Origin of the sequence: Pseudomonas sp. ef1 (assembly GCF_007293365.2) — a bacterium.
Classification (GTDB): domain Bacteria; phylum Pseudomonadota; class Gammaproteobacteria; order Pseudomonadales; family Pseudomonadaceae; genus Aquipseudomonas; species Aquipseudomonas siliginis.
Map to the genome: position 1 here is coordinate 4,124,772 of NZ_CM129815.1, position 57,671 is coordinate 4,182,442.

39 protein-coding genes, 1 tRNA gene and 1 pseudogene (2 of these 41 cut by a window edge) are annotated in these 57,671 nt (G+C 61.1%); 19 read left to right on the plus strand and 22 right to left on the minus strand.

What is annotated here, in order from left to right; all coding sequences use genetic code 11:
- Nucleotides 1-485, plus strand: partial view of an alkene reductase gene (locus tag FEE99_RS18795; RefSeq protein ID WP_041480311.1) — the final stretch only. 628 nt of this gene lie to the left of the window's left edge; the window shows 485 of its 1,113 coding nt (coding positions 629-1,113); its start codon lies beyond the left edge, outside the window; the stop codon is at nt 483-485.
- Nucleotides 486-586: 101 nt separating this feature from the next.
- Here FEE99_RS18795 and FEE99_RS18800 read toward each other — a convergent pair whose 3' ends face one another.
- Nucleotides 587-1,180 carry a TetR/AcrR family transcriptional regulator gene (locus tag FEE99_RS18800; protein ID WP_041480310.1) on the minus strand — a complete coding sequence of 198 codons (594 nt, stop codon included), beginning with the start codon at nt 1,178-1,180 and terminating at the stop codon, nt 587-589.
- A 138-nt stretch (nt 1,181-1,318) separates the two neighbouring features.
- Between FEE99_RS18800 and FEE99_RS18805 the strand changes: the two genes are divergently transcribed.
- From FEE99_RS18805 to FEE99_RS18860, 12 genes and pseudogenes are all read left to right on the plus strand, one after another.
- Entirely contained in the window at nt 1,319-2,107 is a 789-nt protein-coding gene (locus tag FEE99_RS18805; protein WP_041480309.1) for an SDR family NAD(P)-dependent oxidoreductase, read from the plus strand.
- Between the two features lie 55 nt (nt 2,108-2,162).
- Nucleotides 2,163-3,179 (plus strand): NADP-dependent oxidoreductase, encoded by a 1,017-nt coding sequence (locus tag FEE99_RS18810; protein WP_041480308.1) that lies wholly within the window; start codon nt 2,163-2,165, stop codon nt 3,177-3,179.
- A gap of 350 nt (nt 3,180-3,529) precedes the next feature.
- A complete protein-coding gene (locus FEE99_RS18815) occupies nt 3,530-5,935 on the plus strand; it encodes a glucose/quinate/shikimate family membrane-bound PQQ-dependent dehydrogenase (protein WP_041480307.1) in 2,406 nt (801 codons plus the stop codon).
- 97 nt (nt 5,936-6,032) lie between these two features.
- Nucleotides 6,033-7,331, plus strand: coding sequence for a carbohydrate porin (locus FEE99_RS18820; protein WP_041480306.1), 1,299 nt, complete (start codon nt 6,033-6,035; stop codon nt 7,329-7,331).
- A gap of 300 nt (nt 7,332-7,631) precedes the next feature.
- Nucleotides 7,632-9,137, plus strand: coding sequence for a glycine betaine/L-proline transporter ProP (proP, locus tag FEE99_RS18825; RefSeq protein ID WP_041480305.1), 1,506 nt, complete (start codon nt 7,632-7,634; stop codon nt 9,135-9,137).
- A 165-nt stretch (nt 9,138-9,302) separates the two neighbouring features.
- Nucleotides 9,303-11,006: an amidase gene (locus tag FEE99_RS18830; protein ID WP_041480304.1), complete on the plus strand. Its 1,704-nt coding sequence runs from the start codon at nt 9,303-9,305 to the stop codon at nt 11,004-11,006.
- A 200-nt stretch (nt 11,007-11,206) separates the two neighbouring features.
- Nucleotides 11,207-12,502 (plus strand): OprD family porin, encoded by a 1,296-nt coding sequence (locus FEE99_RS18835; RefSeq protein WP_041480303.1) that lies wholly within the window; start codon nt 11,207-11,209, stop codon nt 12,500-12,502.
- Between the two features lie 268 nt (nt 12,503-12,770).
- Complete coding sequence (locus FEE99_RS18840) at nt 12,771-13,217, plus strand: DUF6124 family protein (protein WP_237143774.1); 447 nt, start codon at nt 12,771-12,773, stop codon at nt 13,215-13,217.
- Between the two features lie 341 nt (nt 13,218-13,558).
- Nucleotides 13,559-13,804 carry a type II toxin-antitoxin system ParD family antitoxin gene (locus tag FEE99_RS18845; protein ID WP_016770738.1) on the plus strand — a complete coding sequence of 82 codons (246 nt, stop codon included), beginning with the start codon at nt 13,559-13,561 and terminating at the stop codon, nt 13,802-13,804.
- The gene (locus FEE99_RS18850; protein ID WP_041480302.1) at nt 13,797-14,087 is read left to right on the plus strand and encodes a type II toxin-antitoxin system RelE/ParE family toxin; all 291 of its coding nucleotides are present in this window, start codon (nt 13,797-13,799) and stop codon (nt 14,085-14,087) included. The genes FEE99_RS18845 and FEE99_RS18850 overlap by 8 nt, the downstream gene beginning before the upstream one ends.
- 345 nt (nt 14,088-14,432) lie before the next feature.
- On the plus strand, nt 14,433-16,727 hold the full coding sequence (locus FEE99_RS18855; protein WP_052392206.1) for a hypothetical protein: 2,295 nt from the start codon (nt 14,433-14,435) through the stop codon (nt 16,725-16,727).
- A gap of 171 nt (nt 16,728-16,898) precedes the next feature.
- Nucleotides 16,899-17,225, plus strand: a pseudogene (locus FEE99_RS18860) (DUF6124 family protein); the annotation flags it as partial.
- 335 nt (nt 17,226-17,560) lie between these two features.
- Here FEE99_RS18860 and FEE99_RS18865 read toward each other — a convergent pair.
- The 7 genes from FEE99_RS18865 to fdnG all read right to left on the minus strand — a co-directional run bounded on the left by FEE99_RS18865 (nt 17,561) and on the right by fdnG (nt 27,559).
- Nucleotides 17,561-17,656: transfer RNA gene (locus tag FEE99_RS18865), tRNA-Sec, on the minus strand.
- A gap of 5 nt (nt 17,657-17,661) precedes the next feature.
- Entirely contained in the window at nt 17,662-19,578 is a 1,917-nt protein-coding gene (gene selB, locus FEE99_RS18870; RefSeq protein ID WP_041480420.1) for a selenocysteine-specific translation elongation factor, read from the minus strand.
- The gene (selA, locus tag FEE99_RS18875) at nt 19,575-20,987 is read right to left on the minus strand and encodes an L-seryl-tRNA(Sec) selenium transferase (protein WP_041480301.1); all 1,413 of its coding nucleotides are present in this window, start codon (nt 20,985-20,987) and stop codon (nt 19,575-19,577) included. The genes selB and selA overlap by 4 nt, the downstream gene beginning before the upstream one ends.
- 978 nt (nt 20,988-21,965) lie before the next feature.
- Nucleotides 21,966-22,892 carry a formate dehydrogenase accessory protein FdhE gene (fdhE, locus tag FEE99_RS18880; protein WP_041480300.1) on the minus strand — a complete coding sequence of 309 codons (927 nt, stop codon included), beginning with the start codon at nt 22,890-22,892 and terminating at the stop codon, nt 21,966-21,968.
- A gap of 3 nt (nt 22,893-22,895) precedes the next feature.
- Entirely contained in the window at nt 22,896-23,561 is a 666-nt protein-coding gene (locus FEE99_RS18885; protein ID WP_041480299.1) for a formate dehydrogenase subunit gamma, read from the minus strand.
- Nucleotides 23,558-24,493 (minus strand): formate dehydrogenase subunit beta, encoded by a 936-nt coding sequence (gene fdxH / locus FEE99_RS18890; RefSeq protein WP_041480298.1) that lies wholly within the window; start codon nt 24,491-24,493, stop codon nt 23,558-23,560. The genes FEE99_RS18885 and fdxH overlap by 4 nt, the downstream gene beginning before the upstream one ends.
- The gene (fdnG, locus tag FEE99_RS18895; RefSeq protein WP_143978915.1) at nt 24,494-27,559 is read right to left on the minus strand and encodes a formate dehydrogenase-N subunit alpha; all 3,066 of its coding nucleotides are present in this window, start codon (nt 27,557-27,559) and stop codon (nt 24,494-24,496) included. It abuts the gene before it with no gap.
- A gap of 351 nt (nt 27,560-27,910) precedes the next feature.
- Between fdnG and FEE99_RS18900 the strand changes: the two genes are divergently transcribed.
- The 5 genes from FEE99_RS18900 to FEE99_RS18920 all read left to right on the plus strand — a co-directional run bounded on the left by FEE99_RS18900 (nt 27,911) and on the right by FEE99_RS18920 (nt 32,716).
- Nucleotides 27,911-29,065: a MalY/PatB family protein gene (locus FEE99_RS18900; RefSeq protein WP_041480296.1), complete on the plus strand. Its 1,155-nt coding sequence runs from the start codon at nt 27,911-27,913 to the stop codon at nt 29,063-29,065.
- A 230-nt stretch (nt 29,066-29,295) separates the two neighbouring features.
- Nucleotides 29,296-30,153, plus strand: coding sequence for a glucose 1-dehydrogenase (locus FEE99_RS18905; RefSeq protein ID WP_016774822.1), 858 nt, complete (start codon nt 29,296-29,298; stop codon nt 30,151-30,153).
- A gap of 87 nt (nt 30,154-30,240) precedes the next feature.
- Nucleotides 30,241-30,852: a Yip1 family protein gene (locus FEE99_RS18910; protein WP_041480295.1), complete on the plus strand. Its 612-nt coding sequence runs from the start codon at nt 30,241-30,243 to the stop codon at nt 30,850-30,852.
- 42 nt (nt 30,853-30,894) lie between these two features.
- Nucleotides 30,895-32,238 carry a cation:proton antiporter gene (locus tag FEE99_RS18915; RefSeq protein ID WP_041480294.1) on the plus strand — a complete coding sequence of 448 codons (1,344 nt, stop codon included), beginning with the start codon at nt 30,895-30,897 and terminating at the stop codon, nt 32,236-32,238.
- Between the two features lie 184 nt (nt 32,239-32,422).
- Nucleotides 32,423-32,716, plus strand: a complete 294-nt coding sequence (locus FEE99_RS18920) for a hypothetical protein (protein WP_041480293.1) — start codon at nt 32,423-32,425, stop codon at nt 32,714-32,716.
- Between the two features lie 84 nt (nt 32,717-32,800).
- On the opposite strand, the gene FEE99_RS18925 is transcribed toward FEE99_RS18920, so the two are convergent.
- The 4 genes from FEE99_RS18925 to FEE99_RS18940 all read right to left on the minus strand — a co-directional run bounded on the left by FEE99_RS18925 (nt 32,801) and on the right by FEE99_RS18940 (nt 39,304).
- Nucleotides 32,801-33,334, minus strand: coding sequence for a hypothetical protein (locus tag FEE99_RS18925; protein WP_016774826.1), 534 nt, complete (start codon nt 33,332-33,334; stop codon nt 32,801-32,803).
- 78 nt (nt 33,335-33,412) lie between these two features.
- A complete protein-coding gene (locus tag FEE99_RS18930) occupies nt 33,413-35,332 on the minus strand; it encodes a hybrid sensor histidine kinase/response regulator (RefSeq protein ID WP_041480292.1) in 1,920 nt (639 codons plus the stop codon).
- Complete coding sequence (locus FEE99_RS18935; protein ID WP_041480291.1) at nt 35,325-37,655, minus strand: ATP-dependent DNA helicase; 2,331 nt, start codon at nt 37,653-37,655, stop codon at nt 35,325-35,327. Before FEE99_RS18935 ends, FEE99_RS18930 begins: the two co-directional genes overlap by 8 nt.
- On the minus strand, nt 37,652-39,304 hold the full coding sequence (locus FEE99_RS18940) for a VRR-NUC domain-containing protein (protein ID WP_041480290.1): 1,653 nt from the start codon (nt 39,302-39,304) through the stop codon (nt 37,652-37,654). The genes FEE99_RS18935 and FEE99_RS18940 overlap by 4 nt, the downstream gene beginning before the upstream one ends.
- 195 nt (nt 39,305-39,499) lie before the next feature.
- Between FEE99_RS18940 and FEE99_RS18945 the strand changes: the two genes are divergently transcribed.
- Nucleotides 39,500-39,724, plus strand: a complete 225-nt coding sequence (locus tag FEE99_RS18945; RefSeq protein ID WP_041480289.1) for a YgdI/YgdR family lipoprotein — start codon at nt 39,500-39,502, stop codon at nt 39,722-39,724.
- A gap of 207 nt (nt 39,725-39,931) precedes the next feature.
- On the opposite strand, the gene FEE99_RS18950 is transcribed toward FEE99_RS18945, so the two are convergent.
- The 10 genes from FEE99_RS18950 to FEE99_RS18995 all read right to left on the minus strand — a co-directional run.
- Nucleotides 39,932-41,785: a polyurethane esterase gene (locus tag FEE99_RS18950; RefSeq protein WP_041480419.1), complete on the minus strand. Its 1,854-nt coding sequence runs from the start codon at nt 41,783-41,785 to the stop codon at nt 39,932-39,934.
- A 303-nt stretch (nt 41,786-42,088) separates the two neighbouring features.
- On the minus strand, nt 42,089-43,777 hold the full coding sequence (locus FEE99_RS18955; protein ID WP_143978916.1) for a polyurethane esterase: 1,689 nt from the start codon (nt 43,775-43,777) through the stop codon (nt 42,089-42,091).
- A 57-nt stretch (nt 43,778-43,834) separates the two neighbouring features.
- Nucleotides 43,835-46,912, minus strand: a complete 3,078-nt coding sequence (locus FEE99_RS18960) for an autotransporter serine protease (RefSeq protein WP_041480287.1) — start codon at nt 46,910-46,912, stop codon at nt 43,835-43,837.
- Nucleotides 46,913-47,109: 197 nt separating this feature from the next.
- Nucleotides 47,110-50,055 carry an autotransporter serine peptidase EprS gene (gene eprS / locus FEE99_RS18965; protein ID WP_041480418.1) on the minus strand — a complete coding sequence of 982 codons (2,946 nt, stop codon included), beginning with the start codon at nt 50,053-50,055 and terminating at the stop codon, nt 47,110-47,112.
- Nucleotides 50,056-50,134: 79 nt separating this feature from the next.
- The gene (locus FEE99_RS18970; RefSeq protein ID WP_041480286.1) at nt 50,135-51,505 is read right to left on the minus strand and encodes a TolC family outer membrane protein; all 1,371 of its coding nucleotides are present in this window, start codon (nt 51,503-51,505) and stop codon (nt 50,135-50,137) included.
- 2 nt (nt 51,506-51,507) lie between these two features.
- Nucleotides 51,508-52,857, minus strand: coding sequence for an HlyD family type I secretion periplasmic adaptor subunit (locus FEE99_RS18975; RefSeq protein WP_041480285.1), 1,350 nt, complete (start codon nt 52,855-52,857; stop codon nt 51,508-51,510).
- On the minus strand, nt 52,854-54,626 hold the full coding sequence (locus FEE99_RS18980) for a type I secretion system permease/ATPase (RefSeq protein ID WP_041480284.1): 1,773 nt from the start codon (nt 54,624-54,626) through the stop codon (nt 52,854-52,856). Before FEE99_RS18980 ends, FEE99_RS18975 begins: the two co-directional genes overlap by 4 nt.
- Before the next feature lie 179 nt (nt 54,627-54,805).
- Nucleotides 54,806-55,228, minus strand: coding sequence for an AprI/Inh family metalloprotease inhibitor (locus tag FEE99_RS18985; protein WP_156115297.1), 423 nt, complete (start codon nt 55,226-55,228; stop codon nt 54,806-54,808).
- 91 nt (nt 55,229-55,319) lie between these two features.
- Complete coding sequence (locus tag FEE99_RS18990) at nt 55,320-56,765, minus strand: serralysin family metalloprotease (protein WP_041480283.1); 1,446 nt, start codon at nt 56,763-56,765, stop codon at nt 55,320-55,322.
- Nucleotides 56,766-57,221: 456 nt separating this feature from the next.
- Nucleotides 57,222-57,671, minus strand: partial view of a polyamine ABC transporter substrate-binding protein gene (locus FEE99_RS18995; protein ID WP_041480282.1) — the 3' end only. 636 nt of this gene lie beyond the right edge of the window; 450 of the gene's 1,086 nt are visible here — the last part of the coding sequence; the start codon falls outside the window, past its right edge; its stop codon occupies nt 57,222-57,224.

The window sequence follows — 57,671 nt, forward strand, 5'->3', positions numbered from 1 at the left end:
GTGCGCGGTTTTTGCTCGAAGTGGTCGCCGCCGTGGCTGATGAAGTCGGCGCCGAGCGCGTCGGCGTGCGTCTGACGCCAATGGGCCGCTTCATGGGCATGGGCGATGACACGCCTGAAGCGACCTTCGGTTATCTGGTCGAGGCGCTCAACCAGTGGAATCTGGCCTACCTGCACCTGGTCGAGCCGGCCATGGTCGGCACGGTCAAGGACGAAAACTTTGATCCGCGCTGGGACGCGATCATCGCCCAGTTGCGCCAGACCTGGAACGGCGTGCTGATCCTCGCTGGCGGTTACGACGCCGAGTCCGCTGAACAGGCGCTGAACGCCGATCGCGCCGACATCATTGCCTTTGGCCGGCCATTTTTGGCCAACCCGGACCTGCCGCGTCGGCTGCACGATGGGCTTGAGCTGAACACACCGGATCCGAGCAGTTTCTTCGGCGGCGATCAGCGTGGTTACGTCGATTATCCGTTTCATGCTTGAGCGTCTTGGGTAAAGCGCTGGCGCAGGGCTTTGGATCTGCTCTGAATTCACCCCTCATCCCAGACCTCTCTCCAGGGTGAGGGGCTTTTGGTTCAGCGGTGCTACAGGTTTTCTTCGGGCGCCTCGATGACTGGCAACGATGCCGTCATCGAAGCGTGACACACCGCCAGAATCTCATCGGCCAGCGCCGAGTCATCCGGACATGCCCGCGAAAGCATGATCGCGCCAACCGCGCGGGCCAGCAGGTCGATCATCCGGGTTCGGCCCTCACCTTGCGGTGCATCCGCTGCCGTCGGGTATTTCTCGCCGAGCGTCTGCAACGTGCGCTCGATGCCTTCAGCGAACGCCGCTTTGACATCCCCGGACTGCCGCGCCGCATCGCCGCACAACGCCGCCATGGTGCAACCGGTGGAACGGCCGTCGCGATGGTCGCGCGACACGTACACGTCGATGAAATCCTGCACGCTCATGCTTTCGGCGGCGGCCGTGGAATGCGCCAGGCTATTGGCCGACGCTTCGGCCATCAGGTCGGCCTTGGAGCCGAAGTGTTTGTAGAAACCGCCGTGAGTAAAACCAGCGGCCGCCATCAGGTCAGCCACGCCGACCCCGTCATAACCGCGTTCGCGGAACATCACTGATGCCGTTTCGACAATGTGCTCGCGATTGGCCTGAGCCTGAGCTTTGGATACGCGCATGTTGAATCCTCCAGCGCTGAAAAATCATGGCTCGATGATACATAGATGTTAGCCACAATCAAAACCGTTGACAGTTTAGATTTGGATCATCATCCTAAAGGCCCGCAATCAGTCTTCACCTGAAAAAGAGCCAATACCATGACTACTCGCCCTGCTGTTCTGATCACTGGCGCCTCCACCGGCATCGGCGCGGTCTACGCCGCACGTTTCGCCCAACGCGGGCACGATCTGCTGCTGGTCGCCCGTGACCAGTCTCGTCTGGACACCCTTGCTGCCGGTTTGCGCGCAGAGCACAACGTCAATGTCGAAGTGCTGCAAGCCGACCTGACGCAACTGAGCGACCTGCAAACCGTCGAGGCGCGTCTGCGTGACGACGCGCGCATCGGTATCCTCGTCAACAATGCCGGCGCGGCGCAGTCCGGTACCTTCATCGAGCAGAGCACCGACAGCGTGGCGCAACTGGTCGCGCTCAACACCACCGCGCTGGTGCGGCTGGCCAGCGCGATTGCCCCGCGCCTGGCCAAGGCTGGCGACGGCGCGATCATCAACATCGGTTCGGTGGTGGGCCTGGCGCCGGAATTCGGCATGTCGGTGTATGGCGCGACCAAGGCGTTCGTGCTGTTTCTCTCCCAGGGCCTGAGCCTGGAACTGTCGCCACAAGGCGTGTATGTGCAAGCGGTGCTGCCCGCCGCCACCCGCACGGAAATCTGGGACCGCGCCGGTATCGACATCAACACCCTCACCGACATCATGGAAGTCGGCGACATGGTCGATGCAGCGCTGGTCGGCTTCGACCGTCGCGAAGTCGTGACCATCCCGCCGCTGCACGAGGGCGAGCGCTGGGATGCCCTGCAAACCGCGCGGCAGGGCCTGTTGGGGCAGATCCGCCAGTCGGCTGTTGCGCAACGTTATCTGACTCAGGCCTGACCTCATTCAAACCCGCCGCTATGCCGGCGGGTTTCTACCGACAAGAGCATCCGCAATGAAGGCATTTTTCATCGAGCGCTACGGCAAGCAGAACGGCCGGATTGGCGACCTGCCCGAACCGCTGGTTGGCGCTCACGACGTATTGATCAAGGTCCACGCCAGCAGCGTCAACCCGCTGGATCTGAAGATTCGCAGCGGCGAATTCAAGATGATCCTGCCCTATCAAATGCCTTTGATATTGGGCAACGATGTCGCCGGTGTGGTGCTCAGCACCGGTGCGGCGGTCAAGCGTTTCATGCCGGGCGATGAGGTTTATGCGCGTGCGCCTGATAACAGGATTGGCACGTTTGCCGAACGCATCGCTGTCGACGAACAAGCGGTCGCGTTGAAACCCGCCAATCTCGCTATGACCGAGGCGGCTTGCATGCCGCTGGTGGCGTTGACGGCGTGGCAGGCCCTGGTCGAAGTCGCCAACGTGCAAAAAGGCCAGAAGGTACTGATTCACGCCGGCTCCGGTGGCGTTGGCACGGTCGCCATTCAACTGGCCAAACACCTCGGCGCTTTCGTTGCGACTACGACCAGCACGGCGAATGTCGCGTGGGTCAAAGCGCTGGGCGCCGATGTGGTGATTGATTACAAACAGCAGGATTTCGCCATTGAGCTGCGCGACTACGACGTGGTGCTCAACAGCCTCGGCGGCGATGTGCTGGAAAAATCGTTGAGGGTGTTGAAACCGGGCGGGCAACTGATTTCCCTGTCAGGGCCGCCGACTGCGCAGTTCGCTCAGGAGCAGGGTTTGTCGTGGCTGCTCGGGGTGGTGATGCGCCTGCTCAGCAGTGGTATTCGCCGTAAAGCACGCAAACACGGGGTGGGTTATTCGTTTCTGTTCATGCGTGCCGACGGCATCCAGTTGCAGAAAATCACTGCGTTGATTGAGGCCGGGGTGATCAAACCGGTGATCGATCGCACTTTTCCGTTCGATCAGATAGCTGACGCCTTGCACTACGTAGAAAAAGGCCGGGCCAAGGGCAAGGTTGCCATCGCGGCCAACCTCAAAAGCCCCTCACCCTAGCCCTCTCCCAGAGGGAGAGGGAACTGACCGAGCTGAATGCGCGAGTAACGCCGACCTGAGATACCGAGGCGAACACAGTTCTCAAAAAGCCCACAAATCAGCTCCCTCTCCTCGGGGAGAGGGCTGGGGTGAGGGGTGAATCCAGCGCGGTGTCCAAGCATGTGCATTGCAATACCACGCTCAATCCGCCCTTCCTGCTGAAACCTCGAGAAACCCCTCTCAACTTGCGTTTTGCTAATCCTGCACCACGCTTGATTCACAGAAGTGCACGTTTTCATGGCAAAACTGCGGTTAACTGAATGGTTAGTTACCGCTATAATCCCGCGCTTCATTCAAACGGGACTTTCAATGTGAACCACAGTCAACGCGTCTCAGGCGTTTCAACGTTCATCCTGGTCGGCCTTGGCGTGATCATCGCCCTGCTCGGTCTGGCGCTCGCGGCCGGCGGTGTAAAGCTGGTCAGCCTGGGCGGTTCCTGGTACTTCCTGGTCGGCGGTCTGGCGATGACCGTTTCCGGGGTGCTGATCGCACTGAAGAAAACTGCGGGCGCCTGGTTGTTCGCCGCGTTTCTCGTGGCCACCGCGATCTGGGCCGTGGCTGACGCCGGGCTGGTGTTCTGGCCGGTGTTCTCGCGGCTGTTCATGTTCAGCGCCATCGGTATGGTCGTCGCTCTGGTCTACCCGCTGCTGGCGCGCGCCAATGGCCGGGCTGCCGGTCGTGGTGCGTATGCCGTGGCCGCTGTGCTGGCGGTCGGTGTGGCCGTTGCGGCGGGCAACATGTTTGTCGCTCACCCGACGGTTGCCGCCACTGGCACTGGCCCGGGCCTGACTCCGGTCGAGCCGGCCAAGGCGCAGAAAGACTGGGCGCACTACGGCAACACCGAAGGTGGCAGCCGCTTCGCCGCGCTCGACCAGATCAACCGCAACAACGTCGACAAATTGAAAGTCGCGTGGACCTACCACACCGGTGACGTCGCCGAGAGCGATGGCAACGGCGCCGAAGACCAGCTCACCCCGCTGCAGGTCGGCAACAAAGTATTCATCTGCACCCCGCACAACAACCTGATCGCCCTCGATGCCGACACCGGTAAAGAGCTGTGGAAGAACGCGATCAACGCGCAATCGAAAGTCTGGCAGCGCTGCCGTGGCATGGCCTATTTCGACGCCACCGCGACCATCGCTCAGCCGAGCAACTCTTCGATCATCGAAGCCAAACCGGCGCCGGCTGCCAACTGCCAGCGTCGTCTGCTGACCAATACCATCGATGCTCGCCTGATCGCGGTCGACGCTGACACTGGCGAGTTCTGCCAGGGTTTCGGCAACAACGGCCAGGTCGATCTGAAGGCCGGTCTGGGTGATGTTCCGGACAGCTACTATCAGTTGTCGTCCGCACCATTGATGGCTGGCACCACCGTAGTGGTTGGCGGTCGTGTTGCCGACAACGTGCAGAGCGACATGCCGGGCGGTGTGATTCGTGGTTTTGACGTGATCACCGGCGCCATGCGCTGGGCGTTCGACCCGGGCAACCCGCAGGACCGCAACGCACCGGCCGACGGCAAAACCTACGTGCGCAGCACACCGAACAGCTGGGCACCGATGTCCTACGACGCGGCGACCAACACGGTGTTCCTGCCGATGGGCAGCTCGTCCACCGACATCTATGGTGTCGAGCGCAGCGAACTGGACCACAAGTACGGCGCCTCGATCCTCGCGCTGGACGCCAGCACCGGTGAAGAACGCTGGGTGTTCCAGACCGTGCACAACGATCTGTGGGACTTCGACCTGCCGATGCAGCCGAGCCTGATCGACTTCGACAAGGACGGCCAAAGCGTTCCGGCGCTGGTCATCGGCACCAAGGCCGGGCAGATCTATGTCCTCGACCGCGCCACTGGCAAGCCGCTGACCGAGGTCAAGGAAGTACCGGTGAAAGCCGCGAACATCCCTAACGAGCCGTACTCGCCGACCCAGCCGAAATCCGTGGGCATGCCGCAGATCGGCGCGCAGCACCTGACCGAATCGGACATGTGGGGCGCCACGCCGTACGACCAGTTGCTCTGCCGCATCGACTTCAAGAGCATGCGCTACGACGGCCTGTACACAGCGCCGGGTACCGACAAATCGCTGAGCTTCCCGGGTTCGCTGGGTGGCATGAACTGGGGCAGCATCTCCACTGACCCGGTGCACGGTTTCATCTTCGTCAACGACATGCGCCTGGGTCTGTGGATCCAGATGATCCCGTCGCAGAACAAAGGCCAGGCCGCTGGCGGTGGTGAAGCGCTGAACACCGGCATGGGCGCTGTTCCGCTCAAAGGCACGCCGTACGCGGTGAACAAGAACCGCTTCCTGTCGGTGGCCGGCATTCCGTGCCAGGCGCCGCCGTTCGGCACCTTGACCGCGATCGACATGAAGACCCAGAAAGTCGCATGGCAGGTTCCGGTCGGCACCGTTGAAGACACTGGCCCTCTGGGCATTCGCATGCACCTGCCGATCAAGATCGGTCTGCCAACCCTCGGCGGCACCCTGTCGACCCAGGGCGGCCTGATCTTCATTGCCGGCACCCAGGACTTCTACCTTCGCGCCTTCAACAGCGGCAACGGCGAAGAAGTCTGGAAAGCCCGTCTGCCAGTCGGCAGCCAGGGCGGCCCGATGACCTACGTTTCGCCGAAGACCGGCAAGCAGTACATCGTCGTCACCGCTGGCGGCGCACGCCAGTCGACCGATCGTGGCGATTACGTGATGGCTTACGCCCTGCCGTAACTCGCTGCCGCACAACCAACCTCCCCCAAGCGCGCGGTGCCCCAAAGCACCGCGTCGCCGTTTTATTGCGTCGAAGATTTCAGCAGGAAGGATTCACATGTCATCGGCTGTTCGCTTTTCTCGTACCAAGCTTTCCACTGGCCTGCTGCTGGGCCTGAGCTGCACCACTGCCCTCCCCGCGCTGGCCGCCAGCGATTCCGGTCTGCTGACCCGCAGCACCTTGACCGGTGACTGGGGCGGCTTGCGTCATCAACTCGATGAAGACGGCGTCAAATTCACTGGCGATTACAGCGGCGAAACCGCCTATAACGCCGACGGCGGCCTGCACCGCTCGGCGCGCTACTCGCAGAACATCAAACTCGGCGTGCAGTTTGATCTGAGCAAACTCTACGGCGTCGACAACGCCGGCAAAGTGCAACTGACCATCAACGACCGGCGCGGCAACAGCGCGTCGGAAGATCTGGTCGGCAACCGGCTGCCGATTCAGGAAAACTACGGCGGCCTGTACACGCGCCTGACTGAACTGAGTTACGAGCGCAGCCTGTTCACCCCGGCGCTGAACGTGAAGCTCGGTTACATGGCCATGGGCAACGACCTCGGCGGTCTGGATAGCGGCATTCTGTGCAACTTCATGAACGCCGGTTTCTGCGGTCACCCGCTGAACATGTCCGGCGGCAGCGGCTGGACCAACTACCCCAACGCGCGTCTGGGCGTGCGGGTCAAATACGACCTGTCGCCGTCCTGGCAGCTGCGTGTGGCAGCGTTCAACGTCGACCCCGAGAGCAACGGCAATTCCAGCCGCGCCTGGCATCTGGGGCCGAAGCACACCACCGGCACCGTCGTGCCGATCGAGCTGGTGTACAAGCACGCCGGAGAGCTGCCGGGTGAGTACAAGCTCGGCTATTACTACGACAGCTCTGACGTCAAACGCATTGGCAGCGACGATGAAGTCTCCGGTCGCGGCGGACATTATTTGTTGATCGATCAGGCCGTATGGCGTTCGCCGACTTCCGAGGGCCGCAGCCTGCATGCGTTCGGTCAATACTCGGCGGCCAGTGAAGCCGCCTCGCCGTTCAGCAAGTGGTACGGCACCGGCGTGGTTTTGTACAAACCGTTCGAAGGCCGCCCGCGAGACACCGTGGCCCTGGGCTATGGCCGCGCCGTGCCGAACCCGCGCAGCCGCGATTTGCAACAGGATGCCGCGTTGGCCGGCGGTGCTGCGTTCCCGAATCTCGATAGCGCCGAACAATTGATCGAGTTGGGCTACGGCTACCAGGCCACCCCGTGGCTGACGCTGCGCCCGAACCTGCAATACATCATCGAACCGGGCGCGTTTTCCGGGCAGGACATCGACAATGCGTTGGTGGTGGGTCTGCAGGTGAAGGCTGCGCTTTAAGCCTTGTAATGGATGTCATGGCGTCATCGCTGGCAAGCCAGCTCCCACAGGGTTTGACGGCGGACACAAAATCCCGGCAACACCCAAAACCCTTGTGGGAGCTGGCTTGCCAGCGATAGCGGTGGGTCAGGCAATACAGCTCCAACAAGGCTCGGAGTTGCACCTCCCCCACCTGTCGAAATTAATTCCAGCCCATCGGTGAATTATTTCGTGTCCGCATGTATCTGAGCCAGAAGAGCCGGCGCCATCATGGAGATGGCATCGCAGCGGTAATCTGGATCAGCGAGCGGGAACAGCGCAATGAAATCACGCAAGAACACCGTCAAACCGATCGGTTTGAAAGACATCACCATTGTCGACGACGCCAAGATGCGCAAGGCGATTACCGCCGCCGCACTGGGCAACGCCATGGAGTGGTTCGACTTTGGCGTCTACGGCTTTGTCGCCTACGTGCTCGGCAAGGTCTTCTTCCCCGGCGCCGATCCCGGCGTGCAAATGATCGCCGCGCTGGCGACCTTCTCCGTGCCCTTCCTCATCCGTCCGCTTGGCGGTTTGTTCTTCGGTGCGCTCGGCGACAAATACGGACGACAGAAAGTCCTCGCCGCGACCATCGTCATCATGTCCCTGAGCACCTTCGCCATCGGCCTGATTCCGTCCTATGCCTCGATCGGCATCTGGGCGCCGATCCTGCTGTTGCTGGCAAAGATGGCGCAGGGTTTCTCGGTCGGTGGTGAATACACCGGCGCCTCGATCTTCGTCGCTGAATACGCGCCGGACCGCAAACGCGGCTTCCTCGGCAGCTGGCTGGATTTCGGCTCGATCGCCGGTTTCGTCTTCGGCGCCGGCGTGGTGGTGCTGATTTCGACCATCCTCGGTGAACAGCGCTTCGAAGAATGGGGCTGGCGGATTCCGTTTTTCCTCGCCCTGCCGCTGGGCATGATCGGCCTGTATCTGCGCCACGCCCTGGAAGAAACCCCGGCGTTCCAGCAACACGTTGAAAAACTCGAACAAGGCGACCGCGAAGGCCTAGCCGGTGGCCCGAAAGTGTCGTTCAAGGAAGTCGCGACCAAGCACTGGCGCAGCCTGATGACCTGCATCGGTGTGGTGGCGGCGACCAACGTCACCTATTACATGCTGCTCACCTACATGCCGAGTTACCTGACGCACAACCTGCACTACAGCGAAAACCACGGTGTACTGATCATCATCGCGATCATGGTCGGCATGCTCTTCGTGCAGCCGCTGATCGGTTTCATCAGCGACAAGATCGGCCGCAAGCCCTTCATTGTCGTCGGCAGCATTGGCCTGTTTATCTTCGCCATTCCGGCGTTCATGCTGATCAACAGCGGCAGCATCGCCCTGATCTTCTCCGGCCTGCTGATCCTCGCGGTGCTGCTCAATTTCTTTATCGGTGTGATGGCCTCGACCCTGCCGGCGATGTTCCCCACCCACATCCGCTACAGCGCGCTGGCCAGTGCCTTCAACGTCTCGGTGCTGATCGCCGGTCTGACCCCGACTGCCGTGGCCTGGCTGGTGGAAAGCACCAATGATCTGTACATGCCTGCGTATTACCTGATGGTCATCGCCGTGGTCGGGCTGGTCACCGGTGTGACCATGAAGGAAACCGCCAACAAACCTCTGCGCGGCGCGGCCCCGGCGGCTTCCGATCTCGAGGAGGCCAAGGAACTGTTGCAGGAACACCACGACAACATCGAGCAGAAAATCGAAGACATCGATGCCGAGATCGCCGAGCTGGAGGCCAAGCGCAAAGTGCTGGTCCAGCAGCATCCGCGCATCAATGAATGATCCGCTGGACGCAGAAAAAATCGGTGGGGGCATCACCCCGCCGATTACTCGAAGCGCGGCTTGGTGTTAAATAGGCGCCAGTCTTGACCTTGTCGCTTAAAGCCGTGCAACGAGAACCGCTATGAATACCCCTGCCCCAAACATCCACGCTCAACAGGTGACCCGATGATCGAAGTCACCGAAGTCTCCATTGCCCAACTGCGCACCGCCCTCGAATCCGGCCAGACCACTGCCGTGGAGCTGGTGCAGGCCTATCTGGCACGGATCGATGCCTACGACGGCGCCGACACCTCGACGGCACTCAACGCCGTCGTCGTGCGCAACCCCGAAGCGCTGAACGAAGCCCGCGCCTCCGACGCCCGCCGCGCCAACGGTGAAACCCTCGGCCCGCTCGATGGCATCCCCTACACCGCCAAAGACAGTTATCTGGTCAAGGGCCTGACCGCCGCTTCCGGCAGTCCGGCATTTGCCGATCTGGTCGCCCACCGCGACGCCTTCACCATCGAACGCCTGCGCGCTGCCGGGGCGATCTGCCTGGGCAAGACCAACATGCCGCCGATGGCCAATGGCGGCATGCAACGCGGCGTCTATGGCCGCGCCGAAAGCCCGTACAACGCCGCTTACCTCACCGCCCCGTTCGCCTCCGGCTCGTCCAACGGTGCCGGCACCGCCACCGCTGCGAGTTTTGCTGCGTTCGGTCTGGCCGAGGAAACGTGGTCGAGCGGACGCGGCCCTGCGTCGAACAACGGCCTGTGCGCCTACACCCCGTCGCGCGGGGTGATTTCGGTGCGCGGCAACTGGCCGTTGACCCCGACCATGGACGTCGTCGTGCCATTCGCGCGGACCATGGCCGACCTGCTCGAAGTGCTCGACGTGGTCGTCGCCGAAGACCCCGATACCCGTGGCGACCTGTGGCGCCTGCAACCGTGGGTGCCGATCCCGCGCGTCAGCGAAGTGCGTCCGGCTACCTACAGTGAACTGGCCGCCGACGCCAAAGCCCTGGCCGGCAAACGCTTCGCCATTCCGCGCATGTACATCAACGCCGACCCCGACGCCGGCACCAGCGAAGCACCCGGCATAGGCGGCCCGACCGGCCAGCGCATCAACACCCGCGCGTCCGTGATTGATTTGTGGAAGCAGGCGCGCCAGGCCCTCGAAGCCGCCGGCGCCGAAGTCGTCGAAACCGACTTCCCGCTGGTCTCCAACTGCGAAGGCGACCGCCCTGGCGCGCCAACCGTGTTCACCCGTGGGCTGGTGTCGAAAGATTTTCTCCATCATGAACTGTGGGATCTGACTGCCTGGGCATTCGACGACTTCCTGCAGGCCAACGGCGACCCGAAGCTTAACCGTCTGGTTGACGTCGACGGGCCGAAGATCTTCCCGCACGACCCCGGCACCCTGCCCAACCGCGAAGGTGATCTGGCCGCCGGCATGGACGAATACGTGCGCATGGCCGAACGCGGCATCACGCCGTGGAATGAAATCCCTACCGTGCCTGATGGCCTGCGCGGTCTGGAGCGAACCCGACGCATCGACCTCGAAGACTGGATGGACAACCTCGGCCTCGACGCCGTGCTGTTCCCGACCGTCGCCGACGTCGGTCCGGCCGATGCGGATGTCAATCCTGCTTCGGCCGACATCGCTTGGAGCAACGGCGTCTGGGTGGCCAACGGCAACCTCGCGATCCGCCACCTCGGCGTTCCGACCGTCACCGTGCCCATGGGCGTGATGGCCGACATCGGCATGCCCGTCGGCCTGACCTTCGCCGGCCGCGCTTATGACGACTCGAACCTGCTGCGCTTCGCCGCCGCTTTCGAATCCACCGGCAGCAAACGCCAGATCCCACCGCGTACACCGCCGCTGGCTTAATGCACTGTGTCAGCTCCCACAAACCCTGTGGGAGCTGGCTTGCCAGCGATGGCGGCCTGACGGCCGCCACAGTTCTAATTGACTACCCCCGACTCCCACAGGTTTTGTGGTGAAAGCTGCCAACTCAGCACATCAACCCAATCCTCTTTGTTCCTAATCTTCGATCATCAGCGCCATTCGAATCACCACCGGCCCTGACCATGATCAACCGCGCGCCCTCCCGCCTCACCCTGCTTGCCATGCTCTGCGGTCTGACCGGCACCGCCCATGCCAGCGGATTTTTCGACGATGCCAAAAGCGATGTCCTGCTGCGCAACTTCTACCTCAGCAACGACTACCGCTCGCCCACGCCCTCCGGAAAAAACTACAAACAGGAATGGGCACAGGGCTTTATCGGCAACTTCTCATCCGGTTTCACCGAGGGCACTGTCGGTTTCGGCATCGACGCCCATGCTTTCGCCGGCCTGAAACTCGACGGCGGCAAGGGCCACTCCGGCACCGGTCTGCTACCGGTCGACAGCGATGGCCGCAGCGAACACGACTATTCCAGCGCTGGCGGTGCGTTCAAGTTCAAGGCCTCGCGCACCACTCTGGCCTTCGGTGAAATGACCGTAGAAACCCCGGTCTTCGACACCTCCGACAAACGCCTGCAACCGGAATACGCCACAGGCTTTTTGCTCAACAGCGCCGAGCTCGACAACGTCAATCTGGTCGCCGGGCATTTCACCGCGTTCAAGAACCAGGACAGCTCTTCCGGCCAAGGCGATTTCTACGGTTACGGCGCCAACACCGAAGCGGGTGGCATCAGCTTCGTCGGTGCCGATCTGTTCAGCTCGAGCCCGGTCGGCGGCGCACTCTACGCCTCAGAATTGAGCGACACCTGGCATCAGTACTACGGCAACCTGCACTTCAAACAGTCCGGCCTATTGCTAGACGCCAACCTCTACCACACCCGCGACACCGGTCGCGCAGTGGCCGGCGAGATCGACAACACCGCCTTCAGCCTCTCCGGCAAATACAGCTTCGGCCCGCACGCGGTGATGCTCGGCTGGCAGCGGATCAATGGCGACACGCCGTTCGATTTCGTCGGCGGCGACTCGATCTACCTGGCCAACTCGATCAAATACGCCGACTTCAACGGCGCCAACGAACGCTCATGGCAAGCCCGCTACGACCTCGACCTCGGCGCTTTCGGCATCCCCGGCCTGAACTTCATGACCCGCTACGTCAGCGGCAGCCACATCGACGGCAGCCATGCGCCCAAGGGCGGCGCCTATAACCCTTTCGACGCCGACAGTGGTGACTATCAACCGCAACAAGGCAATGGTGGTAAACACTGGGAACGCGACATCGACCTGAAATATGTCGTGCAATCCGGCGCCGCGAAGGATCTGTCGGTGCAGCTGTCCCACGTCACCCACCGCGCCAACGAAGCACAGGCGGGGGATGACATTGACCGGATTTACGTGGTCATCCAGTACCCGTTGGGTTTCTGAATAGCCCACTCAGCTCTTGCTGAAAACGGGATTCCAACTGTGGGAGCGAGCCTGCTCGCGAAGAGGCCATCAATGCCGTCGCAATTCTTCGATTTAAACGAAGCTGTTTAAAAGACACCTGCTGACACGGTCTCAAGGCTACAAATCCTTGCGCCATTGCCTACAGCCAAGCCAGAATCCGCCGGCTTGTGCGCCTTGGGGGCGGGTTCTATTGTGGTGCGGTCGCTGCCGATCAGCGATCGGGTTTAGCGACCCGGATCTTGAATAGGTGCATCAGCGTTCCATGCTTTGTCGCGGGTTCATTGTCTGCGACTGCGCCATGGTGGCTGTATGTGGGAGACCTTCGGGTCTGCCGGGTGCCTATAACCGGTTCGCTAACCTGCGTACAGCCGCCACCTCCCCCTACGAATCCCTCGACTCAAAAAAACTCCACCAAGCCGCCGACCGCGCCCTCGACCATTACCTCTGCCCACCCGGCTCGACCCCACCACCCTTCAGCCCCCGCGCGATGTATGCCGTCACCGCCGACACCAAAAACGAAGACTTGCTGGCCAACGCCTGCGAAACCCTCGCCTCGGCCAAAACCATCGCCCAGGAGTTCGCCGGACTGGTGAAACCGTCGCAGCGCCGAACGCTGATGGGGATCGCGCATCTGATCATGCTCGGAGAGTTGGCGGTGAATCGGGTGCTGGATAATCTGGAATTGCCGGGGTAATGCGGGCCGGCTGAGTTATGCGATGCCCGTACCGGCCTCTTCGCGAGCAGGCTCGCTCCCACATTGATCCTGGTCGGACGCAAACTTTGCGACCACTGAAGGAACCTGGGGTAGCGAGCCTGCAAGCGATCACAAAGGGGAAGGATTATTTAACCCGATGGATGTGCTCGGGCAGCAGATTCGGTTGCGGGTCTGAAAATGCAGCCTGCGGCAGTTCGAGTGATATACGCATGAGCTGCCGAAGGCTGTGATTCGTTCTTGTAACGGCTAGGCTCATACTCGTTAGCGCACCATTAGTATGATAATTTGCGCAAAGTTCCCCATCCGCAAAGGGCCCGATCATGGCTACCGTACGCAAAACCATAACCGTGACTGACCAGCAAGACCATTGGATCAAAGCTCAAATAGAAGCGGGACATTACACCAACGACAGCGAATATATCCGCGATTTGATCCGTCGAGAGCAAGAGCGAAACGCTGAACTGGAAACCGTCCGCGCAGCCCTTCGAGAAGGAGAATCCAGTGGTGCCCCCCGGCCTTTCGATGCTGATGCTTTCAAAAAGAGAATGTTGAGGGCGCATGGCTGAATACCGACTTACCCCCGCCGCCGAAGCGGATCTTGAGGCTATCTGGACCTATACAGCTCAACAATGGGGTTTGGATCAGGCCAATCGCTACATCGACATCCTGACTGAGTCCTTCGAGCAGTTGGCTGATCGTCCCAAAACAGCACCCGCATGCGACGCTATCCGCCCCGGTTACCGACGCTGCAGCGTGGAGAGTCACATGATTTATTTTCGAATCACCGCCTATGGGATCGCGATCATCAGAATCTTGCATGACCGGATGGAAGCGCAGCGTAATCTCTGACGTTCTCGTATCACCGAAAAGCAAAAGATCGCAGCCTTCGGCAGCTCCTACAAATCGATGTAAGAGCTGCCGAAGGCTGCGATCTTTTGCTTTGGGGAAACTGGCGGAAGAAAGCCAGAGTCGAACCTGCCCGGGAACGGATGCCGTCCCCAACCGGGTTTGAAGCCCGGCCGCTTCTCTGATTGTGCGTCGGCATCGGCCTGCCCATCTCCGAGCGCAGACCTACCGCCCGTCGCAAACCCACCTTCACCTGTCAGATCTGACAGTAGCCAACTTCCCCCACCCGGTATCTGATATCTCCATCCCGGCCAGCCCTCCCTGGCCGTCTCATCAGGAAGGTGTGCGATGGACAATGCTCAACCCGACAACGACGTCATGACACTGCATCCCGTGAAAATATACCTGGCGATCGAGGGCGTGATCAGCGACCCGCCAGCCATACCCCCCATACACGCGTATGGCTTGCCATTGCGGATATTCAGGGAACTCACACGCGATGGAGTCAATGCCGCTGGTGTGCAGGTGGTGGTTGATCCACCTGTGGACGTTGGTCAATATGTCGACATCCGGCTCTACATCAACGGTGTGCAGAGTGGCATTCCACAGCAAGTCGTCAACGAGAGAATGACCTTCTCCGTGTTCCAGAGGGAGTTTCGCGACGGGGTCATCAACAAAATCCAATACATGCTGAAAAGCATCGCCGGCAATGAAAACAAATCCATCGAAGCGTGGGCGCTCTACAACGACACGTTGCCCGGCGGCAATGATGTGCCTGGCACCGGCGATCATCCGGGGCTGCTGATCAGCCTGCCCGAAGAGCTTGGAAATCCGGCAGTGATTGACAAGGATCAGGCAGAGAAAGGCGTACTCCTGACGTTCGATTACCCTTATTGCCGAGCCTACGATGCGGTGGAATACGAGATCAATCGCCAGCGTTTCACTCACAGGGTGACGCCGGAAGAAGCCGGCAAGCCGTTCTCGGTGCTGATTGATTCCGACAGGCTGAAAGAAATCGGCAGTATCAGCAACTGTCCGTTCTCCTACACCGTGATTGATCAACTGAAAAATCCGACCCACCAAAGCCGCTGGTCGAAGTTCATTTTTGCCAACATTGATCTTGAGCGCACATTTCTGCCCAAGCCACTCTTGCGCGAAATTGCGGACGATGACATGGACGATCCCGCGCTTGTGGACCTCGAAAAACTCGACGGTCGGCCGCTATTGATCGTCATTGCTCCCACTACCTCGCATTTTCAAAAGGGCGACACGGTCAAGGCGTTTTATCGACTGAACGAAGCGGCCGAGAAATCGACTCAACCGGGCGTGATCACCGACAGGTTCGGGGTACTGCAACCCTGCATTCTGGAACTACCCAACGATCAGCTGACTTCCGGAGCACGCTTGCAGGTGCGGTTTGAACTGGAACGGCCGGCGGGCAACGTCATTGGTCATTCCGGAACGGCTGAGGCCGAGATCATTGGCGAAGCGGCGCCTGATCTGCTATCGCCAAAAATCAAACAAGCGCCAGGCAACAGCCTGGATCCGTTTGCGGCGAAAGATGCGCTGACCGCGCTGGTCTTCGATCCTTCCATTCAGCTCAATGATGTACTCGTCGTGCGCTGGACCGCCGCCCCGGGCGTTCCCGCCGATGGCTCCGATACCTCGCCGCCTCACGTGGTCAAAGCGCTGGGGACGCAGGAGATTGCGCTGGACAACAAGGTGCTTGCTTACAGTTTCGGCAGGAACGTCACCGTGGATTACAGCAAGACAACCGGATCTGACACCCGGGATTCCCTGCCACTGACACTGAGCGTGCAGGACATTGCCGACGGCCATCCCGGATTGCCCACTCCGGCGATTGATCGGGTGACGGGAGATGTGCTGGATCCGGCGGATTTGTTGCCGACGGATCATACGCGGACAACGGCTTGGCCATTCATTGCCTTGGGGCAAAGGATTTGGCTGACGTATACCGAAATCAAGAGTGATGGCAGTACGGGGTTTGTTGAAGAGGCTTATAAAGGGAAAGAAGTGACGGCGGATGAGTTGGGTGGGATAAAACATTCCATTCCGCTGGCTGGGCTTAATGGGATGAAAGATGGATCAAAACTAATTATTACAGCAGCCGTTAACTTTTACGGAAGTATCGATAGCACCAAGAAAGTTCTTTTCCCCCCACTAACCCTACATATCGAAGCAGATTTTGACGATCTAACCACTTTCACAAATCATGAAAGCAATGGCTGGCAATTTTTAAACTCATCAGGCTCAATAATCAAACAGGGCGAAGAATATTTTGCGCGATCCGCCGTACTTCCTTCGAGTGGCCAGTTATATTTGAGGAAATCTTACCAGCATATTCAAAGCGGCAAGGCTTGCACGCTTAGCTTTGATTATCGCCACGCTACAGAATGCAATTTTATAATACATATGGGAAATGAAAGCTCAGCAACATTCATTCGCATAGGGTATATAACGCTACCGAGCACAACTAACTGGAAGAACTTCGAAATAAGTTTTTACTTAGGATCACCAGAGGAAGACTTGTACTCCATCATAACCATTATAACCTTATGCCGCTCAACTATAGAATTAGACAATATTCGTTTAAAAAAATATAGACCGTTAGAGGGCCAATAAAAGTTTGGATCTTCGCAAATTGAGAAGGCAGCCATGTTTTTCTGGCAGCCTTCTTCTCAAAGCTTATTCGAATAGAAACTCATCACCCCGAGACTTTCGCTCATTCTCAGAAGACTAACTAATCAATAAAGTTTCTAGAGTTTCAAAACTTGGCGAAAGACAGCCGGAGTCGACCCTACCTCACCCTACGAATCCCTCGACTCCAAAAAACTCCACCAAGCCGCCGACCGCGACCTCGACCACTACCTCTGCCCACCCGGCTCGACCCCGCCGCCCTTTAGCCCCCGCGCCATGTACGCCGTCACCGCCGACACGAAAAACGAAGACCTGCTGGCCAATGCCTGCGAAACCCTCGCCTCGGCCAAAACCATCGCCTAGGAATTCGCCGGGCTGGTCAAGCCATCGCAACGCCGGACGCTGATGGGGATCGCGCAGCTGATCATGCTCGGAGAGTTGGCGGTAAATCGGGTGCTCGATAATCTGGAGTTGCCACAGTAGCGGGCCTCGCTAAAGGATGCTGAGTGAGGCGCCTTCGCGGGCAAGCCTACACAGGGTTTTCTGTCAATCACAAGGCTTCATTCACGCCGCCAACTTTGTGGGAGCGAGCCTGCTCGCGAATGCGGTGGGTCAATCCCTGAGATGTCGACTGTTATACCGTTTTCGCGAGCAGGCTCGCTCCCACATAAGTTCGCGGCTGCCTCTGAATAACTGGCGAACCAAACGGGCCAGACTACGTTTCTCCTGCATTCAGAATCAAAAGATCGCAGCCTTCGGCAGCTCCTACATCGATTTGTAGGAGCTGCCGAAGGCTGCGATCTTTGCTTTTGGGAGACTGGCGGAAGACAGCCGGAGTCGAACCTGCCCGGGAACGGATGCCGTCCCCAACCGGGTTTGAAGCCCGGCCGCGCCACCGGGCGCGATTGTCTTCCTGAACTCAGGGTGCGCAGGCGTCAGCCAGCGCGTTGTCGGGGCGGATCTGGCGGGATTCGCCGAGGCGGCGGGTCAGGCCGAGTCGGTCGAAATATTCCAGATACTGAATACAGCGTTTGCGTCCCAAGCCTAGCGCATCACGGAAAGTTGTCACCTCAATCGCTGGATTTTCTTCGGCGAGTTTCAGCAGCAGCGCCGCCATTTGTCGCAGGACGATGTCGCTGATGAACAGGTCGCGCACAACTTGGTGCATAAGGCCCAAGCGTGCGAGTTTGCGCAGCAGCAGGCGGACGCTGGCATCGTCTTCGCCGAGCATTTTCGCCGCGTCGCGCACCCATGGCGGGTTGAAACCGGCCTGTTCGAACAACGGCTGTAATTGCTGCCAGAGGATTTCGTCGTCGGCATTCAGGCGCACCTGATGGTCGGGCAGGTGCAGCCAGGGGCCGCTGGCGAGGATCGAGCCGGCATTGAGCAGTTCGTCGAGCAGGCTGATGAAAGTCGAGCGTTCCAGTGCCAGCGCGCTGAAGCGGCGCAGGCGATCACGGTCCGGCCCCATCTGATCGGGTTCCTGTTCGTGGAATCGCGCCAGTTGTTCGAGCAAAGTGAATTTCAACTGGCCCCAGCGCTGCACGTTGAACAGCAGCGGACCTTGGCGGGTGTCGATCAGGCGGATGTTTTCCGCCAGCGTCCACTGCGCGCGCGGGCGGTTGAACTGGCGTTCGAGGCGTTGCGGGTCGAGGCCGCCGGGGCTGTGGTTGAGCAGTGCCGGCAAGCCCTGTTCGAGGCTGACGCTGAGCGCGAGGGTTTGCAGTTGCGCGAGGCGTTCCGGGCTGCGGCGTTGGCGCGCCGGGGCGAACGGGTCGAGCACAACACCGCCGCCGAGGGTGCGCTGGGCGCTGGCGTCGCGCAGGATCAATCGATCGCCTTTCACTGCGTGCACCGGCGCGTTGATCAGCAGTTGCGCGAACATGCGCTCGCCGGGACTCAGGCGCGGGCCTTGCAATAAAGCGACGCGGGCGATGACATCCTGGGTGCCAAGGTGCAGATGCACTGGGTGAAAATGCTCAAAGGTGCGCTCGCCGGGCAACAGCTGAAAGTCGATGTCGACGCGCTGGGTCGGGGCATGCAGCCAGTCCGCCAGCAGCCATTGGCCACGGTGGATCTGCGTCAGTTCCAGACGTTCGCCGCTGAGGTTCAGCGCCACACGCTGACCGGCGAAGGCCTGTTCAGCGGCCTGGTTTTGCGCGTGCAAGCCCCGGATGCGTACCAATTTGCCGGCAGGCGCCAGAACCAGTTTGTCACCCACTGCAACCGTGCCCGATAGCGCCGTGCCCGTGACCACAATCCCCGCACCCGCGACGCTGAACGCCCGATCAATCGCCAGACGAAAGCCGCCTTCGCAACCGCGCGCCTGCACCTCGCTCTGCGCGTGCAACAACGCCGCGCGCAATCCATCGACGCCCTGCCCGCTCACACTCGACACGGTAAAAATCGGCGCATCAGCAAATGGCCCAGGCGCGAGCACATCCAGCACCTGACGCTGCACCTCTTCTACCCTGCCCGCTCCCGCCCGGTCGCATTTAGTGATCGCCACCAGCGCGCGCGGGATGCCGAGCAGTTCGACGATCGCCAGATGCTCGCGGGTCTGCGGCATCACGCCGTCGTCGGCCGCGACCACCAGCAACACCAGATCGATGCCCTGCGCACCAGCGAGCATGTTGTGGGTGAATTTTTCGTGGCCGGGCACGTCGATGAAGCCGGTCAGCCCGGCGCCCGCTGCGAGTTCGGCGTAGAGATAACCGAGGTCGATGGTCATGCCGCGTTCGCGCTCCTGCGGGCGGCGGTCGCCGGTTTGCCCGGTCAGCGCTTGCAACAGCGAAGTCTTGCCGTGGTCGATGTGCCCCGCCGTGCCGACGATCACCGGTCGACCTGCAATTGCGGCAACTGCGCCAGCCACCCTGGCTCATCGTCGAGCTGGCGTAGATCGAGCCACAGCGCATCGTCGCCGATTCGCCCGAGCACCGGGATCGGCAAACCGCGCAACGCTGCTTCGAGATTGAGCAAATACCGCCCGCGCCAGCGCTTGGACACCTGCGGGCGGCAACACAGCGCTGCACTCGGCAAGCGCGCCACCGGTTGGCTGCCGCTGCCGATCATGCCCAACGCCTCGACTGCACTGACCTGCCAGACCTCGCCCAACACATCGGCGAGCAACGGTTGCAAACGCACAGCCTGAGCATGAATCTCGGCCTGCGGCCGGGTCAGTAGGCGCAGACTCGGCAGACGCTCGGCGAGGCGATCCGGATCGCGGTACAGACCGAGCACCGCCTCCAGCGCGGCCAGGGTTAATTTATCGACCCGCAGTGCGCGTTTCAGTGGATTCTTTTTGATCTTCGCGATCAGCTCTTTGCGCCCGACGATCAACCCGGCCTGCGGCCCGCCGAGCAATTTGTCGCCGCTGAAAGTGACGATGTCAGCGCCATCGAGCAGCGCCTGCCGCACGGTCGGTTCCGCCGGCAGCCCCCAGCGCGTCAGGTCGAGCAGACTGCCGCTGCCCAGATCTTCCAGCAACGGCAAGCCATGGGCGTGCGCCAGTTCAGCCAACTCGGCGGTCGACACCCGCGCAGTAAAACCTTCGATGCTGTAGTTGCTGGCATGTACGCGCATGATCAAACCGCTGCGCGGACCGATTGCCGCTTGGTAATCCCGGGCATGGGTACGGTTGGTGGTGCCGACTTCGTGCAGGCGCACGCCGGCCCGGGCCATGATGTCGGGGATGCGGAAAGCGCCGCCGATCTCGATCAGTTCGCCACGGGAAATGATGCCTTCCTTGCGCGCGCCGAGGCTGTTGAGCGTGAGCAGCACGGCAGCGGCATTGTTGTTGACCACGGTGACGGCTTCGGCGCCGGTCAGTTCGCTGATCAGGCCTTCGATCAGGTCGTCCCGATCACCGCGCTTGCCGCTAGCCAGATCGAACTCGAGATTGAGCGGATAGCGTGCAGCCGTTTGCACTGCTTCAATGGCTTCTTCGGGCAGCAAGGCGCGACCGAGATTGGTGTGCAGCACCGTGCCGGTCAGGTTGAACACCCGGCGCACCTGACTGCGCTGCTGTTGCGCCAAGCGTTCGCCGACGCGGCCGGCGAGCACTTCGGGGCCAATTTCCACGGCCGCCAATTGCCCGCTTAACACGTCAGGCCTTAGCTCATCGAGCAACTGACGCAGGCCAGTCAGCAACGAGTCCCGGCCGTAACGTTCGGCCAACGGCGCGCACGCCGGATGACGCAACAACCCATCAATGGACGGCAACCGCAGGGCAACGCTGGAAGACATCAGCCACTCCTGATTTCACTGAAACAATCCCTTTTGGGAGCAAGCTTGCTCCCAAAAGGGTTTCAGAAGTGTAGACGCACTGCCGGAGCTAGCTTGCTCGCGAAAGCGGTGTGTCAGTCAATGTGGATGTGGCTGACCTGACGCCTTCGCGAGCAGGCTCGCTCCCACAGGGAAATCCGGGGCTGACCGGGCTTTGTGATTCGGCACACAAATCTGTGGGAGCTGGCTTGCCAGCGATTGCGGTGGGTCAGTCAAAGGAGGTGGTGGATGTGCCGACCAATCGCTGGCAAGCCAGCTCCCACAGGGATTCGGGGCGGAATGAACATTGTTGGTCACCACAAAAACCTGTGGGAGCGAGCCTGCTCGCGAATGCGGTGGGTCCGTCAAAGAAGGTGGTGGATGTGCCGACCAATCGCTGGCAAGCCAGCTCCCACAGGGATTCGGGGCGGAATGAACATTGTTGGTCACCACAAAACCTGTGGGAGCGAGCCTGCTCGCGAATGTGGTGTGTCAGTCAGTGTGGATGTGGCTGACCTGACGCCTTCGCGAGCAGGCTCGCTCCCACAGAGAAATCCGGGGCTGACCGGGCTTTGTGATTCGGCACACAAATCTGTGGGAGCTGGCTTGCCAGCGATTGCGGTGGGTCCGTCAAAGAAGGTGGTGGATGTGCCGACCGAATCGCTGGCAAGCCAGCTCCCACAGGGATTCGGGGCGGAATGAACATTGTTGGTCACCACAAAAACCTGTGGGAGCGAGCCTGCTCGCGAATGCGGTAAGTCAGTCAAAGGAGGTGGTGGATGTGCCGACCAATCGCTGGCAAGCCAGCTCCCACAGGGATTCGGGGTGGAATGAACATTGTTGGTCACCACAAAAACCTGTGGGAGCGAGCCTGCTCGCGAATGCGGTAAGTCAGTCAAAGATGATGTGTCTGGAACGGCCCCTTCGCGAGCAAGCTCCCTCCGACACTTTTCGCTCTCGTCATTCGTCGCCCGGCGCCAGCAGCAGATTGGGCGCCAGACGCTGATAGCCGTCCTGGGCCAGGCGCATGTCCAGCAGCAAACTGCCGAGATCCGCCGACAACGCCTCGGCTTCGGCGTCGTTCTCCAGGTAGAGCAATTTCAGGTAGCTGTTGCAGCTCGGGCAGACTTCGGCGCGCAGCGGCGCCTGTTCGGCGCTGTGCCGGTCGTCTTCCTGGCTCAGATACTCAAGGCCTTTGCTCTGCTCGCAATACACGCACTTGACCCGCACCACATGCCATTCGCAGGCGCACAGCGAACACACCAGATAGCGCAAACCGTTGTGCTTGCCGCGATGGCGAATCACCCCGGCCATGGCCGGCGAGCCACACGCCGGGCATTGGCTGAGGCTGTCGCCAGGCTTGAGTTGCAGATTTGGCACACTGAGCAGCCAGTGGCTCCATGCGGTTTGCAGCGCCGCGCCGAGAAACGGCACCAGTGCCGCCGGCACCAGCGAATACTGCCCACTGACCAGCGCCACCGCCCACGCGCGCAACTGGCCGGGACTGGCGGCGCGCAGAGTGTCCAGCGCGTCGATCACCGCTGGCTGATCCGCTGGCACATAGCGCTGCAGCAAGGCGTCGAGCCACGGCTGCCAGGCATCTTCGCGCACCAAGGTATCTGCCGCGAATGGTGGCAGACCGTGTTGCTGACAGGCTTCGAAACGCTGCGCATCAAACGGCGCGGTGAGCGGCGGATCGTCGAAGACCTGCTGCTGCGCCCGGCACAATCCGGCCATCAGCCGCAGATAATCCGCCAACCCATTGCCCTCGGCCAGACGCTCAAGGCGCTCGGCACGCAGGGCAAACAGGTTACGTGGCGGCAGATACAGAAACGGCGGCGAACTGGCCGCCGCCTCGATTTCCCCAGGTTCAAGAATGCTTGGCAAAAGTCAGCCCTTTTTTGTCAGCGGTCGCTCGGGCACGTCCCGAGGCTGTTCGTCGCGGGTCACCTCGCGGTACCACAGTTCATGGTGTTTTCTCGCCCACGGCCGGCTGACCCAGCCATGCAGCATGGCGTCCACCGAACCCTTGATCCACAAACCGGCGTAGATGTGCACGATGATGCTCAGCACCAGCACGAACCCGGCCAGCGCATGCAACAACATGGCCCAGCGGATCGTGGTAATGCCGAAATACGCGCTGAACCACGCGCGCCAGATCACCAGCCCGGTGAACAGCAACGCGAGCATGCACAGCAGTAAAGTCCAGAACAGCAACTTCTGCCCGGCGTTGTATTTGCCCACCGGCGGCACGCTTTCTTCGTCGTTGACCATCACCCGGTTGATCCGCCGCAGCCACTGGCGGTCATTGGCGATGAAGAAATTGGTGCGCCAGAAGCTGAACACTAGGCCGAGAAACAGCACGAACATGGCGATGCCCATGTACGGGTGCAGGATCCGCGTCCAGGTGCCGCCGCCGAACAGATTACTGAGCCAGAACAGCGACGGATGAAACAACGCCAGCCCGGACAACCCGGCCATGAAAAACAGGATCGCCACCAGCCAGTGATTGGTGCGCTGGTTGGCGCTGTAACGCAGGATCGTCTTGTTGCTCATGGCCGCTCCTCCCCGTGTGGATCGAAGGTATGCACCGCCGGGTCGACCACGTGCACCGAGGTGTCGGGTGGCGTCGGATGCTCATCCTCCTCGACGCGATTCGGCCCGATGCGCACGTAGTGGAAGAACCCGGCCAGCACCGCCGCACCCATCGCCAACAGGCCGAGGGGTTTGCTGATGCCTTTCCACAAATCCACCAGCGGACTGATCGCCGGATGGTCCGGCAAACCTGCATAGATTTTTGGCGTGTCGGCGTGATGCAGCACGTACATCACGTGGGTGCCGCCCACGCCAGCGGGGTCGTACAGACCGGCGTTTTCAAAACCACGGCTTTTCAGGTCGACGATGCGTTCGGCGGCGTGTTCTTTCATGTCTTCCTTGGTGCCGAAGACGATCGCGCCGGTCGGGCAGGTTTTCACGCAGGCCGGCTCCAGCCCCACCGCCACCCGGTCGGAACACAGTGTGCATTTGTAGGCCTTGTGATCCTTCTGCGAAATGCGCGGAATGTTGAACGGGCAACCGGTGATGCAATAGCCACAACCGATGCAGTGGTCCTGATCGAAATCGACGATGCCGTTGGCATGCTGAATGATCGCCCCGGGGCTCGGGCACGCGGCCAGACAACCGGGCTCGGCGCAGTGCATGCAGCCGTCCTTGCGGATCAGCCACTCAAGGTTACCGGCGTCGGTTTCGTGCTCGGTGAAGCGCATCAGCGTCCACGAATCCGCCGTCAGATCCTGCGGATTGTCGTAGGTGCCGTGGTTGTGGCCGACCTCGTCGCGCAGCTCGTTCCATTCCGAGCAGGCGACCTGGCAGGCCTTGCAACCGATGCATTTGGTCGTGTCGATCAGCTTGGCAACGCCCTGCTGGGTCCTTACCGACGGCGGCGCAGTGGTGGTGGCCGAGCGGGCAATGATGTCTTGGCTGGCCATTTACAGTTTCTCCACGTTGACCAGGAATGACTTGGATTCCGGGGTCTGAGTGTTGCCATCGCCGAGGAACGGCACCAGGGTGTTGGTCAGGTAACCGTGGCGCGTCAGGCCGGTGAACCCCCAGTGCAGCGGGATGCCGATCTGATGCACGACCTGGCCGTTGACCTGCAGCGGCCGGATCCTTTTCGTCACCACCGCCACCGCTTCGATAAACCCGCGCTTGCAGCTGACACGCACGCGATCACCGGCAGCGATGCCCTTCTCGTTCGCCAGCACCTCACCGATTTCCACGAACTGCTCGGGCTGAGCAATCGCATTCAACTTGCAGTGCTTGCTCCAGAAATGGAAATGCTCGGTAAGCCGGTAACTGGTGCCGGCGTACGGGAAGTCCTTGGCTTCGCCGAGGGTTTCCCAGACCGAATCGAAGATCCGCGCCGCCGGGTTGCTGGTGGCTTTCTTGTTTTGCGGGTGCAGCGGGTTGATGCCGATCGGCGTTTCGAACGGCTCGTAGTGCTCAGGGAATGGCCCTTCGTTCATCTTGTCCACGGCGAAGAACCGCGCGACGCCTTCGGGGTTCATGATGAACGGGTTCATCCCGGCTTCGGGCGGCACGTCGGCCTTGTAGTCCGGCACATCGGTGCCGGTCCAGGCCTTGCCGTTCCACCACACCAGCCGCTTTTTCGGATCCCACGGTTTGCCCGCCGGGTCCGCCGAGGCACGGTTGTAGAGAATCCGCCGATTGGCCGGCCACGCCCACGCCCAGCCCTGATGCTGGTGCATGCCGAATGGGTCGGCGTTATCGCGCCGGGCCATCTGGTTGCCGGCCTCGGTCCAGCTGCCGGCGAAAATCCAGCAACCGGACGCGGTGCTGCCGTCATCCTTGAGCAAACCGAAGCCGGCCAGTTGCGTACCGGCCTTGACCGTGACGCCGCTGGCATCGGTGAAATCGCTGACAGCGGTGCCGTTGATTTCCCGCGCCAGTTCTTCCGGCGAAGGCTCGTCGGGGATCTTGTACGGCCACGACAGTTTCAGCAGCGGATCAGGAAACTTGCCGCCTTCGGTCCGATAGCGCTGGCGCAGGCGCAGGAACAGTTCGCTCATGATGCGAATGTCGGTCTGTGCTTCGCCGGGGCCGTCGGCGCCTTTCCAGTGCCATTGCAGCCAGCGGCTGCTGTTGACCAGCGAGCCGTCCTCTTCAGCAAAACAGGTGGTCGGCAGGCGAATGACTTCGGTCTGGATTTCGGCGGTTTTCACATCGTTGTACGGCCCGACGTTCTGCCAGAACTCCGAGGTTTCCGTGGCCAAAGGGTCCATCACCACCAGCCACTTGAGCTTGGCCAATGCGCCCATCACGCGGTTCTTGTCCGGTAACGCCGCGATCGGATTGAAGCCTTGGCAGAAGTAGCCGTTGACCTTGCCCTGGCTCATCAGATCGAACATTTTCAGCACGTCGTAGTTGGGGATGTCGAGCTTGGGCAAATGATCGAACAGCCAGTTGTTCTCGGCGGTGGCATTGGCGCCGTACCAGGATTTCATCAGGCTGACGTGGAATTTGCTGTAGTTCTGCCAATACGAAAGCTGCCCCGGTCTGAGCGGAACCTGTGTGCGTTTGAAGATGAACTGACCGTAATCCTGCTCGCTGTCGCTAGGCAGCGTGAGGTAGCCGGGCAAGGCGTTGGACAGCAGACCGAGGTCGGTCAGGCCCTGGATGTTCGAGTGCCCGCGCAGCGCATTGACGCCACCGCCGGGCATGCCGACGTTGCCCAGCAGCAATTGCACCATCGCCGCGCTGCGAATGATCTGCGCGCCGATCGAGTGCTGCGTCCAGCCGAGGGCATAGAGAATCGTCATGGTCTTGCCCGGTGTCGAGCAGGTGGCGATCTCTTCCCAGATTTTCTGCATCGCGTCGACCGGCATGCCGCAGATCTGGCTGGCCAGGTCGATGTTGTAGCGGCTGTAATGCTGCTTCATCAGTTGATAGACGCAGCGCGGGTCTTGCAGGGTCGGGTCGACGCGGACGAAACCGTCCTCGGCGAATTCGTAGCCCCAGCCGGACTTGTCGGTGTAGCTGCGTTTTTCCGCGTCATAGCCGCTGAACAGGCCGTCTTCGAAGCCATAACCGGCTTTGACGATGAACGACACGTCGGTGTAATTGCGCACGTATTCGTGCTGGATCTTGCCCTCGGTCAGCAGGTAATTGATCAACCCGCCCATGAAGGCGATGTCGGTACCGGTACGGATCGGCGCGTAATAGTCGGCCACCGAAGCGGTCCGGGTAAAACGCGGGTCGACCACGATCAGCCGCGCGGCGTTGTGCGCCTTGGCCTCGGTCACCCATTTGAAGCCGCACGGATGCGCTTCTGCTGCGTTGCCACCCATTACCAGGATCAGATTCGCGTTGGCGATATCGGTCCAGGTGTTGGTCATGGCACCACGGCCGTACGTCGGGGCAAGACTTGCCACCGTCGGGCCGTGTCAGACACGCGCCTGGTTATCGAACCCCAGCAGACCGAGGCTGCGAATCACCTTCTGAGTGATGTAGCCGGCTTCGTTGGATGCCGCCGATGCCGCGAGAAAACCGGTGGTCAGCCAGCGATTCACCGTTTGCCCGTTGGCATTTTTCTCGATGAAGTTGGCGTCGCGGTCGGCCTTCATCAGGTCGGCGATGCGATCGAGGGCTTCGTCCCAGCCGATGCGCGTCCATTCATTGCTGCCGGGCTTGCGCACTTGCGGGTACTGCAAGCGGCCGGGGCTGTGAATGAAGTCGAGCAGGCCCGCGCCTTTCGGGCACAGCGTGCCGCGATTGACCGGGTGGTCGGCATCGCCTTCGATGTGAATGATGTTTTGCGCCACGTTCTTGCCGGCATCGCCCTGGCTGTACATGATCAAACCGCAACCGACCGAGCAATACGGGCAAGTGTTGCGGGTTTCACGGGTGTGGGCGAGCTTGAAGTGACGCACCTGCTCGGCGAAGGCCGCCGTCGGGGCCATGCCCAACGCGCCCAGGCTTGAGCCTGCAAGGCCGATACCGGCGACCTTGAAGAACTGACGACGGCTGAGATCCATCGTGCACTCCTGATCAGGTGGAACCCGGTACTTGCGCCGGGCTTTATCTGGACAATCAAGGTTGCGACGCCTTGGCGCCGACTTTTTCACTGTAGACAAAGACCTTGCCGATTGTGTGAAAACCGACCGTCGGGTGTCTGGGCGCAGAATTTGCTCTGCACCCCAATCCCTGTGGGAGCTGGCTTGCCAGCGATTGCGGTGGGTCAGCAACACCTATGCCGACTGTGCCGGCGCCATCGCTGGCAAGCCAGCTCCCACAGGGTTATGAGGTTGCCGTCAGGATTTATGTGCCCCGCCCGGGCCACGAGTTATCATGGCGCCCACGAACCACCCGCCGCCCCGAGACCGCGCATGACTTTCGATTTTGATCAGCTGTTCGACCGCCACCACACTGGCAGCACCAAGTGGAGCCGTTACCCGGCCGATGTGTTGCCGATGTGGGTCGCTGATATGGATTTCGCCGCGCCGCCGGTCATCGTCCAAGCCTTGCAACAGCGCCTGCTGCACCCGCTGCTCGGTTACAGCGTGGCCCAGGACAACCTGCGCGACGCCATCGTCGCCGACCTGTGGAACAAGTACGCATGGCAGGTCAAACCGCAGGAGCTGATTTTCCTGCCGGGCGTGGAATCGGGATTCAACATGGCGCTCAAGGCCCTGGTGCAGGCGCAGCAGAATGTCGTCGTACAAGTGCCGAACTATCCGCCGCTGCGCCATGCGCCGGGCCACTGGGGCCTGAACAAGGTCGAGCTGCAATTCGAAGCCCAGGCCGATGGCACTTACGCCACGCCGCTGGAATCTTTGCGTGAGTCGCTGAAAGGCGGCGGCGCCCTGCTGTTGAGCAACCCGCACAACCCGCTCGGCAAGGTCTTCGCCCGCGAAGAATTGCAGGCAGTCGCGGACATCTGCGCAGCGCAGGACGCGTGGATCATTTCCGACGAAATTCACGCCGAACTGTGCTTCGACGGCCGCGTGCACATTCCCACCGCATCGCTGAGTCCGGAAATTTCCAAGCGCACGATCACCCTGATGTCGGCGAGCAAGGCCTACAACATCGCCGGTCTGAAGACCTCGTTCATGATCATTCAGGACGCCGCGCTGCGCGAACGCGTCAACCACGCCCGCTGCGGCATGGTCGACAGCGTCAACCCGCTGGGCATGGAAGCAACCCGCGTCGCCTACAGCGAAGCCGCGCCGTGGCTCGCGGAATTGAAAATCTACCTGCAGGCCAACCGCGACTGGCTGGTGAACGCCGTACGCACGCGGCTGCCGGGCGTGACCATCAATGTGCCGCAGGGCACGTATCTGGCGTGGCTCGATTGCACCGCGCTGGACCTGCCGGATCCGCAGCGGTTCTTCCTCGAACAGGGCAAGGTCGGGCTGAGTGCCGGGCTCGATTTTGGTGACCAGCATCAGCAGTTCGTGCGCTTGAACTTCGGTTGCCCGAGGGCGTTGCTCGAAGAAGGGATTGCGCGGATGGAGCGGGCTTTGGCTAACCGCAATCTCTGATCCTGCCCCGAGATTCCCCTTTGTAAGTGATCCCCTGTGGGAGCGAGCCTGCTCGCGAAAGCGCAGTGTCAGTCGACACATCTATCGTCTGACAGACCGCTTTCGCGAGCAGGCTCGCTCCCACATTGGTTTTGCATCGCCAACCAGAATCCAGCGCAAATCCGATCGAACTCAAGGCAAAGCCACCGGGTCAACCCGGAACACTGGACTTGAAATCAGGAGACCCTGCGATGACTGACTATCCAAAACCACCCTTCCCGAAACAAGCCCAACCGGTGCCCGGCTCGCAACGCAAGATGGAACCGTATCCAGACTGCGGCGAGCAAAGTTACGTCGGTTCCGGCCGCCTCGCCGGCAAGATTGCGTTGATCACCGGTGCCGACAGCGGCATCGGTCGCGCGGTGGCGATTGCCTTCGCCCGTGAAGGCGCCGACGTCGCCGTGGCTTACCTGAATGAACACGAAGACGCCAAGGAAACCGCACGCTGGGTCGAGCAGGCCGGGCGTCAGTGCATCCTGCTGCCGGGCGATATCGCCGAGAAGGCTCAGTGCCAAGCATTGGTCGACAAGACCGTCGAGCGCTTTGGCCGCATCGACATTCTGGTCAACAACGCCGCGTTCCAGATGACCCACGAAAACTTCGAGGAAATCCCCGATGACGAATGGGTGATGACCTTCGACGTCAACATCACCGCCATGTTCAGGATCTGCCAGGCGGCGATCAAGCACATGCGCCCCGGTTCGTCGATCATCAACACCAGCTCGGTCAACTCGGACATGCCCAAACCGACCCTGCTGGCCTACGCCACCACCAAAGGCGCGATCGCCAACTTCACCGGTGGCCTGGCGCAGATGCTCGGGCCGAAGGAAATTCGCGTCAACAGCGTCGCCCCAGGCCCGATCTGGACGCCGCTGATCGTCTCGACCATGCCCGACGAAGAAGTACAGAACTTCGGCGGCAGCACCCCGCTCGGCCGTCCGGGCCAACCGGTGGAAGTCGCACCGATTTACGTGCTGCTGGCCTCCGACGAAGCCAGCTACATTACCGGCCAGCGCTACGGCGTGACCGGCGGCAAACCGATGCTGTAACCGTGCAGCAGAAAAACTGAACCCGAGCGGCATGGCATCTCTCCATACCTGTAAGCGCCTACGGGCCAACAGGAACAGGAGGTTGTCATGTCCGCCCCCCTCGTCAGACTCTTCACCCAACCCAACTTCGCCTGGACCGATATCCGCCGCGAAGAGGAAACCCATCCCCGCCACTACCTCGCGCATCTGCTGCTGCTCGCGTTGATTCCCGCCGTGTGCCTGTTCATCGGCACCACCCAGGTCGGCTGGAGCCTAGCCGTGGGTGAAAACGTGCGCCTGAGCACGGCCAGCGCCCTGCAACTGAGCGTGCTGCTGTACGTGACGATCGTTGCTGGTGTGGCGGTTATCGGCGGGTTTATCAGATGGATGTCGCGTTCATTTGACGCGCGGCCAACGCTGAATCAATGCATCGGTTTTGCCGCTTACACGGTGACGCCGTTTTTCCTCGCCGGGATCGCCGGGCTGTACCCGAGCCGCTGGCTGGCGATTCTGGTGCTCGGCGCGGCGTCGATCTATTCGACGTTTTTGCTGTTCGTCGGCCTGCCGACCTTCATGCATGAGCGCAAGGAGCAAGGACTGCTGTATTCGGCGTGCGTGTGGGGCGTCGGCCTGCTGGTGCTGGTGACCATGCTGGTGTCGATGATCCTGCTGTGGTTCAACGTGCTCATCCCCGAGTACCTGCGCACGACCGTGAGCTGACCCGGTGCGCCTGTCCTTGAGAATTCACCGAAGTGAGCGGTCATGAGTTTCGGCGTGTGGGTCGCGGTGCTCGGCGCCGTGCTGCTGACGCTGGCTCTGACGTCGTCGTGGTTGCGCTGGATGCCGGTTACCACCTCGGCAGTGTGCCTGCTGCTGGGCATTGCCATCGGCCCCAGCGGCCTCGAACTTCTGAAACTGTCCCTGGAAGAATCATCATTGTGGATGGAGCACCTGACTGAAGTCGCGGTGCTCTTTTCCCTGTTCGTCTGCGGTCTGAAGCTGCGGTTGCCGTTGGCCCACAAGACCTGGCGTATCGCTTTTGGTCTGGCGGGGCCGGTAATGATTCTGACGATTATCGGCGTGTGCCTGCTGTTGCATTGGGGTCTGCAATTGCCGTGGGGACCATCGTTGCTGATCGGCGCGATTCTGGCGCCGACCGACCCGGTGCTCGCTGCACTGGTGCAGGTCAATGATGCGCAGGACGTCGACAGCGTGCGCTTCGGCCTCTCCGGTGAAGCCGGGCTCAATGATGGCGTGGCTTTCCCTTTTGTGATTCTCGGTCTGCTGTTGCTGCACGGCGACGGCAGCGCTGGCGAATGGCAGCACTGGGTGCTTCGCAGTCTGTTATGGGCGGTGCCGGCGGGTTTGCTCACCGGTTACTGGATGGGGCGTGGCATTGGCCGCATCGCCCTGTTGCTGCGCATTCACAACGAGGACAGCACCCTCGGCCCGAACGATTACCTCACTCTCGCGCTGATCGCGCTGTCCTACGTGGTCGCCGACGCCATTGGCGGCTACGGCTTTCTCGCGGTCTTCGCTGCCGGTCTCGGCCTGCGTCAGGAGGAAGTGAAATCCACGGGCATCACCCAGGCACCTGCCGAGCATCTGGTGCAGCCGGTGGTCGGTCATCAGAACGTCGAACCACAGAACGCCGTGCACGGCGACACGGAGCAGTTGGAAGACAGCCAGGTCGCGGCGGGAATCATGATGGGCGACATGCTCGCATTCGGCAGTCTGGTCGAGCGGGCTATGGAAGTGTTTCTGGTGACCCTGCTCGGTGTCGTGCTGATTGCGCACTGGGACTGGCGGGCCTTGTGGATCGGCGCCGTGCTGTTCTGTCTGATTCGTCCACTGAGCGTGGCGCTGATGCCGTGGGGCAATCTGCTCAGCGGACCGCAGCGTTTGTTGATCGGCTGGTTTGGCATTCGTGGCATCGGCAGCCTGTTCTATCTGTTCTTCGCCCTGAACCATGGCCTCGATTCCGACGTGGCCAAGGTCTGTACCGACATCACGTTGTCGGTGGTGGCCCTGAGTATCCTGCTGCATGGCATCAGCACACAGCCGATGCTGGCGCGCTATGAAAGTCTTAAGCAACGAAAAAGCTGATTCTTCAACCGTTGAGCTTTGCCGAAAAACATCGAAGTTTTTTCTAGAAAAAAATGGATCGCCGGGCGCGACCCAAGGGTCACACCTTTAACCGCGCCAACAATCCAGCGCGACCCGGCAGGTTCGGTTCCCCTGCGGTGAACAGCCTATCAAACGGAACCCCGACACAAACAAGGTCACAGTCATGAACGAATGCTCGACTCCTGCGCAAATCAAGGCTTGCAGAGCACTGGCTCTGGAACGCAATCGTCAACTGTTCGAAGAGGCCCACGAACTGAACCGAGCGGCCAACGCGCTGCTGGAACAGACGCCGACCGACTTCGAACGCTTTGAGCAATACCGGGCACTGCGCAAGAAAGCCGATGCGAAATTTGAAGATGCGATTGATCATCTGTGTGTGCTGAATGAGGATTTTCCGCCGATTCCGGCAGCGGTGCAGAATGCTGTTACGCCGCGGCCTGAGCTGGAAACCGCGTGATAAGTTACCAGCCCCCTCACTCCAGCCAGTGCGGGGGAAAACCGATCGAAGCTTAAGACCTCCCCCACCTGCCGACCAATCTGTTCACGGATTGGTCACCTGAATAAACACCGCATACACCCCCAACATCACCCAGAACGTCGCAAAAATCCAAGGCGTGCGCACTGAGAACAGCAGCGACTTGCGATAGCCCTTGTGGCTCGATTCCATTTCGCTGAACAGTGGAGACTCGTCATACGCCGCGCCCATCACCGGCTCGCTGTGCAGCAACTGGCTCTGTTTGAAGTGCCAGTGATCGATGATGTCGTATGCCGCACGAATCCCCGGCCAGGCATTCAGCGAACTGAGCACGCCAAGCAGCGCCAGAAACGGCGGCACGACAAGGGTGAACATCTTGCCCCACTCGGGATTGAGGTTGGCCATGCACGAAGCGAAAGCAATGACCAGAAACGACTGCGCCGCCAGATAGGCGTCGGTGCGGTTGGCGAGGATGCTGGTTTCGTACTGGATTTCCCGGCGGTAGAAATCCAGGCGCTCCTTGGGTGAGCCAAACATCTTGGCGTCGTGTTCGGCCAAGGCTTCTTCAACAGCGCTTGGCTGGGTCAATATGCGTGACAAGAGACGTGCCCTCCAAAAGTGAACAAGACTTTTGGAAAGGCACGCGTCAGCACTAGTTCAGCCGGATCGACCAGCGCGTCACTTCATCGACTGGGCGATGATCTGCACCAGATTCAACTGGGTGAACGGTTTCGGCAGACGCGGCAGATCGGCGGCGAAGCCTTCCAGGCGTTCGGCATATCCAGTGGCGAGAATGATCGGCAGATCCGGCTTGAGCATCCGCACGGCATGGGCCAGTTGCGCGCCACTCATGTGCGGCATGGCCATGTCGGTGATCACCAGATCGATGACCTCGCCCTGATCGAACAGCGCCAGCGCCTGAGCGCCGGAAGTCGCGCCGATGACCCGATGACCGAGGTCTTCGAGCAACAGACTGGTGCTGGTCAGCACCAGTGAATCATCATCGACCACCAGCACGCTGAGCCTTGGGACCGCAATGGGCGCGGCGTTGCTGTACGCCGGGCGGCTGGCCGTTGGCTCAAGCGCCACTGGAATCCACAGTTCGGCCGCCGTGCCGTGGCCCTTCTCGCTTTTCAGAATAAAGCGCCCGCCCAACTGCTCGATAAAGCCGTGCACCATCGACAAGCCCAGCCCGGTGCCTTTGCCCAGGCCCTTGGTGGTGAAGAACGGGTCGCGGGCGCAAGCCAGCGTGGCTTCGTCCATGCCTTCGCCGCTATCGATCAGGCTCAGACAGACGTATCGGCCTGCCGCCAATGTCGAATGGATTTGTTCCAGCACCACTTCCGCTTGTGCCTGAATGATCACCGTGCCGCCGTCGGGCATGGCATCGCGGGCATTGGTGGCGAGATTGAGGATCGCCAGTTCCAGCTGATTGCTATCGGCCAGCACTGGCTGCAGGTCGTCGGGAAAGCGTGTTTCGATACGAATGCCCGGTCCGAGCGAACTGCGCAGCAGCCCGGTGATGCCTTGCACCAATTGCGGGATATCCACCGATTCGGTCTTCAGTTCCTGACGCCGGGCGAAGGCCAGCATGCGCTGGGTCAGCGAGACACCGCGCAAGGCTCCTTGGGTGGCATTCTCCAGCAATCGAGCGATTTTCGGCGCGTCGCCGATGCGTTTCTGCACGATCTCGAGATTGCCGAGAATCACCGTCAGCAGGTTGTTGAAGTCATGGGCGATGCCGCCGCTGAGTTGGCCGATCGCCTGCATCTTCTGCGCCTGGAACAACGCCTCGCGGGTCTTTTCCAGGGCCTGCTGCGCCTCGTGCGCCTCGGTCACATCACGGGTGATCTTGGCAAAGCCGAGCAGCGTGCCGGTGTCGCCGCGAATCGCATCGACGACCACGTGGGCAAGAAACCGCGTGCCGTCCTTGCGCATCCGCCAACTGCGGCTCTCGAACCGGCCTTCGCGGGTGGCAATCTCCAGCGAGCGCTGCGGCTCGCCGAGTTCGCGGTCTTCGGGGGTGTAGAAAATCGAAAAATGCTGGCCGATGATTTCTTCCGGCAGGTAACCCTTGATGCGCTGCGCGCCCTGGTTCCAGTTGCTGACGCAGCCTTCGGGGCTGAGCATGTAGATCGCGTAATCGGTGACGCCCTGCACCAGCAGGCGGAACTGCTGTTCGCTTTGCTTGAGGGTTTCCTCGGCCATCTTGCGGTCGGTGAGGTCGCGGGTGATCTTGGCGAACCCCAGCAGCTTGCCGTTGGGGTCGATGATCGGATCGATCACCACGTGCGACCAGAAGTGCGTGCCGTCCTTGCGCACGCGCCAGCCCTCGCCTTCGAAGCGACCTTCACGGATCGCTGTGTCCAGCGCCCGTTGCGGCATGCCGTTGGCGCGGTCTTCCGGGGTATAGAAGCGCGAGAAATGCTCGCCGATGATTTCCGCTTCTTCGTAGCCCTTGAAGCGTTTGGCGCCGGAGTTCCAACTGGTGATGGTACCGTCGGGGTCGATCATGTAGATCGCGTAGTCGACAACCGCGTCGATCAGCAGCCGGAAACGGCTGTCTTCGATCGCTGCGGTTCTGTTGTTTTCACTCATCACACTCACCAGCCACTGTCATGGGCTGAAGTATGCGTGAATCCGTCGATTTGAAAAGCGCCGGCTCGCTTTTGATTGCCCACCACTGCGGCAGCAGTTGCTGGATGCGGCTTTCGGCAAAGCGGTCATCAATGAGCATGACCGTACCGCGATCCTCGCGGGTGCGAATCACCCGCCCGGCGGCTTGTACGACTTTTTGCATGCCCGGATACAGATAGGTGTAGTCGTAGCCGGCGCCAAAAATGGCGGCCATGCGCCGCTTCATCTGCTCGTTGACCGGGTTGAGCTGCGCCAGCCCCAGCGTGGCGATGAACGCGCCGATCAGCCGCGCGCCGGGCAAATCGATGCCTTCGCCAAATGCCCCGCCCAGCACCGCAAACCCGACGCCCTGGCTGTCGGCGCTGAACTGGTCGAGAAACGCCTGCCGCGCGCCCTCGGCCATGCCCCGCGATTGCAGCCACTTGGTGATGTGCGGATGGCGCTCGGCCAATAAGGTCGCGACCTGTTGCAGGTAATCGAAACTGCTGAAGAACGCCAGATAGTTGCCCGGGCGCTCGCTGAACTGGCGCGCGATCAGTTCGACGATAGGCTCCAGCGAGGCCTGGCGATGGTTAAAACGGGTGGAGATCTGGCTGACGATGTGTACCTGCAATTGCTCGGCGCTGAACGGCGATTCGACGTCGATGCACACCGTGTCGGCGGGCGTGCCGAGCAGGTCGGCGTAATAATTGCGCGGGCTCAGCGTGGCCGAGAACAGCACGCTGCTGCGCGCCGCGCTCAGGCGCGGGCCGATGAACGCCGCCGGCACCACGTTGCGCAGGCACAGTTGCGACAGTGGACGTTTGCGGTCGAGGTCGCGTTTGCTGATATCGAACAGGTAATGCTCGTCGTACAGCTCGGCGACCCGGGCAAATTGCAGCAAGTCGAAATAGAAATTCTGCAGGCCGCTGTCGAGGCCTTGCGGATGTTCGTTGAGGTAATCGCCAATGGCCGCGCAACACAGCGAAATGGCGTGCAGGAGCTTGTCCGGCGCCTTGTCGTAGGCCTGATAGGCCGCCAGTTGCGGCGCATGCAGCGCGTTCCATTCGCGGTTGACCCGTTGCAGGGAATTTTTCAACGCTGCCGGCGCGGTTTTGCGCACGCTGGCGAGGGTGAACTGGTCGAGGCTGGCGCTGTACATCTGCCGGCCGCGCTCGACCAGGTTGTGCGCCTCGTCGGCCAGCACCGCGACTTTCCATTGATTGAGCTGGGCCAGGCCGAACAGCAGCGCGCTGAAGTCGAAGTAATAGTTGTAGTCGGCAACCACCACGTCCGCCCAGCGGGCCATTTCCTGACTGAGGTAATACGGGCAGACGCTGTGCTGCGCGGCAACTTCACGCATCGCCGCCTGATCCAGCAGATTGATATGGCTGGCAGATTCGCGGGCAGCCGGCAGGCGATCATAAAAACCCTGGGCCAACGGACAGGATTCACCGTGGCAGGCCTTGTCCGGATGTTCGCAGGCCTTGTCGCGAGCAACCATTTCCATCACTCGCAGCGGCAAGTCCGGCGCTTGCCTGAACAACACCTGACTGGCATCGAGCGCCAGTTTGCGTCCGGGAGTCTTGGCGGTGAGAAAGAACACCTTGTCCAGCTGCTGCGGCGCCAGCGCCTTGAGCATCGGAAACAGCGTGCCAAGGGTTTTGCCAATCCCGGTCGGTGCCTGGGCCATCAGACAACGGCCGGTGCTGACGGCTTTGAACACCGACTCGGCCAGATGTCGTTGGCCGGGACGAAAGTCCGCGTGCGGGAACGCCAGTTGCTGCGCGGCCAGATTGCGCGCCTCGCGGTGGGCCATTTCCTGCTCGGCCCATTGCAGGAACAAGCCGCACTGCTGCGCGAAAAACGTCTGGAGTGACTCGGCGCTGTGGGATTCGACCAGGCAGGTTTCCTTTTCGCTGACGACGTCGAAATACACCAGCGCCAGATTGATTTGCTGCAGTTGCAGTTTCTGGCACATCAACCAGCCGTAGATTTTCGCCTGCGCCCAGTGCAACTGGCGGTGATTGGCCGGTTGCCTGCTCAGGTCGCCGCGATAGGTTTTGACTTCTTCCAGGCAGTCTTGCGCCGGATCGTAGCCATCCGCCCTGCCCTTGACCTTCAGTTCGCCGAATTCACCTTGCAGCGCCACTTCGCTCTGGTACTGCTCGCTGCGCCGCGACGCCACGGTGCGATGGCCGACGATGCCTTCGAGCGCCGTTGGTGACGGGGTGAAGCGCAGGTCGAGGTCGCCGGTCTTGGCGGTGAACTCGCACAGTGCACGCACGGCAACGCTGTAACTCAAGCGCTCTGCTCCGCCCATTGCACGTAACACACCGCCACCGGCATCTGGTGTTCGTGGCAGAACTCCAGCCAGCGCAGTTGATTGTCCTGCAAGCGGTCGCCGGGGCCTTTGACTTCGATCATCCGGTAGGTCTTGTGCTGCGGCCAGAACTGGATCAGGTCCGGCATGCCGGCGCGGTTGGCCTTGATGTCGAGCAACAGGCGATTGAACCAGTGTTTCAGGTGTTCGGCGGGCAGACAGGCCAGCGCCTGCTCCAGCAAGTCTTCATTGAGCGCGCCCCAGAACACGAACGGAGACTGGATGCCCCACTTGTCGACAAAACGCTGGCGAATGGTCTCGGCGTAGCGGCCGTCATCGAGCTCGCCCAAACAGGCCTGGAACAGCTCGGCGCGGCGCTCGAGGAAGTCTTCGCTGAGCAGATCCACCGGGCCGCGCTGGAACGGGTGGAAGAACGCGCCCGGCAACGGCGCGAAGATCGCCGGCCAGCACAACAGGCCAAACAGCGAATTGATCAGGCTGTTCTCGACGTAATGCACCGGGCCGTCATCGGCATGCAAGTGCGCTTGTACGTGAAATTCCACCGACCGCGCCGGATCGCTGCGCGGCAAATGCAAATCGAGGCGCTCGACCTCTCTGGCCTTGGCACGCTTGAGCGGCGGGCCACCGAGTTTGCGCCGCAGACGCGGGACGATGCGTTGCAAGCCCTGCTGCTCGGCCGCGCTTTGCGGCGCACGTTCGGCCAGCGTGCCGAGTTCCAGCGCCAATGCATATTCGCCGCAACGTTCAAGCACACGGATCATCCGCAGTCGTGCGCCCGGATACGCGCAGTCGCGGTAAACATTCAAGGCCAGCGCAAAGTCGCCGATGCGCTCGGCATACTGGCCGATCTGGAACAACGCCTTGGCTTGCCGGCGGCGCAGCCACGGGTTGTCGAACTGCACGGCGTTGATCTGTTCGACGATCTCTTCCAGCGGTTCGCCGGCCTCGAAACGCAGCTGGCATTGATGCAGGAACAGGCAGGCGTCGACGTCTTCACGACTGCGCAGGCCTCGGGAGTCAGCGCAGAACTCGACTTTTTCATAAGTGAAGATGCCCAGGTCGGCCAGCACGAACTCCGACCAGTCCTGATACAGATTGCCGAAGAACATCAGCCGCAGGCGATCGCACAAATCCATCAGGGTCAGGCTGAACAGCCGGTCGGCCAGTTGCGGCGCCCAGACGCGCAGGGTTTGCGCCTCGCTGAACTGTTCGGCCAGCACGGGCAGCCATTCGTCCTTGCGCCCTTTCGGTTGATCGATAAAGGTGCCGAACGCTTGCAGCAGCTCGGCCTTGAGCAGGACATCAAACAGCTCTGCCAGGGTCAGCGCAGCGTGTTCATCGAGCCAGCCGCGATCAAGCAACGGCTGCGCCGCCTCAGCGATGTCGCCGATTTCCAGATAATTGAGTTTGCTCGCGCGAAAGTGAATGCCCTTGCGCATGACCATGCGCACCAGCAATCCCTGCGAGGCTTGCGGCAGCGTGTTGAAGTCGCGAATGAAGCCGTGCTCGCTTGTGCTCATCACATCGGCATAACGAAGTCCAAGCCAATCAAGCACTTGCCGGAAGTTGTTGAGGTAATAGAACGGATCGTCGAGAGGGTTGGAGGTCACGGGAATTCAAAGCCACGGCAAGCGAACACTGGTTATGCGTACAGATAACAGCTCAGCCCCACCCGGCGCAAACGGAAAAAGATCAATGGCATTTTTTCGTGCCGCCATCGAACTTTTCCGCCGCTGCTGGCACCAACCGCGTTACAGGGCCGACAATGCCCGCAATCACATTCAAGCAAGGAGTCAGAGGTGGGTATGAAAATCAAGATGCTGGGTATTCCTGTAGCAGTCGCAGCCCTGTTGGCGCTGGGCGGCTGTTCGACCCAGACCGTGGTGACGCTGCAGAACGGCACCCAGTACCTGACTGAGGACATGCCGAAAACCGAGACCGAAGATGGTTTTTACGAATTCGAAGACATCTCCGGCGCCAAGGTCAAGGTCCGCGCTGATGAAGTCGCGACCGTGCGCAAGGAAGAGTGACTTGGCCTGAATGATCGTTCCCATGCGCAGCAAAGGAATGCCTCCACGGACGCTCCGCGTTCGGCTCTCGAGTGGGACGCAGAGCGTCCCGGGCTGCATTCCCACGCGGAGCGTGGGAACGATCACACACTGGATCTGCGTCGTTCACAAATCCCCTGTGGGAGCGAGCCTGCTCGCGAAGGGGCCGGCACAGGCCCCGCATCAACCTCAGGCGATAACCACCCCGTCGTCGCTCAAACTCCCCAGCGCCACCCCCACCAACGTCACCGAATCCCCACCAAACGTCAGCACCGTATCCTGCCCGACCGCCGACGCATGGGCGCGCAAATCATCCCCCGGCAACACACCCTGTACGCCGAGAAACACCAGTTTGTCATCGGCCGTGTAGCCAACGACCCGATCCTGGCCGAACGCGCCGTGGAACAGAAACGTATCCGCCCCGCCGCCCGATTCCAGCAGGTCATTGCCAGCGCCGCCGACAAACACATCATTGCCCGAACCGCCGAGCAAATGATCATTGCCCTCAAGGCCAAACAGCCAGTCACCGCCCGCATGCGCCCTGAGCGTGTCAGCACCCGCCGTGCCTTTCACACTGGCCTCATAAGCGGTGAGGTTGCTGCCGACTTTCAGCCCCGTGGCTGTGACGCTGTGCAACACGTCGTCCTTGAACACGCCCCAGAGAAAACCCGGCTCTTTGCTGACAATGCTGCCGATGTCGCGGGTAATGCTGATCCCGCCGTTGGCATCGCGGATGTACAGGTTGCCGGCACCGTCGTTGGCGAAATCAAAGTTCTTCACCGTCTGCTGCAAGTCGAGCGTGTTGTTGCCCTGCCCGCCCAGAATGACGTTGTAGCCGCCGTTATCGCGGAAGCTGTCGTTGCCGGCGCGTCCCTCCAGATAGTCGTTGCCTCTGCCGCCCTGGATCAGGTCATTGCCGTCACTGCCAATAATGAACGTGCTGCCCTTGTGGGTTTCGGCGTTACGGTTGAGGTCCTGTACCCAAGTGTTTGCCCGCGCCGGGTCGGAGAGATTGGCGACGATGAGCGTCGAGTCGCGGCTGGTCAGGTCGTAGAACTTCGATTCCAGCACGCGGGTCATGCCGTCGCCGTAGCCAGTGGGCAGGTGCGAAATCCAGGTCGGGACATTCAGTATCGAATACGGCAGCACGTTCCAGGCGTTCGAGGCGTAGTGATCGTTGAAGCTGACGATGTTGTCGGTGGTGGATGTGTGCGGCGCATCGTGCACACCCACCGAGGCACTGCTGAAGGTCGAACCGTCGAGGGCGCGAAACACCGGGTCGTTTTCGTAGCCGATATTCAGCACCTTGTCGCCGCTGCTCTGGGTCGGCGAGGCGTAGGCGATGTAGTTGGAATCGGCGAAAAATCCGCCCCACTTGCCAGTGCTCAAGTCAGCCATGCTGTTCACCGCCAGACCGCCCAGGCTATGACCGCTGACCAGCACGTCCTTGCCGCTGAGGCCGTTGGCCCGGGCGAATGCGACGACATCGTTGAGCAGATTGCCGAAAGCTTCGCCGACGTAGTTTTTTGCGTAATCGGCCGGGCCGAACGCCGCGAGCAGATCGTTGATCACGTCGCCAATCGAATCACCGATGAGGATTTCGCGCGGGCCGCTGGTGCCGCGAAAGGCGATACCCAGTTCGGTAAGGTGACCCTGGGCATCGTACTTGCCGAGGATTTCCACCTGCGCGCTGGTGTAGCCGGCCTTCTCGCCGAAGAACGTCCCGCGTGCATCGGTCTTGCCGTCGTAGCCCAATTGCGCAGCGGTGATGGGCGTCCAGCCAGCCTTCTTCACGGCATCGAGGGCGAGTTTTTCCGAGTCGGGATTCCACGGGATACCGGGGATCACCCCTTGCGAATCGGTGCCGCCAATCAGTGCGGTGACCAGTGTCGCCGGCAGGCCAAGGCCGAAGCCGTTGTGCTGATAACCGGCGGCGAAGCCGTTATCGAGGTTGTGATAGGAATACAGCGTGATCGCCATGGCATCACTGAACAGCGCCTTGGAATTGACTGTGCCGAAGTTCTTGTAGTCGTATACACCCATTGCCATTGCCTCTCTTGTTGTTGGAATTGTCAGAGATAGCTCACAGCCAGAGCGCGGGGCTCTGGAGCATTCTTTACATCTTGCACATCCTCTGTAGGAGCTGCCGAAGGCTGCGATCTTGTGGGACGCAGAGCGTCCCCGGCTACATTCCCACGCAGAGCGTGGGAACGATCATGTGTACGCCGCACCTGTGGGAGCGAGCCTGCTCGCGAAGGCGGCAGCACATTCAACATCACAATCGCCTGACCCACCGCTTTCGCGAGCAGGCTCGCTCCCACACTGAGATCTCCTGCACCTTCGGAATCAGGCAAAGACGAAACTCGAGTCCGTCAGGTCAGTCACGCCGACGCCAATCAGCGTCACGGCAAAATCGCCGACCTTCAGCACGGTATCAGCGCCGGACTGCGCGGCATGCTGCTTGTAGTCATAACCCTGTCCCGCGCCCGCGACGCCCATGAACAGCAGTTTGTCGCTGCCTTGATAACCATTGATCGCATCGAAACCGAACGCGCCGCTGAACAGGAAGGTGTTGTGGCCACCCACCGCCGTCATCACGTCGTTGCCGGCGCAACCCACGAAAGTCACCTGCGACTTGTCACTGATCAGTTGATCATCGCCGCCGAGGCCGAACAGCCAGTCGCCGTCGGCCGTGGCATGCAAGGCATTGCCGTAGCCATCACCGCTGAGCGAATGGTTGTACTGGGTCAGTTCGCTGCCGTTGCTCAGGCCCTTGGCGGTGACGCCCCAGGTGATCTCCTTGCTGCCCCACCACGAACCGGCCTCTTTACTGACCAGCGCGCCGATGTCGCGGGTCAGGCTGACGCCGCCGTAGGCGTCGCGCACGTACAGCGTGCCGTCGCCGTCGTTGGCGAAGCTGAAGTTCTGCAACGGTTTCTGCAGTTCGAAGGTGTTATGGCCCTGGCCGCCAAAAATGACGTTGTAACCGCCGTCATCGCGGAAACGATCATCGCCGCCCAGTCCTTCAAGAAAGTCGTTACCCGCCCCGCCCTTGAGCCAGTCGCTGCTCTGCGTGCCGATGATGAAGGTGCTGCCGCTGTGCGGCTCGCCGCTGCGGCCCAGGTCCTCGACCCAGGTCTTGCTCCGCGATGCCTCGTCGAGATTGGCGACGATGATTGTCGAGTCGCGCTCGGTCAGGTTGTAGAACGCCGAATCGATTACCCGATTCAAGCCATCGGCGTAGCCCAGTGAACTGTGCGCCGACCAGTTCAGCGGATTGGCGATGCTGAACGGCACCAGGTTCTGCGCCGTGGAGGCGTAGTTGTCGGTGAAATTGACGAGGTTGTCGGTGGTCGATTCGTGAGGCTTGTCGTGCTTGCCCATCGACGCCGTGCTGAACGTGGTGCCATCGAGTACGCGAAACACCGGATCATTTTCGAAACCGATGTTGAGCACCTGGGGGCCGGTGCTGCTCTGGGTCGGCGAGGCGAAGGCGATGTAATGGGCATCCTTGTAGAAGCCGCCCCAGTTGTCCGCGCTCAATTCAGCGACGCTGTTGACCCCGAGCCCGCCGAGGCTGTGGCCGCTGATCAATACGTCCTTGGCAGCAACACCGTTGGCAATCGCGAAAGCGGCGACGGCCTTGAGCAGATTGTCGAACGCGTTTTTCGCGTAGTTGCTCGCGTAATCCGACGGCCCGACCGCCGCGAGCAGATTGTTTTTCAGATCACCGAAAGTGTCGCTGTAACCCAGCCCGCCAGTGCCGCGAAAGGCAATGCCAAGGCCGATCAACTTGCCAGCGGCGTCGTACTTGCCGAGCACTTCGGCCTCGGCGCTGGTGAAGCCATCCTGTTCCCCGAAGAACGTGCCTTGTACGCCGACCTTGCCCTGATAGCCCAGCGCCGTCGCCGTGACCGGTGCCCACGCCGTGGCCGGCAACGGTTTGCCGGTGGGCGTGTAGGCATACAGCGTCAGCGCGATGGCATCGCTGTACAACCCTTTACCGTCGGCATTTTTGTAATCGAACAATCCCATGAGCAGCGCTCCTTTTCCTTGAAAAACCGGCAGCCCAGAAGCGCTGCCGGTTACGCCTCAGAACTGCCAGTCGAGGGTCAGACCGACGCCGTGATCCTTCTCGTTCGAGCCGATCAGGCCGTTGTAGTCAAGGTTGACCCGCACGTCGCGATTGAGCGCCAGCCCGGCGCGCACGCCGACCACGGCAGCGTCACGATCCATCGACACGCTCTGCACGGTGAACGCGCTGTTGCCATTGGCGAAGGCCAGATGGCTGTCGGCATCGACGCTGCTCAGGTTGTGCTGCCAGCCGAGGCTGGCGCCCAGTTCCAGCTGACGCTGATCCGACACAGCGAAGCTGCGCTTGGCGCGCACGCCGAGGGTCGACAGCACCACGTCGCGGTTGTCTTCACCACCCTTGAGCGCGGCAGCGTCACCCTTTTCGGTGAAGCTGTCGGTGTTGAGGTGCACGTAGGACAGATTGGCGAACGGCTCCAGGTTCATCGGTTGCAGGCCCAGATCGTATGCGGCCTCGGTGAACACTTGCGCGGTGGTCGCGTCACGTTTGGTTTTCTGTTTGCCGCTGACGTCGCCGAACTGCAGATCACGTTTGACGTCGATGCGATGCCAGCTGTACGCGCCGCCGACCGTCAGGCGCAACGCGTCGATTTCATGGCCCAGATACGCACCCAAGTGGTAGCTGTCGACCGACGCCGACGAATGCGTGCCGCTGCCCATGCTCAACGAACTGTCGCTGTAACCGGTGACGAAACCGAGACGGGTATCTTCAGCGATCAGCCCGTCGACGCCAGCCAGCAGCCCGCCGATGGAGCTGTTGGAATCGGCATTGTCATGGCCGCCATCGCTTTCACCCCATGAGCCGAGGACCTTGACCCAGACGTTGCTGCGATCATCAGTCGGCGCATCGGCATTGAACAGATCACGCTCACGCAGGCGCTCGCCGACGGCTTCGCGCAGGTAGCGGCTGTCGTTGATCAGCAGCGTGCCGATGGCCGGGTGAATCTCGCCGGACAACTGTTGAAAGGCCTGCTGCGCCGACGCCGCGTTGGGCGACAGCAACAGGGTTTCGAACAGCGCATTGCCCGCCCCCAGACGTTCGGCGGCGGCACCGACGGCGCGCTGGTTCGGCGTCAGACCGACGCTGGCGAACGATGCCTCATTGCGCCCCACCGCCAGCTGAATGCCGCCCGCCGAATAATTCAGAGTGCCGCCAAGGAAGGCGTAATTCGGCAAGACCTGACCGAAGCGCCCTTCAATGCCACCCGCCGCTTGCAGAATGTTGTAGCGAGTGCCGAGCAGGCTTTGCACTTCGCCGGTACTGAGCAAGGTCGGGCTGTTTTCCAGCGACAGGCTCACCGTGGCGCCGTCGATGATGGCTTTGCCGCCCGCAACGATCTGATCGCTGCTGGTTGGCGACAGCTCTACGGCGTAGGTCGAACCCGGCGCGAAGGTCACCTCACCGGCGACGTTCAGGGTGCCGATGGAGTTGCCCGGCGCCACTGTACCGCCGCTGTTCACTGCCAGCGCGCCGATGCGGCCATTGCCGCCGAGGATGCCGCCATTGTTGACAGTGACCGCCGATTGCAGCGAACCGTTGATGGCCAGTCGACCCTGATTGACCAGAGTCGGACCGCTGTAAGTGTTATTGCCGGTCAGCACCAGGGTGCCGATGCCTTGCTTGGTCAGACCGCCGTGGCCGCCGATGTCGTTGCGCCAGGTGTCGAGGCCGCAAGTGATATCGCTGCACACGCGTTCGGTGGGTTTGCCCTGATCGATGATCGCACCGATGCCCGGCAAGTCAGCCACGAACTGGCCAGAGCCGTAAGCGCCCTGCACGCGAAATTCCTCGGGAATGTCCTGCTCGGTCACGAACATCGCCGGGCCGTCGATGGCCTTGCGCAGGTTGATCATGCCCCAACCGTACAAGGCGTCGATGCCCGGTGCGCCGAGGTCGGTCGCAGTGGTGCGCAACACGCTGGCGACCTGGTCGCCGCTCATGTATGGAAAGCGCTCCATCAGTACGGCAATGGAACCAGCGACATGCGGCGCCGCCATCGAGGTGCCGTTGTAATTGGCATAGCTGGTGGTCAGGTTGCCGGCGTTGGTGCCTTCGATGATCGAGCTATAAATCTTGGTGCCCGGCGCCGAGACGCAGTAACTCGCCGTATAGCCGCAGCGCGAGGAGAACGTGCTGATCACGTACGGATTGGCGCTGGCGGTGTCCGGGTTCTGCTGCAATGCGGCGACGGTGATCCAGTTCGGCGCGATGTCCGGGACGAAATAACCCAGACCGGCAATGGCGTCGGGATTGTTCAGGTTGTAATCGTTGCCGGCGGCAAAAATGGTGACGATGCCGCTGCGAGCGGCGGCGATGGCGCCGTCGTAAGCGCCGCCGGGTTTGGTGCCGAGCAGCGTGCGGATTTCGTTGAATTGCAATTGCGCGTCGTTGACGGTGAAGTGCGGATACGCCGGATCGCGGCCGCCGAGGTCGAAGCGGTCGGTGATGCCGATGCCCCAGCTGTTGTTGATGATCCGCGCCCCGCTGGCGATCAGCGCATCCCAACCGGCCTTGTACACCGCGCCGTCGTTGCCGCGCACGATGCCGTCTTCCGGGCCTGGGTCGCCGTTATCGGCGCTGATGATCTGCGCACCGAATGCAACACCGTGCATCACCCCGCCGTCGCGACTGCCCGCCGCGATGCCGCCGACGTGCGTGCCATGGGCGCCGAGCTTGCCGTTGGAGCCGACCGAGGGTGAACCGTCATAGAGGAACGCATCGCCGGCCTTTACCGGGATGTACGGGTCGGTGTATTCGCGAATGCCGCTGGTGACCAGGGTGACGACTTTGTTGCTGCCGGAGAACTCCGGATGTGCGGCGTAGACCGGCTGATCGAAGATGCCCAGCTTCACGCCTTTGCCGGTGTAGCCGGCGGCGTAGGCGTAATCCGCGCCGATCGCACCCAGGCCCCAGTCAGCCTTGAATTCATTGCTGCGCCAGCTCGACGGATCGCCGCTGCGGCCGTTTTCAACGTAAGGCGCTGCCTGTGCCATCGCACTGGCACAGAGCATGGCGACTGTCAGGGTTTTCAGGGCAAAGCGGCCACCCGATTGCGCGGGGGTATTGTTGTTATCCATCCACGACCTTCCTTAGTGATGTTGCGAAAAATCCGGTTGCCTTGATCGTTCCCACGTGCAGCAAGGGAAGTCCTCTAGGGACGCAGAGCGTCCCGGGCTGCATTCCCACGCGGAGCGTGGGAACGATCAGGTTTTGCGACTGCTGCGCAGTCGAGCGGGGATAAATCCCCTCGCCACAGCGACTCAAACACATGCAATCAGAACTGCCAGTTCAGGCTCAGGCCAACGCCATGCAGCTGCTCGCGGCTGGCCAGTTGGCCGTTGTAATCGAGGTTGACCCGCACGTCCTTGCTCAAGGCCAGACTGGCCTGCACGCCGACCAGTGCGGCATCGCGTACCAGCGCCGAGCTCTCCACGGAATACGGCGTGCCGCCGCTGGCAAAACGCAAATGCTGCTCCGATTCGATATCGCTGAGGCTGTGCTGCCAGCCGAGACGCGCGCTGACGTCCAGCGCTTGCTGGCTGGAAAGGTTGAAGGTTTTGCTCGCCCTTACGCCCAGAGTGCTCAGCACCACATCGCGCTGATCGCCCGAGCTTTTCAGCGCAGCGGCATCGCCCTTTTCGGTAAAGCCTTCGGTGTCCAGATGCAGGTAGGTCAGGTTGGCGAACGGTTCCAGCGCCAACGGTTGCAGCTGCAAGCGATACGCCGCTTCGCCGAAGACTTGGGTGGTGGTCGCGTCAACTTTGGCTTTCTGCTTGGCGCTGATCTCGTCGTATTGCAGATCGCGCTTCACATCGCCGCGATGCCAGCTGTAGGCCGCGCCAGTGCTCAAGCGCCAGGCGCCGAGGTCGTGTGCGGCGTAAGTGCCGAGGTGATAGCTGTCGACTTGCGCCGAAGAATGGGTGCCCGAGCCCATGCTTAACGAGCTGTCGCTATAACCGGTGACCAGACCGATGCGGGTCTGCTCGTCCAGCGCGCCGTCGACACCGGCCAGCAGGCCGCCGATCGAGGTGTTGTAGCCGGCCGTGTCGTGGCTGGAATCGGTACTGCCCCATGCGCCGAGGGCTTTGATCCATCCATTGCTGCGGGTCGCCGAGTCATCGTGCAGCCGCTCGCCGACCGCATCACGCAACTGGCGGCTGTCGTTGATCAGCATTGTCCCCAGCGCGGGATAAATCTCGCCGCTCAGTTGCTGGAAGGCCTGCTGGGCCGAGGCCTGAGTCGGTGCACGAAGCACGCTTTCGTAAACCGAATTGCCGGCGCCCAGACCTTCGACTGCCGCCGCCACCGAACGCTGGTTCGGCGTTTGCCCGACGCTGGCGAAGCTTGTGGCATTGCGCTGGATATTCAGCTGGATGCCGCTTGCGGCGTAGTCGAGGGCGCCGCCGATGAACAGGTAGTTCGGCACTACTGCAGCGAACTGCCCCTGCACGCCGCCGGCCGCTTGCAGGATGTTGTACTGGCGACCGAGCAGGCTTTGCGCTTCGGCGCTGCTGAGCAAGGTCGGGCTGTTTTCCAGCGCCAGGCTGACACTGGCGCCGCTGACGGTTGCCGTGCCGCCGGCAACGATGCGGTCGCTGCTGGTGGGCGATAGCTCGACGGCGTAGGTCGAGCCCGGGGCGAGTGTCACATCACCAGCGACGTTCAAGGTGCCGATGGAATTGCCCGGTGCGACACGGCCGCCGCTGTTGGCGGTCAACGCGCCGATGCGTCCGGAGCCGCCGAGGGTGCCGCTGTCGTTGACGGTGACCGCTGAGGTCAGCGAACCGTTCACGGTCAGCAGACCGCCGTTGACGGTCGTCGGACCGCGATAGGTGTTTACGCCACTGAGCAGCAATTGCCCGGCGCCGGACTTGATCAGGCTGCCCTCATACACCCGGTTTGCCGCTGCCGCATCACGCAGCATGCCGACGGCGTAATCGGTCTGGTCCTGCTGACTGGCGCCGGCCGGGACACCGTTCTCCCAGCCTTTGTCCTGTAGGGTTTGCTGCCAGGCGCTGTGCTCGGCGAGGTCTTCGTTTTGACGCTGGAGCAGCGCCTTGTCGGAGATGTCATTGCTCCAGACATCGCGCTGCCCTGCCCCCAGATTCGCGTCGAACGCACCGAGCAATTGCCCCGGCCCGCGCATTGCCCGGTTGAGGTTGGCTACGCCCCAGCCGACGCGCTCGTTCGGTGCGTCTGTGACCGCGCCATCGAGTTGCGTAGCGGTGGTCAGCAGCACCTCGAGCGCCTGCTGGTTGGTCATGTACGGATAACGCTCCATCACCAGCGCCAGGGCGCCGGTCGCGTGCGGTGCCGCCATCGAGGTACCGGACTTGATCGCATAACCGCCACCGGGAATGGTGCTGTCGATCTTCGCCCCTGGTGTGGTGATGCACCAGTATTTGGCGATACCGCACTGGTTGTATTTCTGCTGATTGCTCTGATCGAGCCCGGACACCGCCAGCCAGTGACCTTCCAGATCCGGCTGAAAGTACGGCAGCGCCGAACGCACGCTGGCATTCGGGTAGCCGCTGTTGCCGGCGCTGAAGACATTGATCACGCCGCGCCGGGAAACGTCAGCAGCGGCGTCGAGCCAGGTGCCCTTGTTCCAGTGCTGCGCGTAGGCGGCGTGCAGATCCGCGAGGGTGCGGTAACTGACATCCGGCGGCTGACTGCCCCAACTGTTGTTGATCGCTCGAACCCCGGCATCGGCGAGGCTGTCGTAGACCGCTTTGAAATAACGCGGATCAGGGCCGGGGCCGAAGAGGAAACTGTCGTTCTTGTTGGTGTTGCCGACGTAGATTTGCGCGTTGTACGCCACCCCGTGCATGCCGCTGCCGTCACGGGCGGCGCCCATGGTGCCGACCACGTGGGTGCCGTGGGAATCGTTGTTGGGGTTGAGCGTGCCGTCGACGTTGAACGCTGAGCCATCGACGTAGCTGCCGCTGGCGGTTACCGGGTGATAACGGTCGGCGGAGAATTCGGGGTGGGCGGCATCGAAACCGGAATCGAGCGCGCCGATTTTCACGCCCTTGCCGGTGATGCCGGTTGCGTAGGCCTGATCGGCCTGCATGCGTTCCAGGCCCCAGTCGCGCAGGAACTCGGCACTGCGCCAACTGGCCGGATTGCCGGGTTGGCCGGGTTCCAGGTATTGCGCCTGCGTTGCCGAGGTCACCAGCAATAGCGTGCCGAGCGAAATCGGCTTGATGCGTACGTCCATGGTCATCATTCTCGTTTTTGTTGTTTTGTTCAGGGCTCAATAGCGCTGTCGCCCGTTTCCCTCTCCCGCTGGGAGAGGGTCAGGGTGAGGGCTGTTGCGCGACCACAAATGCTTCGTCCACCCGCGCCAGATCCTGCTCATTCAGCGTCCCGGCGTAGTAATGCAATTTGGTCCAGGCCATCAGGTAGTCGTAGCGTGCCTGGGCCAGGTCGCGGCGGGTGGTGAACAGTTGCTGCTCGGCATTCAACGCATCGAGATTGGTGCGTTCGCCGCCCAGAATGCTTTGTCGGGTCGAGACCACCAGCGCTTCCGCCGACTTCAAAGCCTTCTGATAAGCACGCAATTTGTTCACGCCCGAGAGGCAGGCGCTGAACTGTCGGCGCAGTTCGATCAGGGTTTCGCGGGTTTTGCCATCCAGCTCGTACTCAGCCTGCTCCATGGTGCGGCTGGCCTGACGTGTGGAGGCCGACACCCCGCCGCCGGCGTACAGCGGCACGCTGACTTCCAGGCCGATGGTGTTGGTTTCGTAGCGCTGGTTATAGGTGTTGCCGCTTTCGGACTCGTTGTCGCGCATCGAGGCATAAGCACTGACTTTCGGCAGATGCCCGGCGCGGTTGCGTTCGACTTCATAGCGCGCCACTTCCACGGCCTGACGCTGCGAAGCGAGGTTCGGGTTGTTGCTGATCGCCAGTTCATGCCAGGTGTCGAAGTTGGCCGGTTGCAGCGTGAAGGTTTGAAATTGCTGACCAAGCGGCGCCAGATCGCCGATGTCCACTGCCGGCACGCCCACCAGCGCACCCAGCTCACGCAAGGCGGCATCCTGCTCGTTGCGCGCTTCGATCTCCTCGGCAGTCGCCAGCTCATAGCGCGACTCGGCTTCGAGAATATCGGTGCGCGTGCCCTCGCCCTGCTTGAACATGTGTTCGTTCTGCTGGAACTGTTGCTCGTAGGCCTTCTTCTTCGCCTGGGCGATGTCGATCTGGTCCTGGGCGAACAAGGCTTTGGTGTAGTTGTCCAGCACTCGCACCAACAATTCCTGACTCTTGCCGCGAAAGGCTTCGTCGGCAAACAACGACTGCGCCACGCCCTTGCGATACGCCGCGTAAGCCTCGTAATCAAGCAGCGGTTGCTGCACCGTCAGCGCCGAGCCGTAACTGTTGTAGTTACGCTCATCGGTGCGGTTGCGCGCACGATCATCCAGAGACGTCGCCTTGGAAGAGTTGCGGCCCTTGTTGTAGGTGTAACCGATCCGTGGCAGCAGGCCGGCGCGGCCAATCGCGCGGTTTTCCAGGCCGGCATCGCGCTCCTTGATTGCACCGAGAAACACCGGATCGTTGCGCAATGCCTGCTCGTAGATCTCAAACGGCCCCATGGCCGCGACTGCCGAGTGACTCGCGAGCAGCGTCATTGCGGCCCCCAGCATGCAAAGCTTTTTCATACAGCCGAACATCCTTATTCCTCGGTCAACGCGGAACCGGCGCGATCGAGCAGCGGTTTGAACAAATAGTTGAGGAGTGAACGCTCACCGGTGCGCACGAACATTTCCGCCGGCATACCGGGCTTGATCACCAGGCCGTTGAGCTTTTCCATGGCCTGATCGCTGACGCTGCTGCGCAACACGTAATACGGCACGCCGGTTTTCTCATCGACCATCTGGTCGGCGGAAATCAGGCTGACTGCGCCGGGCACGCGCGGGGTTTTGCTCTGGTTGAACGCGGTAAACAGGATGTCCACCGGCAAATGCGTACCGACCTTGTCGATCAGGTTGATCGGCAAGTGCCCTTCCACTTCCAAGGTGGTGCCTTGCGGAACGATCTCCAGCAGGGTTTCGCCCTGACGCACCACAGCGCCTTCGGTGTGCACGCCGAGGTTGACTGCCACGCCATCGGCGGTGGCGAGGATCTCGCTGTGTTGCAGGTCGAAACCGGCGGAGGTCAGCTGTTCGGACAGCGTCACGCTTTTGAGCTGCGCATCGGCCAGTTGCGTACGCACTTCCTTTTGGTATTCCTCGCCGTGCTGCTGCAACTTCAGGCGCGATTCAAGGATGCCCTGCTCCACGCGCCCGCTTTCACCGGTGTTTTCCGCCAGCTGCTGCTGCACCTGCGACAGTTGCCGCTGGTAGTCCATCAAGCGATTGCGCGGGATGTAGCCGTTGTCGGCCAGCGGTTGCAGGTTGCTCAGTTGTTGTTGCAGGGAACTGGCCTGAGCATTGAGGTCGCTGCGGGCGCGGCGCATGCCGGCCAGTTGTGCGGTGGCGCCTTCGATATTGGCGCGCAGTGCCGCTTGTTCCCGGGAGAACGCTTCGCGGCGGCTGCTGAACAGTTGCCGCTGGCCTTCCAGCACCAGCGCCAGGCGTGGGTCCGGGTCGTTGCTCAGCTCGGCCGGAAAGGTCACTTGCTTGAGGTTGTCGCGCTCGGCTTGCCAACGCGCGAGGCTGGCCCAAGCCATGCGGTACTGCGCCTGCAGCGATTGCACGTCGGCAGCCACTTGCGTCTGATCAAGGCGGAACAACGGCTGGCCCTGCTTCACGATCTCGCCTTCGCGCACCAGAATCCGGCTGACCACGCCGCTGCTCATCGACTGCACGGCCTTGCGCTTGCCCGACACCACCACCGTACCCTGCACCGGAATGCCCTGATCCAGCGGCGCCAGTGCCGCCCAGGTGAAGAAACTGCCAGCGCCGACGATGGCCAGAATCCAGCCCATGCGCGCGAAGAATTTCGCATCGCGCTCCGGGCGCTCGGTGAGGTAGGCGTGTTCCATATTCGCTTCGTTTTCAGTGTTCATGCTGGCGCTGCTCATACACCCGAATTCCTTGTCGAGGACTGATACTGCCGGCTCATGCTGAGCCCGCCCGGTGTTTGTGCGGCTTTTTCACGTTGCTGTTCGTGCTGGCCGGAAAGTGCCTTGAGCACATCCTGACTCGGGCCGAACGCCTGCAAGCGGCCATCGTTGAGCACCAACAACTTGTCAGCCTGAGCCAGCACCGAAGAACGATGGGTGACCAGAATCACCGTGGTGCCTTGCGCCTTGAGTTGCGCAATGGCGCTGGCCAGTGCGGCTTCGCCGACGGTGTCGAGGTTGGAATTGGGTTCATCGAGCACCACCAGACTCGGCGTGCCATATAGCGCGCGGGCCAGGGCCACGCGCTGTTTCTGGCCACCGGACAAGCCGCTGCCGTCCTCGCCCAGTTGCGTGTCGTAACCTTGCGGCAGGCGCAGGATCATTTCGTGAACGCCGGCCTGTTGCGCGGCGGTGACGATTTTTTGCGGATCGGCTTCGCTGAATCGCGCAATGTTCTCGGCGATGCTGCCGCTGAACAACTCGATGTCTTGCGGCAAATAACCGATGTAGGGGCCGAGCTGGTCGCGGTTCCAGCGGTGAATATCGGCACCGTCGAGGCGCACGGTGCCGCCCAGAACCGGCCACACGCCGACCAGCACTCGAGCCAGCGTCGACTTGCCGGAACCAGACGCGCCGAGCACGCCGAGCACTTCGCCAGCGGCCAGCGTGAAATTGACCATGTGCAAAGTGGCCGCACGCTGCCCCGGCGGGCCGGCGCTGACTTGCTCGAAGCTGATCTGGCCTTTCGGTGCCGGCAGTGCCATCGCCTCGTCGCTAGGCGGAAACGCCTGCAACAGCGCATCAAGGCGGCGGTAAGCCAGCTTCGCCCCACTCCACTGCTTCCAGACGGCGATCAACTGATCGATCGGGCTCAGTACGCGACCCATCAGGATCGAACCGGCGATCATCATCCCCGCAGTCATGTCGCCCTTGATCACCAGCAACGCGCCCAGGCCCAGCACCAACGATTGCAGGCACAGGCGCAGGGTCTTGCTCAGCGAACTGATCACCGCACCGGTGTCGCTGGCCTGGTTCTGCAAGCCGAGGAAGCGCGAATGCACCCCGAACCAGCGCTTGCGCAGCGAGCCGAGCATGCCCATCGCCTGAATGGTTTCGGCGTTGTGCAAGTGGCTGGTAGCCAACTGACTCGACTGCTGGGAAAAACCCGCGGCTTCGCCCAACGGTTTTTTGGTCATGTATTCGTTGAGGCACGCCAGTGCGATCAGCAGCAACGCGCCTGCCGTGGCCAGCACGCCGAGCCAGACGTTGAACAGGTAAATGACAAACAGATAGACCGGGAACCACGGCGCATCGAAGAAGGCGAACAGCGCCGGGCCGGTGACGAACTGGCGGATGTGGGTCAGGTCGCCCAGCGACTGCCCGGCGTTACCCTCACCCTTGAACAGGTTGCGCTCGAACGCGGCCTGATAGACGCGCAGATTGAAGCGCCGCTCCAACTGGCTGCCGATGCGGATGACGATAAAGCTGCGGATCACTTCCAGCAGGCCGATGAAGGCGAAGAACCCGACCACCATCAACGACAGCATCGCCAGAGTGGTTTCGTTCTGTGACGACAGCACCCGATCGTAAACTTGCAGCATGTAGATCGACGGCACCAGCATCAGCACGTTGATCAACGCGGTGAAACAACCGACGCTGATCAGAATGCTTTTATAGTCGCCCAATGCCTTGATTAACGGAGCGGCCGGAGACTTCGCCATCTTCATTGATTCTTCCTGAGTTCATAGTCTCGTCGGTGCGGACGAGCATTCCATTGATATTTCGCGTACCTGCCAAAGATCATTTGCAAGTAGCGCTTACAATTTCATAACAAGTTGATCGGCTTCGCGGTTATAACGCTCAGTTATTGCAGTACATCAACTTCGCGCAACTACCCAGCCACCGCTTAGTGCCCGACCCGTTCGAGCAAGATAAGCAATTCCGAACTCAACCTGCTTGTATAAGAGCCATCCCCCCGGCGGCTGAAAAAGGCGATTTTCGAACCCTCCTTGCCAGTGATGGCAATGCCATCGGGTTCTGGAAACCAACCAGTCGGGGCTTCGCTCAACCACGCGCCCAGACAATCGGCGCCCTCGCCCAAGGTCTTGTCTGGCGCAAGATCGACAACGCATGTGTTCGACGGTTTGTCTTGCAACGACCGCGTTTCGGGTGTGTCGTTGTGACCGGTCAATGTGGCCTGCCAGCGCCCGGCGAATGCCGAGGGTTCTTCGAGTCTGAGGCTGCTTGCCATGCTTGTCGCTCCGGTCATCATCAGCGTGACTGCCATCAGCCATGCCATCGTCGTGTCAGTTAAAACGTATCGAGTCATAGGAAATTTCACTTCCGCTCGTAGCCTTGCTCGGGGATCAGGCCGATGCAAGCGAAGAAAGCGACGCACGAGGCGCCGCTTTCCTTTCACATCACGCCACGATGTCGCTGGTCGCAGCCTGGCCCACGGTGCTGACGATGAAGTCAGCCACGCCATGCCCGGAGAAATCCACCGACAACAGGCTATTGCCGCCCGACGAGGTCAACACTGCGTCGCCGGCCGAACCGGTGAAGCTGTTGACGAAGTGCAGGCCCGCGCCGTTGGTGATGCCGGTCAGGTCGATTTTGTCCAGACCGCTGACGAAATCGAGGATCTGATCGATCGCACCTGGCTTGGAGTCCGAGCTGGCGGCGAACACGAAAGTGTCCGAACCGGCGCCGCCCCACAGCTTGTCGGCACCGCCAGCGCCGTACAGGATGTCGTTGCCGGCACCGCCCTTCAGCTCGTTGGCCACGCTGTTGCCGATCAACAGATCGCTGCCCGAACCGCCAATCGCGTTCTCGATGACCGCGCCCTTGGCGATCGACACGTTACCGACCATGCCGCCAACGTCGGAGAACGAAGCGCTGTTGAGGTTGATCTTCTGGTTCTGGGTGAAACCGGAGAAATCCAGGGTGTCCTTGCCGCCGGCATCCCACACCGAGAACACCACTTTGTCGCTTGACGACGACGCGCTGAGGAAATCGCGGCCGGTATTGGAGTTGAAGCCGTAGGTGGTGTCGCCGGTGCGGGTGGTGGTGTTGGCGCCGTAGAGTTTCTGGATGGCTGCGATGTCGTCCATCAGCGGGCCGGACGAATAGGCTTCGACGCCGCCCTTGCTGAAGTTCTGGTTGGTGTTGCTCTCGCTCCAGTAACTCATGACGCTGTAGCCACGGGTGTCCTGGCCGTAGGTCGCGTCGTTGTAGGTCGGGTTGCCGTTGCCGGCGTTGTAGTCGCCAGGGTGAGCAAGGCCCAGGGTATGGCCGATTTCGTGGGTCAGGGTCTGACGACCGTAGTTGTTCAGATCCGGGTTCTTGTTCTGCGTGTAACCGCTGTTGATCAAGTACCACGAGGTGCCGTCATAACCGGCGCCGGTCCCCGGCAGATAGGCAAACGCCGCAGCGCCATCCTGGCCACCGCTGTAGTTACCGAAGGTCATGTGCCCGTCGCCGCCCGAGGCTCTCTCGGTGAAGGTGACATTGGCCACATCGGCCCAGGACTGCATGGCGAGCTTGGCCTGCGCCTGTTGCTGCGCGCTGAACTGACTGAACCCGGTGATCCCGTGCTTGTTCATCGTGCTGTTCGAGGCCGAGGTCAGGAACGTATAGGTGAGTTCGATCTTGCCGCTGCCGTCCTTGTCCTGGTAGGCAGCGCCGTCACGCAGCAATTGCGTAGCCGCCTGGTCGACGGAGTACGAGGGTTTGCCATTGACCGTGAGGTTGCCGCCGCGGTCGTACTGATGGCTGAAGCTATTGATCTGGTTGTACGCCGAGCTGAAGGCAGCCAGCTGGAAAGCCTGTTCGGCGGAATCAACAGCATTGGTTTTAACTTTCGACATAAACACACTTCCTTGTTTAGCAATGGAACAGTTTTTGTCCGACAGGACGATCTTTGGCGAGATCGTCCTATCACTCGCCCAATGAAGGCGTAACGAACCTGACACAATTGGAAATCTGTCGTAAAGGATTTTTTTGCGATCCAATTTGGTGGTATCAGGAAACTGCCGTAAACAAAGCGTGCGGGGAGGAAAGATTGTTTTTAGTTGTAGCAAGGGCGCAAATTGTCTGACGATTTTCTATTTAAATATTAAATATCGGTAAGTTTGGATTTGTTGGGCGAGTCACACTTTCGGCCAATGGTGCCAGTGATTTGATATCAACTCTACGACGTCATTCGGACTGTAGGAGCCGACGAGTGCAACGAGGCTGCGATCTTTTGACTTTGACCTTTTGAAGATCAAGATCAAGAGATCGCAGCCTCGTTGCACTCGTCAGCTCCTACAGAGGACGGAGGTTCAGCTGCCGGTACGAATCTTGTTCCAGACCCGCGTCCGGATCCGGTCGATATTCAGCGGCATCGCTTCCAGCGCAAACAGCTTGCCCATCATTTCCGCACTCGGGTAAACCTTGGTGTCGTTCTTGATCGCCGGATCGATGAGCGTGTCCGCCTGTTCGTTGCCATTGGCGTAGTGCACGTAGTTGGTGATGCCGGCCATGACGTCCGGGCGCAGCAGGTAGTTCATGAAGGCGTAGCCGGCCTTTTCGTCCGGTGCGTCGGCGGGCATGGCGACCATGTCGAACCAGATGGCCGCGCCTTCCTTGGGAATCGCATAACCGATCTCGACGCCGTTCTTGGCTTCCTTGGCGCGGTTCTCCGCTTGCAGGATGTCGCCGGAAAAGCCCACCGCTACGCAGATGTCGCCGTTGGCCAGGTCACTGGTGTACTTCGAAGAATGGAAGTAACT

What these genes read in the sequence shown, in the direction of transcription:
- FEE99_RS18800 (WP_041480310.1), bottom strand. Translation starts at nt 1,180, where the DNA reads ATGCGCGTATCCAAAGCTCAGGCTCAGGCCAATCGCGAGCACATTGTC.
- FEE99_RS18805 (WP_041480309.1), top strand. Translation starts at nt 1,319, where the DNA reads ATGACTACTCGCCCTGCTGTTCTGATCACTGGCGCCTCCACCGGCATC.
- FEE99_RS18810 (WP_041480308.1), top strand. Translation starts at nt 2,163, where the DNA reads ATGAAGGCATTTTTCATCGAGCGCTACGGCAAGCAGAACGGCCGGATT.
- FEE99_RS18820 (WP_041480306.1), top strand. Translation starts at nt 6,033, where the DNA reads ATGTCATCGGCTGTTCGCTTTTCTCGTACCAAGCTTTCCACTGGCCTG.
- proP (WP_041480305.1), top strand. Translation starts at nt 7,632, where the DNA reads ATGAAATCACGCAAGAACACCGTCAAACCGATCGGTTTGAAAGACATC.
- FEE99_RS18830 (WP_041480304.1), top strand. Translation starts at nt 9,303, where the DNA reads ATGATCGAAGTCACCGAAGTCTCCATTGCCCAACTGCGCACCGCCCTC.
- FEE99_RS18835 (WP_041480303.1), top strand. Translation starts at nt 11,207, where the DNA reads ATGATCAACCGCGCGCCCTCCCGCCTCACCCTGCTTGCCATGCTCTGC.
- FEE99_RS18845 (WP_016770738.1), top strand. Translation starts at nt 13,559, where the DNA reads ATGGCTACCGTACGCAAAACCATAACCGTGACTGACCAGCAAGACCAT.
- FEE99_RS18850 (WP_041480302.1), top strand. Translation starts at nt 13,797, where the DNA reads ATGGCTGAATACCGACTTACCCCCGCCGCCGAAGCGGATCTTGAGGCT.
- FEE99_RS18855 (WP_052392206.1), top strand. Translation starts at nt 14,433, where the DNA reads ATGGACAATGCTCAACCCGACAACGACGTCATGACACTGCATCCCGTG.
- selA (WP_041480301.1), bottom strand. Translation starts at nt 20,987, where the DNA reads ATGTCTTCCAGCGTTGCCCTGCGGTTGCCGTCCATTGATGGGTTGTTG.
- FEE99_RS18885 (WP_041480299.1), bottom strand. Translation starts at nt 23,561, where the DNA reads ATGAGCAACAAGACGATCCTGCGTTACAGCGCCAACCAGCGCACCAAT.
- fdxH (WP_041480298.1), bottom strand. Translation starts at nt 24,493, where the DNA reads ATGGCCAGCCAAGACATCATTGCCCGCTCGGCCACCACCACTGCGCCG.
- FEE99_RS18900 (WP_041480296.1), top strand. Translation starts at nt 27,911, where the DNA reads ATGACTTTCGATTTTGATCAGCTGTTCGACCGCCACCACACTGGCAGC.
- FEE99_RS18905 (WP_016774822.1), top strand. Translation starts at nt 29,296, where the DNA reads ATGACTGACTATCCAAAACCACCCTTCCCGAAACAAGCCCAACCGGTG.
- FEE99_RS18910 (WP_041480295.1), top strand. Translation starts at nt 30,241, where the DNA reads ATGTCCGCCCCCCTCGTCAGACTCTTCACCCAACCCAACTTCGCCTGG.
- FEE99_RS18915 (WP_041480294.1), top strand. Translation starts at nt 30,895, where the DNA reads ATGAGTTTCGGCGTGTGGGTCGCGGTGCTCGGCGCCGTGCTGCTGACG.
- FEE99_RS18920 (WP_041480293.1), top strand. Translation starts at nt 32,423, where the DNA reads ATGAACGAATGCTCGACTCCTGCGCAAATCAAGGCTTGCAGAGCACTG.
- FEE99_RS18930 (WP_041480292.1), bottom strand. Translation starts at nt 35,332, where the DNA reads ATGAGTGAAAACAACAGAACCGCAGCGATCGAAGACAGCCGTTTCCGG.
- FEE99_RS18945 (WP_041480289.1), top strand. Translation starts at nt 39,500, where the DNA reads ATGAAAATCAAGATGCTGGGTATTCCTGTAGCAGTCGCAGCCCTGTTG.
- FEE99_RS18950 (WP_041480419.1), bottom strand. Translation starts at nt 41,785, where the DNA reads ATGGGTGTATACGACTACAAGAACTTCGGCACAGTCAATTCCAAGGCG.
- FEE99_RS18955 (WP_143978916.1), bottom strand. Translation starts at nt 43,777, where the DNA reads ATGGGATTGTTCGATTACAAAAATGCCGACGGTAAAGGGTTGTACAGC.
- FEE99_RS18960 (WP_041480287.1), bottom strand. Translation starts at nt 46,912, where the DNA reads ATGGATAACAACAATACCCCCGCGCAATCGGGTGGCCGCTTTGCCCTG.
- eprS (WP_041480418.1), bottom strand. Translation starts at nt 50,055, where the DNA reads ATGGACGTACGCATCAAGCCGATTTCGCTCGGCACGCTATTGCTGGTG.
- FEE99_RS18970 (WP_041480286.1), bottom strand. Translation starts at nt 51,505, where the DNA reads ATGTTCGGCTGTATGAAAAAGCTTTGCATGCTGGGGGCCGCAATGACG.
- FEE99_RS18975 (WP_041480285.1), bottom strand. Translation starts at nt 52,857, where the DNA reads ATGAGCAGCGCCAGCATGAACACTGAAAACGAAGCGAATATGGAACAC.
- FEE99_RS18980 (WP_041480284.1), bottom strand. Translation starts at nt 54,626, where the DNA reads ATGAAGATGGCGAAGTCTCCGGCCGCTCCGTTAATCAAGGCATTGGGC.
- FEE99_RS18985 (WP_156115297.1), bottom strand. Translation starts at nt 55,228, where the DNA reads ATGACTCGATACGTTTTAACTGACACGACGATGGCATGGCTGATGGCA.
- FEE99_RS18990 (WP_041480283.1), bottom strand. Translation starts at nt 56,765, where the DNA reads ATGTCGAAAGTTAAAACCAATGCTGTTGATTCCGCCGAACAGGCTTTC.